The organism is Treponema sp. (genome assembly GCF_024696245.1).
GTDB lineage: Bacteria > Spirochaetota > Spirochaetia > Treponematales > Treponemataceae > Treponema_D.
In genome coordinates this window covers 1-57,671 of sequence record NZ_JAILGZ010000006.1, presented here as the reverse complement: position 1 = coordinate 57,671, position 57,671 = coordinate 1, and the positions used below count along the sequence as shown (strand labels likewise).

The window sequence follows — 57,671 nt, the reverse complement described above, 5'->3', positions numbered from 1 at the left end:
GCATAAATCTTCCGGACTGTCTTCTTCAAAATCCAGAAGCAGGTCTGACATAAGGGAAACCTTGCGGCTGTTGGTATCAAGCTTTACGGCATCATAACCAAAACGGCCTTTATCTATTACAACCCCGTCCTTTCTGGAAAGCACAGGCCAGCCTTCTTTTCCGCCTAAAGTCATAATTTTTTCTTCAGCAAAAAGAGCAGGCACTATGAAAGCCATAGTCAGAAATGATACAATTACTATAAATGAATGACCTTTTGTCCTCATCACAAAAAAACCTCTCACCCAGAGAAATACTTCATCAGACGGCACTTAAGGCACCAAAACAAAGCGGTGTCTATATGTGGCGCAATAAAGCAGAAACTGTCATTTATGTAGGCAAAGCAAAAAATCTGAAAAACAGACTCTCTTCTTATTTCAGCGGAAACAAGGATATAAAAACCAGGCTCCTCATAAGCAATGCCCGCAGCATAGAATACATAACAACAAATAATGAATATGAAGCTTTTCTTCTGGAAAACAACCTCATAAAAAAGTATACGCCCCGTTACAATATCAACCTTAAAGACGGTAAATCTTACCCTGTATTAAGAATCACTAAGGAAAAATACCCCAGGATTTTTAAAACCAGGCAGGTTATTCATGACGGATCCGTTTACTTTGGACCTTTCCCTGATGCAAGTGCCCTGGATACCTTTATAGAAACCCTCTATGAAATCTATCCCCTGCGTCACTGCAAAAGCTTTAAGGAAAAATCCTCACCCTGCATGTATTATCACATAGGCAGATGTCTTGCCCCCTGTTCAAGAGAAGTAAAACAATCCACCTATACTGAATTTATCGAAGAAATAACTTCCCTACTTGAGAACAAAGGGGAAGAAACTCTCAAAAAACTCCAGTTACAGATGAAGGAAGCTGCTAAAAACCTTAACTTTGAAAAAGCTGCCAGACTCAGGGACGGAATAAGGGCCTTAAGCATACTCCAGAATCAGAATTCCGTAGAATCCTTTGCCGGTGATGACAGGGATTATATTTCCAGCTGGAGGGAGGGAGAACTTATAAGCTTTACCGTTCTTAAAATCAGGGAAGGAAAGCTTTTAGGAAGGGACAATTACAGGACCATATCCTTAAACGAAGACACTGAAATTTTTCCTGAATTTATGAGTGCCTTTTACACAGAAAAAGAATCCATTCCTCCTGCAATCTATATTGATTCAGTTTTTGCAGATGAAGAAAAAACAGCCTTATTTATAGAAGAAATTAAAAACATTCAGCATTTTCTTGATGACAGCTTTGGAAAAATTACTTCCATTATAAACTATGGCAGTGCAAAATCTGTTCCCGGAATACACAGGGCCTCCCTTGATATGGCAAGACAGAATGCCCACGAAGATATTATCAGGCGTATGAGGGAAAGGGGTGACTACCCTGCCATGGAAGAACTGCAGAAAGTTCTTGGTCTGCCTAAACTGCCGGAAAGAATTGAAGGCTTTGATATTGCCCATATCGGTGGAAAATTTCCTGTGGCCTCCCTTATCAGTTTTTACCGGGGTAATCCTGACAAAAAAAACTACAGATACTTCAGGCTTAAAACTACAGACGGACTTATTGATGACTTTCAGTCCATGAGGGAAGCTACAACAAGACGCTACACCAGACTTTTAAATGAAAAAAAGGAACTGCCGGACCTTATTCTTATTGACGGTGGTATAGGTCAGGTTAATGCAGTTGACGGGGTTTTAAAAAGCATAGGACTGGATATTCCTATTGCAGGTCTTGCAAAAAGGGATGAAGAAATATGGAGACCCCACACTTCTTCTCCAGTATGTCTTCCTAAAAGAAGCGATGCCTTACGGCTTTTACAAAGGGTCAGGGATGAAACCCACCGTTTTGCCACCAGCCGTAACCAGGAACTGAGAACAAAGGAAAACACAGTTACTCCGTTTATAAAAATAAATGGAATCGGAAAAGAAAGGGACAAGCTGCTGATGAAAAAATACGGCAGCCTTGAAAAAATGTGTGCCGCCAGTGAAAGCGAAATTGCAATGCTTCTTAATGTAGATGCAGGCAAGGCCTCCATGATTCTTACTTCAGCAAAGAATCTTTATGAAAAACAAAAAGAAGTTAAGGAAAAGGAAATGCTTTCTTTAGACCTGCCTGGAACTACAAAAGAAAAGGCAGCAAGATCCAAAAGAAATCAGCTTCTGGCACAAATGGCTTCCGGCCAGCTTATGGCAGCAGAAGATAACAGTTCACAAAAGGAGTAAAAAAAATGAATGGAGCAAAACTTACAAAAGACAGTCTCTTTGAAAAATCCCGGCAGCTGGGTCTTAAGTATGTACTGGACTATAATCCTGACAGACTTCTTTCTCCCTGCTATACGGCTTTAGGGAAAACAGCTCCTGCTCCTTCTTATGGCGGATGGGAAAGTATGGAGATTCAGGGACACTCCCTTGGTCATTATTTAAGCGCCCTGTCTGCCTTCATTGATTCAACAAACAGTGATGAAGCTAAAAAAAATCTGGATTACACGGTTTCAATAATAAAATCCCTTCAGAGAAAAGACGGCTATTTTGGAGGCATTCCCTCTGAACCTTTTGAAAAAGTTTTTTACGGAAAGGGAAACTTTAAGGTAGAACGCTTTAATCTTGGAGACTGGTGGGTTCCCTGGTATTCAGTACATAAAATTTTTGCAGGGCTTATTGATGCATACAGGCTGGCTGCTAATGAAGATGCACTTGCAATCGTAAAAGCCATGTGCGACTGGACCATTAAGGGCACTTCAGCAATGACAGAAGATGAGTTTCAGAAAATGCTTACCTGTGAACATGGAGGTATGTGCAAGGTATTTGCAGACATGTATGAAATTACAGGAGAAAAAAAATATCTTGATGAAGCAGAACGTTTTATTCACAAAGAAATATTTATTCCCCTGTCAGAAGAAAAAGACCAGCTTCAGGGATATCATGCAAATACCCAGATTCCTAAAATCATAGGTCTTGCAAAACTTTATGACCTTACAAAAAAAGAAGAATATAAAAGGGCTGCAGAATTTTTCTTTAAAACCGTTACGGAAAAAAGAAGTTATGCAAACGGAGGAAACTCTGTAAGTGAACACTTTGGCAGGGAATATGATGAAAGGCTTGCGAGAGATACCACAGAAACCTGCAACACCTACAACATGCTGGAACTTGCCTGCTATATTTTTAAGTGGAATCCTTCTTCTAAAGTTGCAGACTTTTATGAAAGGGCACTTTACAACCACATACTGGCTTCTCAGGATCCTGCCAGCGGTGCAAAAACCTATTTTGTTTCAATGCTCAGCGGTTTCTTTAAAGTATACTGCTCAAAAGAAAATTCCTTCTGGTGCTGTACGGGAACAGGTATGGAAAACCCCGCCAGATATAACCGCTTTATTTATGAAGAAATAAATGACAGCCTTTACATAAATCTTTTTATTCCTTCATGCTGGGAAAAAGACGGATGGAAAATAAAAATAGAAACGGACTTTCCTTACGGACAGCAGGCGGTAATAAAAATTCTTTCCAGGGGAGAAAAAGCTCTTTCTTTAAAAGTTAGAAGTCCCTGGTGGAATAAAAATCCTGACTCAGACAGCCAGGGCTATGTAAAAATAAATCCTGATCAAAATGAATATATAGTTGACCTGTCCATGAAGCTCAGTCTCCGTGATACAAAAGACGGCTCTACAAACTTCAGTATTTTTTACGGTCCTCTTCTTCTTGCAGCAGACTGGGGTAATAAAAATCTTCCTCAGGATATTACTGACAGCCAGCTGGTCTACATGAATACAAGGGCAATGGAAACTCCTTACATAAGTGTAAAAAAAGAAGTGCTGCTTAAGGATATAAAAAGTACTGACAGCAGTAATCTTATTTTTACTCTTCCAGGTAAGGACTCAAGTGATAAAAAAGACATAAGGCTGATACCTTTCTTTAACCTTCACCACCGCTGGTACTCTGTTTACTTTAATAACGGCATGACACCAGGAGACAAAAGACTTAAAGAGCTGGAAGAAATCAGCCTGGACTATATTGAATGCGGAAGACAGCAAAGCGAAATCGAACACGGTTTTGAATCAGAAGATACGGAAAGCGGCTACATTGGAGAAGCAGACAAAAGCTTTAGAAAATGCAGGGGACCTTTATCACACTTCTCTTATAAAATAAAGGCCGGTAAAAAAATTATCATTACTGTTTTTGAAAAAGATTCCCTGTCTGCAATTGTTAAATGTAATGGACAGCTTCTTACAGAAATAAATCATCCGAGAGTAAACGAAAGCCGCCTTAAGGATATTTATCTTGAAGTTAAGCAGAATGCCGGAAGTGATAAAGAATTAAAAATAGAAATCTGCGGAACAGAAGAGAATCTTAAAATTCTTGAAATCCGTTCCGCAGATTAAAATATCAGCAAGGACTTATTTAAGGTTAAAGAGTTTCTTTATGTTGCAGTCAACCAGATCTGAAAGTTCTTCAGGACTTACATTACGGCTGTCTGCAACAAAGGCGTAAGTGTATTTTACAAAATTAGGATTGTTTGGATTTCCCCTCATTGGAACAGGTGCAAGATAGGGTGAATCTGTTTCTAAAAGAATCCTGTCATCAGGAATATATGCAAGAAGTTTTTTCATATCTTCCATTTTGCTTTTTTTAGTATAGGTTACGCTTCCACTTAAACTGATATACCAGCCAAGATTAAGAAAAGCCTTTGCTTCTTCAAGTCCATAGGAATAACAGTGAATGATTCCCTTATTCCAGCCGGCATTTTTTATACAGGCATAAGTATCCTGGTAAGCATCCCTTGAGTGAACTACAAAAGGCAGGTCCATTTTTTTTGCAAGGGCCAGCTGCATTTCAAAAAGTTCACCTTCATAAGGATGGGCATCCCAGTGATGATCCAGTCCCCCTTCACCTATGGCTGCAAGTCTGTCAGAAAAAATACCACCATCTTCTTTAAAGGCCTTAATCTGATTTTGAAGTTCTTCCATGCACTTATATCTGTCTGCAATGGATTCTTCATCAGGCCAGATTCCGGCAGAAAAATGCATAAAGGCCTGTGCTTTTTTTCTTCTGTCTTCATCAAGATATTCAAGAGTTTGTAAAACTATATCCCTGCGTTTAATAAGGTCCCTGCAGTCAGTTCCAATGTCCATTCCAAAAAAAACATTATTATCTGCCATTTCAGCAAGAACATTTGCAGCAGTCTCAAGTCCTTCTTTTTCTGCCTGATAGTGAAAATGAAAATGTGTATCGCTGTACATTCAGACAACCACCTTCTGACAAAGGGCACTTATTCCCTGACCAAAAGAATTATTTTCTACAGCCTTTACAATATCCTGGTGGGAATATTTATCTTCAGGATATAAAACTACAGCTGCTGTGTCTCCGTTCTGTAAAAAATTCTTTTCACCAAATTCAGTGTAGCGGGTTGCTCCTATGGAAACAAAAATTTTCTCAGGCCATAAGGCAGAAGCTGCATAGGAATTAATGTCTTCTGCAGGGCCTTCATTCTTCTGATTATTAAGTCTGTCTATAATCCAGGAAATAAGTTTTTCATAAACATAGGAATAATCCCTTACAGCGGAATCTTCACCATAGTCATAAACTTTTCCATCCCTTACAAGAAAGCTGGCAATTCTGTAGGAATCAATTATAGACTCTGATGAAAAATCCTTTAATTCAATAAGGGAATCGGAAAAACCTTTTGAACACTGACCCCAGTTTTTTTTCTCAGATATTTTTTTAGCACCAGCCTTTCTTATGGAACAGTCATTGGATGCACCAAAGGCAAGAGGCTTTAAAGAAAGAAGAAGCCCGTCCTTCCATTGTGCATTAAAAACTATTCCGCATTCAGGTTCAATCTGGATTTTTTCTTCTCCCTCAGGGAATATAATTGTTTTACTGTCAAAAGGAAACTTTCCTAAAAACAAAGGCACATTATCTTTAGCCTGTGGTATATATGTTGGAAAAAGAGCCTTTGGAGCTGACGCTTCTGCTGTCTTTACATTTTTAAAATCTGCAGCTTCTCCAGCCTGCTCAAGATGTCCTGTAAAATTTCCTGCTACTCCAAAACATGCAGCATCTTTTAAATCAATAGTCATAAAAACCTCTTTCCTTTATTTTTCACGAATACTTTAAACTTATTTTAAAATATAGAAAAGCATGTATTTTTTTAAAGATTCCTTTTTTTACTTTTATTTTGTCTTTTTCTACTATATAATTTAAAGGATAGTAAAAAGTATTATGCCTGGTATAAAACTTACTGACTTGATAGACAAAAGTACTCTGCAGAAAATACAGGAAGGATTTTCACGTTTTACTGGAATTGCTTCCATAATTACTGATACTGAAGGTGTTCCCATTACAAAAGGAAGCGGATTTACAAAGTTCTGCTTTAATTTAAATAGAAAATCAGAACTGGGGAACAATCTTTGCCAGCTTTGCGATAAAAAAGGAACCCTTAAGGCTATTAAGGACGGTAAAGTTTCAGTTTACACCTGTCATGCAGGTATGGTTGAATGTGCAGCTCCAATAACAGTAAATGATGAATTTGCAGGCTGCTTTATCGGTGGTCAGGTTCGCCCGGCTAAACTGGATGAAACCCTTCTTAGAAGAAGGGCCCTCCGTCTTGGTCTTGATCCTGATGAATATGTAAGGGAAGCTGAAAATACAAAAATAAAAAACCCCAGGGAAGTAGCAAGAGCCGCAGAATTTTTAAGTGAACTGGCAGGGCTTATTTCTACCATGGCCCTTAAAAATTTCAATACAGTACAAAATACAAAAATGATGGAAAAGGCTTCCAAAGCCCAGGCCCTCTTTGTTTCAGAGATGGCCCGTAAAATGGAAGAGTCCATTAAACGCTGGACAAAAGATATTTCCCTCATTTCCCGCATGGATGATGTAGAAAAAGCCAGAAGCAGAATTTCAGAAATTGCAGAACAGGGGACAGAACTTTATTCCATTGTTGCAGACTCAATGACCTTTATTGAAGAAGCAGAAGGAAGGGCCTCACTTTACGAAAAAGTTTATTCACCTTCCCTGGACTTTAACATTACTGCCGGCAGCATAAAAAAGACCTGTACAACAAAAGACACAGATTTTGAATTCAACCTTGATGAAAGTGTTCCGGAAATGCTTCTTGGAGACGTAACAAGATTATCCCAGATTATTTACAAACTTTGTCAGAACGCATTTATTCAGGCAAAGGGGTCAAAAGTAAAACTGGATATTTCTGCAAAAAAACAAAGTTACGCTTCCATACTTAAAATAAAAATTATAAATGAAAAAAGCCGGACCTCTGATGAAGAAATTAAATTCATTACGGATTACTTTCTTACAGGCTCAAAGGCTTTTCTTGTTCACAAAATAATTAATGATATGGGACTGCCTTTAGTTTACATGCTCATTCACCAGCTCAGCGGAACTTTTTCCATAGAAAGAAATCAGGAAAAAAATCTGCTTGTCACTATAGAAATACCTCAGCTTGATGCAGGAGGTGAAGAAATATGAACATAAGTCCAGAAATGATAAAGGAAGCAATGAACAACGAAGAGTTCATTGTTTACTATCAGCCTAAAGTTTCACTTCACAGATATAATCTTGCTGGAGCAGAAGCCCTCTGCCGCTGGATGCATAACGGCAAACTTATTGGTCCTGACCTCTTTATTCCCCAGCTGGAAAAAATGAATGAAATTGGTGAATTTGACTTTTACCTTCTGGAACATATTTGTAAAGATATCCGCAGGTGGCTGGATGACAAACTTAATGTTGTAAAAACTTCAGTAAACCTGTCCCGCTGTCACAAAATGGATGAAAGTCTTTTAAAAAGACTTATTTCTACGATTGATAAATACAGGATTCCCCATCAGTATATAGAGTTTGAACTTCTGGAAAGTACTACTGAAGTAAATTATGAAGAGCTAAAAAAACTCCTGATAGGATTAAGTATGGAAGGAATTACAACTTCTGTTGATGATTTTGGAATCGGCTATTCTTCAATGAACCTTATCAGGGCACTTCCATGGAACGTTATTAAAATTGACAAGAGCTTTGTTCCTAAAAGTGATTCAGATTACCGCCAGCACACTATCTTCCGTCATCTTATTTCTATGGCAAGAGACCTGGGTCTGGACTGTATTGTGGAAGGCGTAGAAACCATTGAGCAGGTACGTCTTCTTAAAGAAAACAAATGTTACCTGGCTCAGGGTTTCTTCTTTGATAAACCCCTGCCCCCTGCAGAATTCCGCAGAAGGCTTACAGAGATTTAAGCTGTCAGTTTCTTATTGCATCAATATTTGCAGAACCTGCCTTTACAAAAGGAAGTACATTTTCTGACATTGAAATATCAATCTTTACAAAATGTGGTCCAGGGGTAAATGCCTTTTCATACCATTTGTCATCTTTTACGGCATCAATGGCATCAATTCCAAAACCTGCTGCTACAGTAAGAAAATCAGGAACTTTATCAAAAATACTTGCACTGTAGTTTTTCTTAAAGAGATATTCCTGCTGCTGGCGAACCATACCCAGGGAACCATTCTGAAAAACAAATACAGTTACATTAAGATTCTGTTCAGCAAGAGTTGCCATTTCCTGAATGTTCATAAGAATTGAACCGTCGCCGGAAATACATACAACCCTTTTTTCCGGATTTGCAAGGGAAGCACCTAAAGCTACAGGAAGTCCAAAGCCCATTGTTCCAAGAGAACCAGAGGTAAGGAACTGACGGGCATGTTCAACAGGATAATACTGGGCACTCCACATCTGATGCTGACCTACGTCTGTTGTTACAATAATCTGATCTTCCCTTACACCTGCCTTTGCAGCTGCTTCAGGAATGGATTTAATGAAGGCTCTTGGATTTACACCTTCAAGTCCTTCCGGACGGCCAAGTTCAAGGCTTTCTGTAGACTTAAAGACTTCTTCAAGTTCTCCAAGCCACTGGTATCTTGCGATTTTGCATTCACCAAGTTCAGGAGTATTTTTTACAGATTCAATTTTCTTTACAAGAAGCGGAAGGGCTTTTTTAACATCTGCAACAATAGAAATGCATGATGGAAGAATCTTGTTGATTTCTGCTGCATCAATATCAATATGAAGGATTTTTGCATCAGGACAGAATTTTGCAATTGCACCAGTTGCCCTGTCATCAAAACGTACTCCAAGAGCAAGAACAATATCTGCATCGTGAATTGCCTTGTTGGCAGCATAACTTCCATGCATTCCAACCATACCAAAATTATTTGAAGCAGAACGTGGAACTGCACCAATACCCATAAGGCTTGTTACAACAGCAGCGTCCATTACCTTAAGGAATTTCTTTATTTCTGAAGATGCCTTTTCGTCATTACAGCCACCACCAATATAGAGAACAGGGTGTCTTGAATTAAGAAGGGCATCAGCCATAAGTTCAGCATTTTTTTCTGCGTCTTCTTCCGGAGTTTCAAACTTAATTTTTACGGAAGCTTTCTTTGTCTTTGAAAGGTCAGGCCAGTTTTCAAATTCAACAACCTGAGTCTGAACATCTCTTGGAACATCAATAAGAACAGGTCCCGGTCTTCCGCTGGTGGCAATCTGAAATGCCTTAGGTACAGCTTCAAGAAGTTCAAGGGCATCCTTAACCATCATGCTGTGTTTTGTTATAGGAAAACTGAGTCCGAATGTATCTGCTTCCTGAAAAGCATCTGTTCCAATAAGGGAAGTATTTACCTGACCTGTAAAAGCAACAACAGGCACTGAGTCACAGCGGGCATCTGCAATTGCTGTAAGAAGGTTCATTGCACCAGGTCCGCTTGTAGCCATGCAGACGGCTGCCTTACCAGTAGAACGTGTCATACCCTGAGCAATAAATCCTGCAGCCTGTTCGTGACGGACCAGAATATGCTTGATATTGCTTCTGTTTAATTCATCATAAAGAGGAAGAATGGAACCACCAGGAATACCTGCAACAGTTTCAATTCCTTCAAGTTCAAGTAACTTTGTAATAATCTGAGATCCGTTTGCTTTTATCATAATGTCATAGTTTACTTGAGATAAAATTTTTTTTCTACCATAATATTTTATATGTCATTAAATTGTAATGAAATTAATATTATTTTAAGTGAAATCAATGCAGAAGGCGCCTTTATTCAGGAAATAACCCAGACCGGTTTTGAAACCCTGGGCTTTAGAATCGTTAACAAGGGGGACGTATTCAACATGCTTATATGCACTACCCCTTCTTCCTGCAGGCTTAACATTACTCAGGCAAAATTCCCTAAAAACACAAAACCACTGCGTTTTAATGAATTCCTTAAATCCAGGGTTCAGGGAATGAGAATCAATAAGATTTACCAGACCGGCCTTGACCGTATTGTAAAAATGGATGTGTCTACCTGGAAAGAAAGGCTTTATCTTTATATAAGGCTGTGGAGCGGAGCGGCAAATGTAATTGTAACGGATGAGGAAGGAAAGATTCTTGACTGTATGTACCGCCGTCCTAAAAAGGGAGAAGTAAGCGGGGGCACATTCTGTCCTGAAGAAAAAGAAATTTCTGATGAAGAAAAAGAAGAAAGCCTTAAAAAGTTTCCTGTAAGGGAATATCCTCAAGGTGATAAAGCTCAGCCCTTTAATTCTTTTATTGACGAATACTACACTGAACATGCCCAGGCCCTGTCCAGGGAAAGTCTTTTAGCTCAGGCAGAAAAATGGTTTAACGTTAAACACAGCAAAATGACTGCCGCCCTGGAAAATCTTCTTGCAAAAAAAGAGCAATTTGAAAATGCAGACAGGCTTAAGCATACAGGTGATTTAATTCTTGCCTTTCAGTCTCAGATAAATGGCTCAAGCCTTACATGTACAGACTATGAAAGCGGCAAGGAAGTCTGCATCCGTATAAACCCTGATATAAGTCCTCAGGAAAATGCAGGCATCTATTATGACCAGTATAAAAAAGCAAGATCAGGTCTTGAAGCTCTGGAACATGACATAGAAATGAGCCGCCGCAGTATTGAAGAAATTGAAGCGGAATACAATGCCATGCTTAAAGAAAAAAATGTACTTAAGCTGGAACAGCTGCTTAGAAAAGATACGGCACCTAAACAGAAAGCAGAAAAAGCTCATCCCGGCCTTCATTATGAACTTGACGGCTGGACAATAATGGTTGGAAGAACTGCAAACGAAAACGATGATCTTTTAAGACACTATGTAAAGGGAAATGATTTATGGATGCATACCAGGGATTTTGCAGGAGGCTATGTTTTTATAAAGGCAAGAAGCGGTAAATCCTACCCCCTTGAAACAATGCTTTACGCAGGCAATCTTGCTGTATGGCATTCCAAGGCAAGAAAAAACGGACAGGCTGACCTTTACTACACTCAGGTAAAACATTTAAGAAGGGCTAAGAATGGTCCTAAGGGTCTGGTTCTTCCTACAAACGAAAAAAATCTTCTGGTAAAACTGGATGAAGAAAAATTGAGAAAACTGGACGAAGTGGAAAAATTTTCAACATTGTAAATTTTTCATGTTATAATTTTATATAAGAGGAAAAAATGAAAAAATTATTTTTACTTAGCCTTTGCCTTTTAATTTCTGCTTCACTGATGGCGGAAGACCTGTATATATGTGTTGCATCTTTTCTTGTAAGGGAAAGTGCAGAATCAACAGCAAAAAGCCTTAATGAAGAAAATTTAGAAACAATTATAAGCCAGTATAAAAAAACAATCAGCAATGAAGAAATGACTTTTTACCGTGTACTTGTAAAGGGTCAGTGTTCAAGTCAGGAAGATATAGAAGAATTTAAAAACCAGCTTTACTCAAGCAAAACAGTAAAACGTCTTAAGCTTAAGGATTTCTGGAGATGTAAGGATATAAATCCTGTAGAAGCAGAAAATAAGGCTGCCCCTGTGGAAGAAAAAACTGAAGAGCCAGCTCCTCTTACAGAAGAACCGGTAGAAGAAGTTCCTCCGGAAATCACTCCAGAAGAAGAAGTTCCTCCTGTAAAAGATCTGCCCCAGCTTTCTATAAGGGACAGTGACAGCGGAGAGCCGGTAGCAGATGCAAACGTTAACATTGACCAGACCTGGGATCTGGTTACAGGAGAAGAAGGACTCGCTCCCCTGCCGGAAGAAATTGAAGACGGCGAACACTCCCTGACAGTAACAAAAGATGGAGAATACCTTCCTGGTAAATCAACAATAAATATTGATGAAGGAAAAATTACTGACAGTCCTCAGCTTTCACTTCCTAAAAAAGTTGATTACGAAAGAATAAAAATTATTCTTGACTGGGGCTTTGAACCGGAAGACCTGGACTGCCATGTTATATGTGGAAAGCACCATGTATTTTTTGGAAACAAAAGTGAATACGGCATAAGGCTTGACCGTGATGATGCCACAGGCTACGGACCAGAAACAATTACCATTAAGGAAGCTAAGGCAGATGAAAAATATGAATTTTACATCCAGGATTTTTCCAACATGGGTAAGCATGACAGTGAAGAATTATCTTATTCAGGTGCAAGTGTAAAAGTATATTTTAATAATGAAGAAGACTGCAAGGTTTTTAAAATCAAAAAAGGACAGGCTGGAACAATCTGGCATGTTTTTGATATAAGCAATAAAAATCAAATTGAAGTTATTGATGAAGTTTCTTCAGACTCCTTTATTGACAAATTCCTTTTGCGCACAAGTGAAAGAAATGAAATCCTTAAGCAGATGAAGGAAGAACAGAAAGATGCCGGAGAAAAGAAAGATAATATGGAAGAAACTGTTATGGAAGAAAAACCGGAAGAAGATTATCCTGCAGAAAAGGTAGAGGCTGTTGAAGTTAAGGAAGAAGATACTGTTATAGAAGAAAACTCTGTTAAAAATGAAAACCCTGAGGACGAAAGTGAAAATACCCTTAATAAGACAGAAGAAGCAAAAAATGAGGTTCCACTTATTGAAGATGAGGGGGATTCTGTCGTAAAATATGAAGCGCTTCCATCTGAAGATGCACTGACCGTATATGAAGAAGAAGTGCCGGTTCTTTCTACAGAAGCAGAAGTTGAATACAAGCTTCTGAGTACACCGGGAAATGTAAAATAATTAAAAAGGGTTAAAAAATGAAAATCTGTGAGATCTTAAAGTCAAAAAAAATTACTCTGAGTTTTGAAGTATTTCCTCCAAAACAGCAGGCAAATTTTAACAATGTTGTAAATACAGCACTAAGTCTTTCTTCATTGAAACCTGACTTTATGAGCATTACTTATGGAGCAGGTGGGACTACAAGAGGCAACACTGTAGAAATAGCAGAAAAAATTATTCAGAACGGCACACCAGCCCTTGCCCACCTTACCTGTGTAGGCAATACAGAAGAAACAATTAAAAGCGATATAGAAAAAATGAAGGCTGCAGGAATCAAAAACGTGCTTGCCTTAAGGGGAGACGTTCCTCAGGGACAGACAATAGAAAGTGCAACCTGTGATTCCCTTAAGCATGCAAACCAGCTTGTTTCAATTCTTAAAAAAGAAGGATTCTGCGTTGGTGGAGCCTGCTATCCGGAAGGCCATCCTGAAAGTGCAAACCGTTCAGAAGATATTGATAACCTTAAATACAAGGTAGATGCAGGAGTAGATTTTCTTACAACACAGATGTTCTTTGACAATAACATGCTTTACTCCTATCTTTACAGACTTCAGTCAAAAGGCATTCATCTTCCTGTAATGGCAGGAATCATGCCTATTGTTAATTCAAATCAGGTAGAAAGAATGGTAAAACTTTCATCTGCCTATATTCCGGAAAAACTTTTAAGTATTTGTGACAGATTCCAGAACAATGCTCAGGCTATGCGTCAGGCAGGAATTGCTTACGCTACTGATCAGATAATCGACCTTATCTCTAACGGCATAAGGGGCATTCACATTTATGCAATGAACAAGGTTGACGTAGTTACTGACATTGTTAAAAATATTGATAAAATATTTGATGCTGTTAATGCCTGATTATAGGAGGATATAGATGTCTGATACATATGATTCATTAAAACTTGAAAACCAGCTGTGTTTCCCTCTGTATGCCTGCTCTAAGGAAATAATTAGAAAGTACAAGCCTTATCTTGATGATATAGACCTTACTTACACACAGTACATTACAATGATGGTTTTCTGGGAATACAAAAAAATGAATGTTAAGGAACTGGGACAAAAGCTTTACCTGGATTCCGGAACACTTACTCCACTTCTTAAAAAACTTGAATCAAAGGAACTTATTACCAGGGAACGTTCTAAAGATGATGAGCGAAACCTTATTGTAAAGATAACTCCAAAAGGAGAAGAACTTATAGAAAGAGCCAAGTCCATTCCGGAAAAAATGTCCTGCTGCGTAGCCCTTTCAAAAGAAGAAGCCCAGCTTCTTTATAAAGTACTTCATAAAATTCTGGGAACAATTTCTGAATAATTACAGGCGGCAGTTAAATGTAAACTGCCGCTTTTTTTTACACATTTTCCTTCCATATTTTTTTACATAAAAAGAACAACACAAAAGCACTGGTTGTTGCAGAACAGAAAGTGGCACATGGTTCAGCACAGAAAATTGCCTTAACGCCAAATATATAAGGAAGAATAAAGGCCAGTGGAATAAGCAGCACAATTTTTCTAAGACAGGCAATAAAAACAGAAATCTTTGCCTTTCCCAGTGCAACAAAAACAGTCTGGGCACAATGCTGAATCCACATAAGATACATTCCCAGTATGTAAAACCTTAGCATTGGAGCTGCAATTGATGTAAGGTTCCGGTCACTGGTAAAAATTCCAATATAGTATTTAGAAAAAAGCCTTACTGACAAAACAAGGAGGACTTCTATAATTCCGGAAATAAAAAGCATTCTGCTAATTACAAATTTCATTCTTGAATACTTAAGGGCTCCGTAATTATAAGAAATCAAAGGCTGAATTCCTGAACAGAAACCTGCAAGAGGTACATATAAAATCAGCTGTACATTCTGAATTAAAGTCATGGCACCTACATAGTAATCACCACCAAATTTATGAAGGCCGTAATTGTAAACTGCGTAAACTCCACTTTCCGTTATAGTCATAACAAAGGGTGAAATTCCCAGGGCAGCAATTTTTATAATTACAGAAAAGTCCGGCTTAAAAATATTCATATTAATTTTAAGACAGGAGTTTTTTGAATAGAAAAAGAAAAATATCCAGAGGGCACTGATTCCCTGAGAAATTACTGTAGCCCAGGCAGCTCCCTTTACACCCATTCCCAGAATAAAAATAAAAAGGGGATCCAGGGCTATATTAAGGACTGCTCCAATAAAAACAGAAATCATGGCAGTTTTTGCATGACCCTGACAGCTTATAAATGGATTAAGGCCAAGGGCAAGCTGTACAAAAATTGTTCCTCCGGCGTAAATGCAAAGATAATCCCTGGCATAAGGAAAAGTATTTTCACTGGCACCAAAGGCAAATAAAAATTCCTTATAAAAAAGAAGAACAGCAATTGTTATTATTACAGAAAATAATATAAGGAGAAAAAATGCATTGGTAAAAATTTTCTGAGCCTGATTTTGTGCTGACTGGTCCTTTTCTTTTTTTCCCAGTTCTATGGCACATAAAGGTGCACCACCACTTCCGGCAAAAGCAGAAAAGGCACTTATCATCTGTAACACAGGAAGACATAAGCCTACTCCTGTAAGGGCAGCAGAAGATGTAGAAGAAAGATGACCTATATAAACACGGTCAACTACACTGTAAAGAATATTAATAAGGTAAGATGCAAGGGACGGCAGGGCAAGCCTGAACATAAGTGGAAGCAATTTTTCTGAGCCCAGTTCTTCTGTTTTCATAGGCCTAATTCTACCCATATAAAAAATTATGTCTACAAATCTTAATGATAATATGCTATGATTCTGAAGGCAGGAACGGAGGCCATGGATGAATACAGAAATTAAGTTTAAGGATTTTTTATCTCAGTCAATAAAGGAAAATAAATATATATTCTTTGACGGCGGCATAGGTACAATGATTCAAAAGTATCCGGCTGTCAGCTATCAGATTCCAGAAGACCTTAACTTTTATCATCCAGAAATTATCAAAGAGATTCATACTAAATATCTTGAAGCAGGTGCAAATGTCCTTACGGCAAATTCCTTTGGAGCAAACAAAAAAAAGCTGGAAGGAGAAAAGGCCCGCTGGACTGCAGACCAGTACATAGCAGAAAGCATCAAGCTGGAAAAAGAAGCTCTTGAAGAATTTAAAAAATCCCATCCAGAAGACAAGACTCCCCGCTTTGTAAGCTGGGATTCAGGACAGATAGGTAAACTTCTTGAACCAATGGGTCCCCTTACTTTTGATGATGCCTATGAAGCATATAAAGATGCTGCTGTCTGTGCAGAAAAAAACGGAGCAGACCTGGCAATAATAGAAACCATGAGTGACCTTTACGAAGTTAAGGCTGCCATTCTTGCCATTCGTGAAAACACAAGTCTTCCGGTTGCAGCAACCATGACTTTTCAAAATAACCTTAGAACACTTACAGGAGCAGATGTACTTACCTGTGTAACCTATCTTGAAAGCCTGCACCCTGACATTATCGGCTTTAACTGCGGAGGTTCCCTTTCTGAAGATCTGGAACTTGCAGAAGAATTTGCAAAGTATGCCAGTCTGCCTCTTCTTGCTCAACCTAATGCAGGACTTCCGGAAAATATTAACGGTAAGGATGTCTTTAAAGTAGAAGCAGATGAATTTGCTTCCGTTCAAAAAGAAATTGCAGCCAGAGGATTTATGATTTTAGGAGGCTGCTGCGGAACAACTCCTGACCACATTGCCTGTCTTGTAAAAAATCTTGAAGGAAAATCTTTTGTAAAGGCAGAACATCCTGAACAGAAAAATACTTATATTTCTTCTTATAATGCCAGCCTTCAGGTTGGTGGAAGTGCAGGTCCAAGAGTTATTGGAGAAAGAATAAATCCTACAGGAAAGAAAAAGTGCAAGGAAGCTTTGCAGAATAAAGACATGCAGTTTATTCTTGATGAAGCAGAAAGCCAGATTAATTCCGGTGCCCATATCCTTGATGTAAACGTAGGTCTCCCTGGAATTGATGAAAAAGAAATGATGTGCATGGCTGTAAAAACAATACAGTCAACTTTTAATGTTCCCCTGCAGCTGGACTCAAGTGAGGCCCCTGTTCTGGAAAAAGCCCTGCGCTACTACAACGGAAAGGCCCTGGTTAATTCAGTTAATGGAAAACAGGAAGTAATGGATAAGGTATTCCCCCTTATTAAAAAATATGGAGGAGCTGTTACAGCCCTTTGTATTGATGAAGAAGGTATTGCTCCTAAAGCAGAAGGCAGGGTTGCTGTAGCTGATAAAATAATTAAGGAAGCCGCAAAGTATGGAATACCTGTAAGGGATATTTTTATTGACACCCTTACACTGACAGTTAGTTCAGAACAGAAAACAGCTTTAGAAACAGTAAAGGCCATCAGGCTTTTAAAAGAAAAATACGGAAGTCAGGGAATTCAGTTTGTACTGGGAGTATCCAATATTTCTTTTGGACTTCCACGCCGTGACATTGTAAACTCAAGATTCTTTACCCTGGCCCTTGATGCAGGTTTAAGTGCAGCCATTATTAACCCTGGAGCCCAGAGTATGATGGACACTTTCAGGGCTTACAGATCCCTTGCCTGCTTTGACGAAAACTGCCTTGATTACATTCAGACATACACAGGTACCCTGGACCCAACAACAGCAAAAGCTAAGGAAAAAATAATTGTTGATGCCGTTAATGACGGAACAATCAGCCTGAGCCTTAATCTTGGAGGTGGCAGCCCCTCGCATTAAGCCGGTAATAAAAAGCGGAGATTCTTCTGCAATTATAAAGCCGGCACCTAAGCAAAATACAGACAGTCCAGTATCAAAAGATAAAGGCAGTGATAATAATCAGAGACTCACCAGCAGCATTCCGGAAGAAGCAGAACTGATAGAAATTATCGAAAAGGGCTTTAAGGACAAGGCCCCTGCATCTACTCAAACTCTTCTTAAGGATCACAAGGCAGAAGAAATCATTAACAACTGTATTGTTCCAGCCCTTGATAACGTTGGAAAGGATTTTGAAAAAGGAAAAAAATTCCTGCCCCAGCTTCTTTTAAGTGCTGATACTGTAAGTTCAAGCTTTGCTAAAATTAAGGAAAGTCTTGAAGCTTCAGGACAAAAGGAACAGTCAAAGGGAACTGTGGTACTTGCAACTGTATATGGTGATATTCACGACATCGGAAAAAACATTGTCCGTGCCATGCTTGAAAACTACGGCTATACAGTAATTGACCTTGGAAAAAATGTTCCTGTAGATACAGTTGTAAAAACGGTAATAGATAACAACATTCAGCTGGTGGGATTAAGTGCCCTTATGACAACAACTGTTGCCAACATGGAAGAAACCATAAAGGCATTAAGAAGGGAACTTGGCAAGATTAACCGCACTACAAAAATTGTTGTAGGCGGCGCAGTTCTTACCGAAGATTATGCAAAGAAAATCGATGCAGACTTTTATTCCAAAGATGCAATGGAAACTGTAGCCGTTGCAAAGAAAGTCTTTGCATAAAATTATTTTTAGTATTCTTTAGCAGCACCTTTCTTAAAGATAGCTGCCTTGCTGTTACGCTGGGTAGAAGTGTGAACTCCAGGTCTTCCACGGGAAGATGATCTTGAGCGTTCATATCCGCCCCTGAATCCTCTGTCTCCGTCACGGTCACGACCTCTTGAACCTCTAAAGCCATCTCTTCTTCCATAACCGCCTCTTGAAGATCTGCGGGAATCAAAATCGTCTCCACCGCTTTTAGAATCCTGATGCATGTGAGGAATAGAAGAATCTGTACGGGAAAGCTCAAGAGCTTTTTTTGCAGCTTCTGTAGGAAGATTAAGAAGACAGAATTTATCTGCCATATCAATTGCATCAACATCCCTTCCGTGAATATGAAGAAGGGAACTGAAGAAGTCAGCAATTTTCTTTGGATTATAACCGTCATGCCATCCCATCTGTACGTAAAGACGAATCTGGTTTTCTCCTGCCTGAGCACCTCTTCTTGAACGGCCTCCGCGATCATCTCCCCTGTCACGGTCATTACGTCCGCCCCTTACACTTACAGGAGAAATCTTTGAATAACGCTTTTTGCTGAGCATGCTTCCGTATACAACAGAAAGAAGGGATGCTACAACTTCCTGAGGATTCTGATCCTTGCAAAGTTCTTCTGCCATAATATCAAAAGCAGGATCTCCCTTTCTTAAGTGAGGAGTTTTTACAGATGCTTCTGCAGGAACTTCAACTCCTTCTGGAAGTGGAATTATTTCTTCATTATCATCTGCAGCTTTTTCTTCTGCAGGATTTTCTTTAACAGCTTCATTAAGGCCAAGCTTAGTTTTAAGATCTTCAAAGAGTCTCTTTCTGCGGGATTCAATAACTTCTTCTACAGAAGGAATCTGTCCCTCTGTCATTTCTCCCTTTGCACTTCTCTTTACAGCTGAGCGAAGGAAGCCAAGCTTACGCCTTGTTTCTTCAGGACGAACAAAAGTAACTGCAATACCGCTGGAGCCGGCTCTTCCTGTACGACCGATTCTGTGAACATAAGTTGCTCCGTCAAAAGGAAGATCGTAGTTTACAACATGGGTAAGGCCTTCAATATCAATACCTCTGGCTGCAACATCTGTAGCAACTACAACCCTTGTCTTACCGCTTCTAAAACGGGCAAGAATCTTTTCTCTCTGACTCTGTGGAATATCTCCATGAAGGGCAGCAACCTGAAGTCCCCTTTCATCAAGTGCCTTACATACATAATCTGCATCTGTCTTTTTCTGAACAAAAACAATTCCATAAAAGTCAGGAGAATAATCTATAAGACGGGTAAGGGCTTCTATTTTGTCACCATCACGAACAACCCAGTACTTCTGATCAATAAGAAGTGGTTCTTCTACAACACCTTCTTCTTCTACGATTTCGTAGTCACCCATAAACTTCTGGGCAATCTTAAGGATTGGAGCTGGAATTGTAGCACTGAATAAAAGTACGCGGCAGTCAGGATTTGCCTTGGAAAAAATATTTTCGATATCATCAACAAATCCCATGTCCAGCATTTCATCACCTTCATCAAGGATGAAATATTCAATTTTACTGATATCAAGAACACCACGTTCCATAAGGTCCTGAATACGTCCAGGAGTTCCTGTTACAATTTCTACACCACGGCGGAGGGAACGGATCTGTTCACCCATAGATGCGCCGCCATAAACTACTGCTGTACGTGGAAAGCGACCTGTAGAAAATGAAGTCATTTCTGTACATGTCTGCATTGCAAGTTCACGGGTCGGTTCAAGAATTATTGCACGTACATGATCACTTTCTGTCCTGATATTCTGAACAATAGGAAGTCCAAAGGCAGCTGTTTTACCAGTACCTGTTCTTGCCCTGGCGATAATGTTTGAGTCACCGTTAAGAAGGCGTGGTATTGCCAGAACCTGAATAGGAGAAGGTGTTACAAAGCCCTTCTTTTTAATTGCTTCAAGTGTGATTTGGTCAAGGCCAAGATCTTCAAAAGAAATTACGTCACTTTCTTCGGCCGGATTTGTGTCTGCAGCTTCGTTCTGAATGTCTGCATTGATTTCTTCCTGGGGCATAGTTATCCCCTGGTTAAGTTCTTCTGTATTTTCCATACTGATTCCCCTTGTCATGAAAGTGTGAATCCGTATGTAAATGACCCAAAATAACTAACGGGAACAGACTGTCATGATTTTCTAAAATTTTCTAAAATACTACAATGTTTTCAGTTTTTCTTCAATCGTTTTTCAAAGCATATCTTCTTTTTTATATAAGTGAATATGGACTGCTTGCGGCATTTTTCTGTATCACTTTCTTCGCTTAAGAGTTTTTCATAGCCTTCATAGTTTCTGAAGCTTTCTTTTATGGCTTCTATTGAATACTGAACAGACTGAACTTTATAAAGCTGGTCTGAATATTCAACAAAGGAAAAATCAGAAGGATAAAAGCAGACAAGGTTATAATTATTTTCATCAGTAGACTGGGTACTGGGATAAAGTATTCCCCTGAAGCCCAGCCTTCTTATAACGGAAGAAAGGGATTCCGTAAAAAGATAGTAATTTTTATTTTCTGAATAAACAGGATTTAAAAGAATAACTTTTATTAATTCTGCAAAAAGACTTTTTCCCTGCTGGGTAAGGTCAAGGTATTCATATTTTTTATTGTTAATAAAACGGCATACACTGCAGAGCTGGCCTACATCAAGTTTTAGTTCACTGACACAGGTATGGGCATTGGAAGACAGGTATAAAAAGGCAACTCCGTCCCTGTTAAACCTGCCCTTACCTGCCAGACTTGTAGGTGGGATTTCCATCTGTTCACCAAAATAAGGAGTAAGGACTTCTATGGATTTTTTTCCAATACTGCCCTTTTCTTTATTACAGCCCAGTCTTGCCCTGAAGAATTCTTCTCCCTTGGCAATACTTCTTACGCAGAAAGTATCCCTGTACTTACCCATAAGCTGCATAAAACATTCTTTAGTTTCTGCAATGGTCATCCTGTCAAAATTTTTAAGCACAGTAAAAACATGCTTTATGTCCTGGGAAGATTTTTCTGATTTTAAAAATATTTCTTCCATAGATAAAGCTGCCGTATTATAAAAATTCCTGTCAAAAAAATTTTCTGCCATTGTATCTTCCTTAGTGCTCTTTATTTGCTGCTTTTACTTTAATCCAGATCAAAGCGGCCTGTATATAAATTATAATACCTTCCCTGCATTTTCATAAGCTGATCGTGATTTCCCCGCTCAACAATATTTCCTTTTTCAAGAACTATAATTTCATCAGCATTTCTGACTGTAGAAAGACGATGGGCAATTACAAAAACTGTTCGGCCTTCCATAAGACGGTCCATACCTGTTTCTATAAGACGCTCAGTACGGGTATCAATGGAAGAAGTTGCTTCATCAAGAATAAGAACAGGAGGATCTGCAACTGCAGCCCTTGCAATGGAAAGAAGCTGCCTCTGCCCCTGACTTAAGTTTCCACCATCTCCGCTTATAACTGTATCATAACCCTTGTCCAGGTGAATTATAAAATCGTGGGCATTGGCAAGTTTTGCTGCATCGATAATCTGCTTTTCTGAAGCTTCAAGATTTCCATAGCGGATATTGTCCCGAATGCTTCCTGTAAAAAGATGAGTATCCTGCAATACCATTCCCAGAGACCTTCTTAAATCATCCTTTGCAATATCTTTAAGGGGAATACCATCATAAGTAATCATTCCCTTTGAATCTTCAATATCATAAAACCTTGTAAGAAGATTTGTTACCGTTGTTTTACCGGAACCTGTTGAACCTACAAGGGCAATTTTTTCTCCAGGGCGGGCATGAAGATTTATTGAGTGAAGGATTTCTTTTTCCGGAACATAAGAGAAACTTACGTTTTTAAATTCCACATCTCCCTTCAATTCAATAAGGGAAGAAGACTTCCAGGCCCAGTGACCTGTCTGAGCAAAACTTTCTGTAAGATGAACTTTACCCTCTTTATCTGCAGCAGGAGATGTTTCTACTGCATTTACAAGATGAACCTTTCCATCATCAGCTTCACTTTCTTCATCGATAACTGAAAAAATTCTTTCTGCACCTGCAAGAGCATTAAGTACACTGTTAAACTGCTGGCTCATCATGGAAACAGGACGTGAAAAACTTCTTGTATACTGAAGGAAGGCTGCAATACTTCCAAGGTCCATAGCTCCCTGAATAACCCTTAATGCTCCTGCAATGGCAATTACCGCATACTGGACATGACTTAAGTTACCCATAATAGGTCCAAAGAAATTTCCATAAGTATTTGCCCTGGTACCTGCCTGACAAAGTGCATCGTTAAGGCGGGCAAAATCAACAGCAGACTGTTCTTCCCTGTTAAAGACTTTTACAACCTTCTGACCTTCAATAATTTCTTCTATATAACCGTTAAGTTTACCAAGATTCTCCTGCTGAAGCCTGAAGCTTTTTGCACTGTGCTTACCAACCTGGCCTGCAATAAAAAGCATTCCAAAAACAGTTACAAGCATTATTAAAGTAAGAAGGGGACTGACAATAAGCATCATTACAAAAACACCGCTTACAGAAAGAAGACTTGAAAATAACTGAGGCACTGTCTGGCTGAGCATGTCACGAAGGGTATCAATATCATTTGTGTAAAGGGACATAATGTTACCGTGGGCATTGGTGTCATAATACTTAAGGGGAAGAGTTTCCATCTTATGAAAAAGTTCTGTCCTGATATTAAAGAGAACTCTTGTGGAAATATGAATCATAAGCCTTGCATTAACCCAGGTAGCAATAACTCCTGCTGCAAAAATCGAGGCCATTATTAAAAGCATTTTTACAAAGGGAATAAAATCCGTAAAAGTCAAATTTTCCCGGGATGAAAATTTTTTATAAAGAGGAATTATATAATCATTTACAGCAGGCTTTAAAAAAGAATCTCCTGCAACCTGAGCACCGGCACTGATTACAACTGCTATAAAAACAAGAATAAAAAGGGCACGGCTTTGTGAAGCATATTTAAAAAGTCTTTTAATTACAGCTGAGGTATTTTTTGGTTTTCTTGTACCTCTCATTTTTACTGGCGGCATATTTTTATTTCTCCAAAAAAATTAATTCTGTGACTGCTGGGATTCATAAACTTCCCGGTAGATTTTATTTTCTGCAAGAAGCTGCTGGTGACTTCCAATTCCGCTGACAGACCCCTTGTCCATAACTATTATCATGTCTGCATCTTTTACAGAACTGATTCTCTGGGCAATAATAAGTTTGGTTGTATATGGAAGACTGTTTCTTAAGGCTTTCCTTATTCTTGCATCAGTAGCAGTGTCTACTGCAGAAGTACTGTCATCAAGAATAAGTATGGCAGGATTTTTTAATAAAGCTCTGGCAATACAAAGTCTCTGCTTCTGGCCACCGGAAAGGTTTACTCCACCCTGTCCCAGTTCAGTATTATAGCCGGCAGGAAGAGTCCTTATAAATTCATCTGCATCAGAAGCAATGCAGGCCTGACGGATTTCTTCATCAGAGGCATCCATTTTTCCCCAGCGGAGATTGTCACTTATACTTCCACTAAAGAGAAGGTTTTTCTGAAGAACAATTGCAACACTGTCACGGAGACTTTTAAGGTCATACTTTCTTACGTCTACACCGGCTACACTTACAGAGCCCTGAAAGGCATCATAAAGACGGGGTATAAGGGAAATAAGGGTTGTCTTGGAAGAACCTGTTCCGCCAATAATTCCCACCATCTGACCGCTTTCTATATGAAGGTTTATATCATTAAGAACAGCCTTACTTTTATCAGATGAATAAGAAAAGGAAACATTTTTAAAATCAATAGTACCGTTGGCAACCTTATAGTAAGTTTTACTCTTGTCTTCCGGATTACGGATTTCTGCTTCTTCATCAAGGACTTCTATAATTCTCTGAATACTGGCCCGGGATAAAACCATGGTAATAAAAATCATGGAAAGCATCATAAGGCTCATAAGAATCTGACCGATGTAAGAAAGAAAACTTACCAGTTGACCTGTTTTAAGATGACCGGTAATTATCATGTTTCCCCCAAACCAGAGGGCTGCAATAATACAGGAATAAACAACAAGCTGCATTATGGGAGCATTAAGTATTACAACTTTTTCTGCATTAACCTGAGCATCCCTTAAGGAAGAGGCAGAAGAATCAAACTTTGAGTTTTCATAATCCCTGCGGACAAAACTTTTTACAACCCTTATGGCTGTAAGATTTTCCTGAACAGTAAGGTTAAGGCCGTCATAGCACTCCAGCATTTTTCTGAATCTTGGATAGGCAGTAACTGCAATAAGAACAAGACAGACTGCAAGAAGAGGAACTGACACTGCAAAAATTCCGGACAGCCTCAGGCTTATAAAACAGGAAAGTGCAATTCCGCTTATAAGCATAAAAGGTGCACGAAAGCAGATTCTTACCAGCATCTGATAAGTATTCTGAAGATTGTTTACATCAGTAGTAAGCCTTGTAATAAGGGAAGATGTAGAAAAGCGGTCAATATTTCCAAAAGAAAAAGTCTGTATTTTAGAAAAAAGACGGCGTCTTAAATTGCGGGAAAATCCTAAGGCTGCAACTGCACCAAAACGGGCTCCCAGCATTCCAAAAGCAAGGGAAACTATTGCCATTAAAACCATTATAAGGCCGGCTTTAATTACGTAGGAAAGGTTTCTTTCTGCAATCCCGACATCTATGATTTTTGCCATCATTAAAGGAATTGCAGTTTCCATTAAAACTTCCCCTATCATTGTAAGAGGAGCTAAACAGGAATAAATCTTGTATTTTCGTTCAAGACCACTTAAAAGTTTCTTAAAGATATTCATCCTTTTAAACTATCACATCATGTTAAAGCTAACAATAAACAGAATGTTATGAATGAATATCTTTAAGAATTATTTTTACATATAGTTTTTAATTCAATCTCGAAATAAGATATGGCAGGGCCTTTTCAAATTTAACGCCGTACCAGTGATCAGCATCCCCTTGAGTTTTCTTTATTGATTCAACAACAAAGTCTGCTGCAATTGATGCACTTTCAAGAAGGGATTTTCCCCTCATAAGGGCACCGGCAAAAGCAGAAGAATAGGCATCACCTGTTCCGTGTACGCTTACAGGAAGTTTTTCTGTAAAGTAATACTGAATGTCCTTTCCGTCATAGCAGGCAACACCAAGTTTATCAGCGGCAAAAGATACACCTGTTAAAACCACATCCTTAGCACCAAGGGCATAAAGTTTCTTTAACATTTCTTCTATATAAGATTCATCATATTCAGTTTTGTATTCCATTCCTGTAAGGAAAGAAGCTTCTGTAATATTAGGAAGAATTACGTCTGCATGCTTAACAAGTTTTTTCATTTCTTCAGGAAAATCGTCTCCAAAACCTGCATACATTTTTCCGTTGTCTGCCATAACAGGGTCAACGATTACCAGTGAATTTTCACGACGGGTCTTTTCTATAATATCAAGAATGTATGGAATCTGAGCCTTGCTTACATAACCTGTGTAAAAAGCATTGAAAGTAATTTTTTCTTTAAGCCAGCGTTCAAGAATTACAGGCATGTCAGATGTAAGGTCTGTAAATGTCCATCCGGAAAAACCAGGAGCTGTATGATTGGAAAGTACTGAACTTGGAAGAATTGCAGTTTCGATTCCACATGCAGAAATTACCGGAAGTGCTACTGTAAGGGAACACTGTCCTACACAGGAAATATCCTGAATTGTCAAAAGTCTGTCATCCATAAAAATGACCCCCTGTCATTAATAAAGTTGCAAATACAATAATAAAAAACTGGTATTATAGATATACTCAATTTTAGTATATTTTTATAATACCAGATAAAAAGTACCCCGGTGCTACTACAAAAAAGTAAATTCCACTAATATAAAGGCATGTCTTGCATTTTAGGAAGGCAGCATGTTTGCTGTACAAAAATCCAGAATCTCACTGTAAAAGCCGGTAACGAAACTATTCTCAAGGACTTAAACCTGCACCTTCATTGCGGAGAACTTACAGCCATAGTAGGACGTAACGGGGCAGGAAAAACAACTTTTATAAAAGCCCTGCTGGATGTAATTCCTCACAGCGGAACAATTATCTTTGAAAGTGATAATCCACAGCTGTCAAAAAAATCTTCTTCCCATTTCAGAAAGACACTTACCCTTAAAAAACCCCGCTTTGGTTATGTGCCTCAGTCCCTTTCCGTAGACCAGGGTAATCCTGTAAGTGTAGAAGATTTAGTATTAAGCTGTACTTCTAAAAAACCTGTATGGCTGCCTCATTCAAAAAAAGATAAGGAAATGGTTTTTGACATTCTTTCTTCTACTCATGCCCAGGGCCTTATGTCCAGAAGGGTATGTGACTTATCCGGAGGAGAGCTTCAGAGGATTATGCTGGCTCTGGCTGTAAATCCACTTCCTGACATTCTTCTTCTTGATGAACCTGTAAGCGGAGTTGACCGTGTTGGACTTAAAAGTTTTTACGAAATGGTTTCTGACATCAGGCACAACTACGACATAACAATTCTTCTTATAAGCCATGACCTGGACCTGGTGGCAAAGCATGCAGACAGGGTTGTATTCATAAACAATACAAAAGCATCCGTTGGCAAAGTTGAAGAAATATATTCTCAGAAAGATTTTATTGAAGTCTTTGGTAAAATCAATTTTTAAGCAGTAAGGAATTTTAGAGTAAAGATGGAAAGCATATATTCAATTATAGATACAATTCTTCCCTTTGAATGGCTTGAAATGAATTTTATGAAAAATGCCTTTCTTGCAATTCTTATAGCCTGTCCTCTTTTTGGAACCCTGGGTACTTTTGTTGTTTCCAACAAGATGGCTTTCTTTAGTGATGCCATAGGACACTCAGCCCTTACAGGTGTGGCTCTGGGCGTTATTCTGGGAATGAGGGATGTTACTGCAGCAATGGTTGGATTTTCCGTAATACTGGGTTTTGCAATCATCACTGTAAAAATAAAGGGAAAAGCTTCTGCAGATACAATCATTGGAGTTTTTTCTTCTGCATCTGTTGCCCTGGGAATTGTTCTTTTAAGTGCCACAAGCAGTTTAAGTAAATATCAGAAATATTTAACCGGAGATATTTTAAGCATAAGACCGGAGGAAATTCTCCTGCTTTTTATTTCCGGAATTCTTCTTTTTGTTATATGGATTGTTTTTTACAACCACATGCTTCTTACTTCCCTTCATTCAACTTTTGCAAAAAGCCGGGGAATAAAAACTTTTTTAATAGAACAGATTTTTGCCCTGATTACTGCCGCCATTGTTACTTTAAGTTTAAGATGGACAGGACTTCTTGTAATCAACAGCCTTCTTGTTCTTCCTGCAGCCTCTGCAAGAATGATAAGCCGCTCTTCAAGACAGTACCTGGGCTTTTCTATTTTAAGTGCCTTTATAAGCGGCATTACAGGACTTTGTATTTCATACTATCTGGGATCTGCAAGCGGAGCTACGATTGTTCTTACCAACACAGTCATTTTTATTTTCTGTCTTGCATTCCGTAAAAAGGCAGGCTGATAAAATGAAGGTAAAGGCAATAATTTTTGATCTGGACGGAACCCTCCTTAACACTCTGGAAGATCTTGCTGCCAGTACAAACTATGCTTTAAAAACAAATGGTTTTGCAGAAAGAAGTATTGATGAAGTCAGAAGCTTTGTTGGAAACGGTCTGGGACTTCTTGCCCACCGTGCCCTTCCCCAGGGAAAAGAAAATCCTCTTTACGAAAAAGTTCTTGCAGATTTAAGAAGTCACTATGCAGAACATTCCCTGGTAAAAACAAAACCTTATGATGGAATAATTAAAATGCTTGATTTCCTTAAGGCTAAAAATATCACTACAGCTATTGTTTCAAATAAACCTGATGCCCAGGTAAAATCCCTTGCAGAAATTTTCTTCTCTAAATATATGGATAATGAATGCTGTATTGGTGAATGTGCAGGAGTAAAAAGAAAGCCTGCTCCTGATACAGTTTTAAAAGTAATGAAACATCTTAATCTTAAAAAAGAAGAATGCATTTACGTAGGAGATTCTGAAGTTGATATTGAAACAGCAAAAAATGCCGGACTTAAATGTATAAGTGTAAGCTGGGGTTTTAAAGGAAGAGAGTTTCTTATTGAACACAAGGCAGACACAATAATCGACAAGCCTGAAGAATTACTTCAGCTTCTGGAATTTTAACATGCAGGAAAATAATTTTTTAAGCGGACAGATTGCCCGGGAACTTGATTTTTACAGGGTAAGGGATGAGATTGCCCTTAATGCAGTAAGCGAAGAAACTCAGGAATACATTCAGCAAAGAGAAGCCAGCTGTGACATTGAGACAATACGCAGCTTAAAGAAAGCCGGCAGGGAATGGTGCACTTATCTTAACTCTACAAGACCGGCAGCCATTAGTCCCTGGCCTCAGGTAAATGATCTTTTTGAACAATTGGATGTAGAAGGAGCCCAGCTGTTACAGGACCAGATTTATGCCCTGGGACTTTTTGCTTTTTCCTGTGAAAAGGCTGCAGATTCAATTACCTCTGCCTCCATGGAATTTGAAATTCCTGAACTTTACAAAACGGTAAAGGATATGCCTTCCTTAAAAAATCCCCATACAGAAATATTCAGGATTTTAAATCAGGACGGCAGCGTTAAAGACCTTCCTCAAATCAGGGAAATAAAAAATAAAATTTCTGCCCTTAGAAAAGAAATAGAAAATGCCATTAGAAAATACACATCTGATTCAGCTTTTTCCGGAATACTTCAGTCACAGGTTCCGGCTTTTAAAGCAGACAGGGAACTTATTGCCGTAAAGGCCAGCTGCAGAAATCAGATTAACGGAATCATTCACGAAGTAAGTGCTTCCGGACAGACAGTTTATATAGAACCTTTGGAAGCAGTTCAGGCAGGTAACGCCCTTATTCAGGAAGAGTTTAATCTTGAAAGTCAGCTGAGACTTATTTTTAAAGAGCTCACTGCAAAACTTTCTCCATATAAAAATGATTTTATTACCTGCTTTAATAAAATGCTTTTCCTTGACTCTACCCTGGCAGCAGCAAGACAGCTTATAAAAACTTCAGGAGTATTTGCAGAAGAATGTGACATGACAAAGGAACCTCCCCGAATTGCAGCAGCCCGCCACCCTCTTCTTAAAGAAAAAGCTGTTCCTGTAGACATTAACTTTATGGGACAAAAAAGAGTCCTTATAATTACCGGGCCTAATACTGGTGGAAAAACCGTAACATTAAAAACCATTGCCCTCTTCTGTCTTTTAAATCAGGCAGGTTTTCCTTTACCTGCTGCAGAAGGAACAAGACTTCCTTACTTTGATTCAGTTTTTGCAGACATTGGAGACGAGCAGTCCATTGATCAGTCCTTAAGTACCTTCTCTGCCCACATGAAAAAAATGGCAGAAATGACAAAGTATGCCGGAGAAAAATCCCTGGTTCTTCTTGATGAACTGGGAAGCGGTACGGATCCACAGGAAGGTTCTGCAATTGCAATGGCTGTTCTTGATAACCTTATAGAAAAAAAGGCTTTTGTAATTGCAACAACCCATCACGGTGTCCTTAAAAATTACGGCTATACTAATCCATACTGTATAAATGCCAGTGTTGAATTTAATCAGGACAATCTCTCTCCAACTTACAGACTTCTTATGGGAGTTCCGGGAGAAAGTCATGCCATTGATATTGCAGTGAATGCCGGTCTTGAAGAAGAAATAATTTCAAAAGCAAGAAACTATATTTCTACCCAGCAGTCAGATGTAAGCACTCTTATAAAAGGACTTACTGCAAAGCACGAAGAACTGGACCAGCTGCTTAAAGAAGAAAACATTAAAAACTCCGAACTTATGATTAAGAGCCACAAGCTTCACTCAAGGGAAAACAATCTTCTTGAAAGGGAAATCGAAATAAAGAAAAAAGAAAGATCTCAGAACAGTGACTTTGTAAAAGAAACAAGAAGCCGACTTGAAAATCTTGTCCGTGAATTAAGGGAAGGAGAAATCACAAGAGAAAAAACTCTTGGGGTAAAGGATTTTATTTCCCAGCTTAATTCCCAGATAGAAGAACAGGAAGAAAATATAAAGCTTCAGAAAAAAAATCTTGAAGAAGAAAAATTAAAGGCAGAAAGAGAAGAAGAAGAAATCTCAAGTAACGGCATAAGGCTTTCTAAACTTAAAGGAGCTCATGCTTCAAATAAAAAGACAAGCAAAAAAACTTCCAATAAGGATGCCCTTAAAAATGCTCAGCCTCAGACTTATTCTTCCCTTCCGGAAAATAAAAAGAAGAAGGAAGAAAAAAGAATTGTACTTGCAGAAGGTATGGAAGTTCTGGCAGGAAAAGAAAAACGCAAGGGAACTTTAGTAAGAAAAATAAATTCCGACACCTGGAGCGTTCAGTTTGGCTTCCTTAAAATGAATGTTAAGGAAAATGCCCTGGTTCCTGTTAATATAGAAAAAAGTATTGTCAGCAGTAAGGCAGATTATGTTCTTGAAAAATCTTCTTCAGAAAGTGACGAAGCTCCAAAATACGAACTCCGTCTTTTAGGAATGAGATATGAAGAAGCAATTAAGGCTTTAAAGAAGCAGCTGGACTTATGTGCAATTTACAACTTTAAGAACTTTTCAATAATTCACGGTAAGGGAAACGGAATACTTCAGCAGGCTGTACACGATTTACTGTCAAATTATCCGGGGGTAAAAAACTTTTCATTTGCACTTCCGGAAGCAGGAGGAACAGGTAAAACTTACGTAGAACTGGATTAAAGATGGCTTTAAGATTCCCTGTCCTTGTTGTAAACAAAGTTAAAAAACTGTATATTTATACAATATTAAGTATATTTTTGCATAGGGAATAAAATGAAAGAACGTTCAACCAGACTTAAGGCTGTCAGGAAGCTTATCAAAAACAACAGAATCGAAAGCCAGGATGAATTACTGGGTCTTTTACAAAAAGAAGGCTATGAAGTAACACAGGCTACACTTTCCAGAGACCTTAAGCTCCTTAGAGTAGGTAAAGTCAGTGACGGACAGTCAGGTTATGTCTACACTCTTCCAGAAGAAGCAGATTCCAGGGAAAACGAACAGATTTACGTACAGGATTTTTTACGTGGTTATGTAAGCATAGACTACAGCGGTAACATTGTAGTAATAAAAACTTTCGGCGGACATGCAGATTCAGTTTCAAATGCCCTGGATGCATTGAACATGGATGAAATACTTGGTACCGTAGCAGGTGACAATTGTATTTTTGCATGCCTCAGGGAAGGGGTTACAGGCAGCGACTTTATGACAGCCCTTAAAAAAATAATTCCGGATCTTGATGAAGAATAATCCGGCTTAAATAAGAAACAGGCACATCTTATATGATTGTGCATGAAATAAAAAACTAAAGGAAGTTTATTATGGCAGAAATTTCTTGGAACAACCTTAACAAACTTGAAAGCTACAAAAAGCTTCAGTCTCTCAAGAATTCAGTTTCACTTGCATCAGCACTTAAAGGTGCATCAGGAGCAAAACGCGTTGCTGAATTTTCTATTCCAATGAGCGCAGGCCTTACTTACAACTACGCTGCAAAAGCAGTAAATAAGCAGATCATTTCAGTATTCAAGGCAATTACTAAAGAAGATCAGCTTCTTGAAAAATTCGCAGCCCTCTACAACGGTGAAGTTGTTAACACTGGAGAACAGCGCATGGTTCTTCACCACCTTACCCGCGGACAGCTTGGAAAAGATGTAGTAGTAGACGGAGTTAACAAGCGTGACTTCTACGTTAAAGTTCAGAACAGAATTGCAGAATTTGCAAACAAAGTTCATTCAGGAAAACTCACCAACGAAAGAGGTGAAAAATATACAACTGTATGTCAGATTGGTATTGGTGGTTCAGACCTTGGTCCACGTGCCATGTACCTTGCTCTTGAAAACTGGGCAAAGGCTAACAACACTTTCAAAATGGAAGCTAAATTTATTTCCAATGTTGACCCTGATGATGCAGCAGCTGTACTTAACTCAATTGATATTGGTAAAACAATTTTCATTCTTGTTTCTAAATCAGGAACAACTCTTGAAACACTTACAAACGAATCTTTCGTAAAAGATGCAATCAAAAAGGCAGGATTAACTGTTGCAAAACACATGATTGCTGTAACAAGTGAAACTTCTCCACTTGTAAACAATCCTGATTACATGGACTGCTTCTTTATGGATGACTTTATCGGTGGACGTTACTCTTCTACATCAGCTGTAGGTGGAGCAATTCTTTCACTTGCATTTGGTCCTGATGTATTTGCAAAATTCCTTAAGGGTGCTGCAGAAGAAGATAAGACTGCAATGGAAAAGGATGTTACAAAGAACCCTGCCCTTATGGATGCCCTTATCGGTCTTTATGAACGCAATGTTCTCGGACTTCCATCAACAGCAGTTCTTCCATACTCACAGGCACTTTCAAGATTCCCTGCTCACCTTCAGCAGCTTGATATGGAATCTAACGGAAAGAGCGTTAACCGCTTTGGAAAGAAAATCTCTTATGTAACAGGTCCTGTTATTTTTGGTGAACCTGGTACAAACGGACAGCACTCTTTCTATCAGCTCCTTCATCAGGGAACAAATGTTATCCCTCTTCAGTTCATCGCCTTCCAGAAAAATCAGACTGGTAAAGATGTAACTATCCAGGGTTCAACAAGCCAGACTAAACTTGCTGCAAACGTAAGTGCACAGATTGTTGCATTTGCCTGCGGAAAAGATGATAAAAATCCTAACAAGTTCTTTGCAGGTGAAAGACCTTCTTCATTAATCTGGGGAAAATCTGTTACTCCTGAAAGTCTTGGTGCCCTTCTTGCACACTTTGAAAACAAAGTAATGTTCCAGGGCTTCCTCTGGAATGTAAACAGCTTTGACCAGGAAGGTGTTCAGCTTGGAAAGACTCTTGCTAAGGCAGTTCTTTCTAAAGATATGGATCCTGTTCTTTCTGCATACGCAAGCCTTCTTATTAAATAAATAAAAGCGGGACTGTCCTTAATACTTTGGGGGCAGTCCCTTTTTCTTTTTAAAATCATGATTAACGAAGATATTAAATTTTCCTGTCAGCAATGTTCCTGGTGCTGCCGTTTTGAAGGCGGTGTTGTAAGACTTTCTCAAGATGATTTAGACAGGCTCTGTAAATGGGCAGAACTTAAGGAAGAGCAGTTTAAAAAAGTTTACTGCCGCAGCATTGAAGATAACCAGGGAAAAAACTGGCTTATACTAAAAACACTGCAGAAAGGTGACTGCATCTTCTGGGATCAGAGTCTCTGTCAGGGCAAGGGTGGCTGTCAGTGTTATATAGCTCGTCCCCTTCAATGCAGTACCTACCCCTTCTGGCCTGAAATTATAAAAGATAAAGAAAGCTGGAATAAACAGGGACAAAAGTGTCCTGGAATTAACTGCGGCCAGGTTCATCCGACTGAAGAAATTAATGAAGAAGTAAAAAAATACTGTGAAAGAAAGCCTCTTGAAGCTGACTGAATCTAATATTTATTCTTCTAAAAAAAACAAGGCTCCTGTATAATTATTTATATGAAAGTTAAGTCCTTTATTTTTTTTGCATTTACTTTTATCTGCCTTACCTTATCTTCCTGCAGATCCATTCACACACCGGCCTATACTATAAAAAGCCCGGTAAACAATACTTCAGAAGAAAAAGATTCCGGGCTAAGAATTGTTCAGGTATCAGACTTTCACAGTAATGACTTTGGCAAAAACGAAGAAAAGCTTCTGAATAAAATCAGGGAAGCAAAGCCAGACCTTATTGTTTTTACCGGTGATACCTTTGACTTTGACCGTCCCGGCATTAAACCAATAGACAATGTCCGCATTCTTCTTAAAGGAATAAAGGAACTCTGCCCCTTTTACTACATAAACGGCAACCATGAATATTATAATTATCACAATGATGAATACTCTTATATCATTGAAGAATATGGAGGAATAATTTTAAGAGACCAGGCTGTAAAAATTAATGTTAAAGGAAAAGAAATAATACTTGCAGGTTTACAGGATCCCTTTGCAGACCTGGACATTTACCACCGTGAAAAAATATACGAAAACAAAACTGCCTATGAAAAAAGAATTGACTCTGTTTGCAGTCAGGCAGAAAAACTTAAGGGTAAGGATACCCTGTGTTCCATTTTACTTGCCCACAGACCTGAATACATATACAGCTATCTTAAAGGCCCTTATAAATTTGACCTGATTCTGTCAGGCCATGCCCACGGAGGTCAGTGGAGATTCCCTGGAATAAACGGACTTTATGCTCCTATGCAGGGACTTTTTCCAGAGTTTGCCGGAGGCCGTTATGATTTTGATTCAGATAATAATTTAATAAAAGATAAAAATGACAAGGCTTTAACAGAAGGTCAGGTTACTTTTATCGTAAGCAGGGGACTTTCCTACCAGTGTCCTGGAATTCCACGAATACTTAATAATCCCGAACTTGTAATTATCGATATAAAAATAAATAACTGATTTTTGATATTTTCAGCAAGAATCTGTTACGAAAATAATCCCCCCTCCTCTTAAAATAAGCAGAACTATAAGGAGGACATTATGCAGTACGGATTTTTTGATGATGAAAATAAAGAATATGTAATAACAAAACCAGATACTCCTGCACCCTGGGCAAACTATCTTGGCTCACCAGAATACGGAGCAATTATCTCTAACAACGCAGGGGGATACAGTTTTGTAAAATCCGGAGCAAATGGAAGAATACTGCGTTACATATTTAACGGCAGTGACACCCCCGGCAGATACATTTACATAAGGGATAATGAAAGCAAAGATTACTGGTCTACATCCTGGCAGCCTGTAGGAAAAAATCTTAATGAATATAAAAATGAATGCCGTCATGGTACAGGCTATACAACTTTTAAAAGCTTCTATTCGGGGATTCAGGCTAAGGCAGCTTATTATGTTCCTTTAGACTCCACTCATGAAGTATGGGCCTTAACTATAAAAAACTGCAGCAATAAAAAACGCAGTCTTACAGTAACAGGCTATGCAGAGTTTACAAATAATTCTAACTATGAACAGGATCAGGTTAACCTTCAGTATTCCCTTTTTATTTCAAGAACCCTTTTTGAAAATAACAAAGTGATACAGCAGATTCACGGAAATCTTTCTGACATAGAAAAATCAAGACCTGTAGATAATAAAATTGAAACCGAAAGATTCTTTGGTCTTGCAGGAGCAAAAGTTTCTTCATGGTGCGGTGATAAGGAATCTTTTTTAGGAAAATACAGAAGTTATAATAATCCTGCCGGTGTAGAAAACGGAGACCTGCACAATATTTCTTCCTATAACGAAAACTCCTGCGGTGCCCTTTCTACAGATATAGAGCTAAAGCCGGAAGAGACAAAAACCATTGCCTTTATAGTTGGAATGAAATATGCAAAAGAAGCAGATAAAATTATAGAAGGATATAAAAACACTCAGCTTACAGTTGAATCCCAGTTAAATGAATTAAAGGAATGGTGGCACAGCAAATTTAATAATCTAAAAGTAAACACACCAGACAAAGTATTTAATTCCATGGTAAATATCTGGAACCCTTACAACTGTTTTATGACTTTTATCTGGTCCAGGGCTGCATCCTTTGTTTACTGCGGCTTAAGAAACGGTTACGGCTACAGGGATACAGTTCAGGATATTCAGGGAATCATTCACCTTAGTCCACAAATGGCTAAAGAAAAAATTTCCTTTATGCTTTCAGCCCAGGTAGATAATGGAGCAGGACTTCCTCTGGTAAAGTTTACCCATAAGGCCGGACATGAAAACACCCCGGATGATCCTTCTTATGTCAAAGAAACAGGTCATCCAGCTTACCGTGCAGATGACGCCCTCTGGCTCTTCCCTACTGTATACAAGTACATTACTGAAATTGGAGATATAAAATTTCTTGACGAAGTAATTCCATTTGCAAACAGAGATCAGGCAAGTGTTTATGAACATCTCAAAAGAGCTATTAACTTTTCTGAAGAACATCTTGGTCCTCATGATTTACCCGCAGGCTTGTACGCTGACTGGAATGACTGCTTAAGACTGGGAGCTGAAGGTGAATCAACTTTTGTAGCAATGCAGTTTTATTATGCAATGACTGTCATGAAAATATTTGCAAAAATAAAGGATGACTATGAATACCTTCTTTATCTTGAAAAGGCACAGGAAGCCCTTAAAAAAAGAATCAATGATTTGTGCTGGGACAAAGACAGATTCATAAGAGGCTTTACAGAAAAAGGTGAAGTTATAGGAAAGCGTAATGATAAGGAAGCTTCCATGTGGCTTAATCCTCAAAGCTGGGCTGTTATTTCAGGGCTTGCTGATGAAAGTCAGGCTAATAAGGCCATGAAGAATGTAGAAAAACTTCTTAACACTGAATATGGTGCAATGCTGATGAATCCACCCTACCACTCCCATGCCTTTGATGGAGCCCTTGCGGTTATCTACAACTGCGGCACTAAAGAAAATGCAGGAATATTTTCTCAGACCCAGGGATGGCTTATTCTTGCAGAAAGCCTAAGGGGAAAGGGTAACAGTGCCTGGAGATACTTTATGGAAAATGCCCCTGCTGCATGGAACGATAAAGCAGAAATAAGAAAAATGGAACCTTTCTGCTACGGACAGTTTACGGAAGGTAAAGACAGCCCCCACTTTGGACGCTCCCATGTTCACTGGCTTACAGGAACAGCATCTACTGTAATGACAGCCTGTGTTGAAGGAATACTTGGCATAAGACCGGTTATAGACGGAATCATTATACAACCTGCAGTTCCGTCTGAATGGAAGAGTTTTACTGTGGAAAAATCTTTCAGGGGAAAAAGGCTTTTTATAAGTGTAGAAAATCCTGAAGGTAATGAATCAGGTATTTCTGAATTCTATGTGAATGGTGAGAAATATTATGACAACTTTATTCCGGAAGAAAAACTCACGGACAAAACAGAAGTAAAAATCATAATGTAGTTGTTTTTGTAATAAAATATTTAAGCAAAAAAAAAGACCACAGCCTTAAAAAAGCCGTGGTCTTTTACTTTAAGAAGTAATACTACTTAAGGTTAATAATAGACTTGTCATAATCAGTTGGTGCAAAGTAACCCATAAGGTTCATAAGAGTTGCAGGCCATGAGCTGATTCCAAGACCATCGTTAAGTTTAGTATTATCGTATTCACCCTTGTATTCAGGGTCATAGATAATAGCAGGAACAGGGTTAAGGGAGTGAGAAGTCTTAGCCTTTGGTGTTCCTTCCTTATCCTTCTTAACTGAACCGTCTTTTGCGTGTTCATACATATCGTCAGAGTTACCGTGGTCAGCTGTTACACACATAATACCACCGGCTTCTTTAATTGCATCACGGATTCTTCCAAGCTGAAGGTCCATACCTTCCATAGAACATACAACTGCATTAAATACACCTGTGTGTCCTACCATGTCACCGTTAGGGAAGTTAAGACGGATATGATCATACTTACCGCTCTTAATTGCTTCGATTACTTTATCAGCAATTTCTGCACACTTCATCCAAGGGCGCTGTTCAAATGGAACAACATCAGATGGAACTTCAACGTAGTCTTCAAGCTTTTCGTCAAATTTACCCTGCTTGTTTCCGTTAAAGAAGTATGTAACGTGTCCGTATTTCTGAGTTTCAGAAATTGCAAGAAGTTTTACACCAGTCTTTGTAAGGTATTCACCCATTGTGCGGTCAATGCTTGGCGGGTTAACAAGGTACTGTGCAGGAATATGTGCGTCTCCGTCGTATTCCATCATTCCGGCATATTCAACTGCAGGTACTCTCTTTCTGTCAAAGTAAGGGAAGTCTGCATCTGCTGCTGTTTCAAAAGCCTTTGTGATTTCAAGGGCACGGTCACCACGGAAGTTAAAGTAAATTACGCTGTCTCCGTCATTGATTGTTCCAACAGGTTTTCCGTTTTCTGCAATTACAAATTCATGCATATCCTGATCAAGAACGCCAGGAACTTCTGCACGGTAAGTTTCAATTGCTTTAGTTGCGCTTTCAAACATACGGCCTTCACCAAGAACGTGAGCATACCATCCGCGCTGAACCATAGACCAGTCTGCATTGTAGCGGTCCATAGTCATATACATACGTCCACCACCGGAAGCGATTCTGTAATCACAGTCCTTAAAAGAAGCAAGATATTCTTCAAGTGGAGTGATGTAATTAAGGGCTGATGTAGGATCTACGTCACGACCGTCAAGAAGGGCATGAACGCGAACTTTTTTAACACCGTCTTTAGCAGCCTGAGCTACCATTGCCTTAAGGTGATCAATATGAGCATGAACGTTACCGTCAGAAACAAGACCGATAAAGTGCATTGTAGTGTTTTTTTCTGCAGCATTTTTAGCAAGCTTCTGCCATGTTGCATCCTTGAACATTGAACCTGAAGAAATGCTTTCGCCTACAAGTTTGGCACCCTGAGCAAATACACGGCCGCAACCCATAGCATTGTGACCAACTTCTGAGTTACCCATGTCGTCATCTGTAGGAAGACCTACAGCAGTACCATGTGCCTTAAGTTTTGTATGAGGACAGTTAGCAGTAAGCCAGTCAAGATATTCCATACGTGAAGCCTTAACTGCATCTCCTTCTTCATACTTTCCATATCCGACACCGTCCATAATTACAAGAACGACCGGACCTCTTCTGCCTTTCCAATTTGGATTTTTTTCCAAAGCGTGCATTGTGTCTGCCATTTTTTATCTCCTAGAAAGTCTAACTGATTTTCAACATCTAAAATTATAGTAAATATGCAATTTTTTTACAATTTACATGAGAAATATTTACATAAGCTTAAAAAAAGCCCGGCTCATAAAAACCAGGCTTAAAAAGAACTATTTACGGCTCTTAAAGCTGCTGCTTATGTAGAGGCCCTCTTCTTTTTCTACAGGAATGTAAAGTTCACCACCAGGAATAGGATCCACAATTACTGCATGTACAAGTACCTTATTGTCTGCAAGAAGGGCAAACCTTGAACCAATATGTTCTTCAGTATACCGGGCAAAACGAAGGGTGGCATCTTCTGTAAAAGTAAAGCTTAAATAATAATCCCCGTCAGATTCATGAAGTTCAACTTTTTCAAAATCGTCATCATTGAAATCTATTTTATTTAAAATCAGGATTTCCTCTCCATCTACATTATAGGCAGTCCTGCCGGCAATATTTTCATCAAAGGGACTGGTTACCTGAGAAATCCTTACAAAACTGGAAGAAGACCTTCCTCCAAATCCGGCAGACTTACAGCCTGTAAAAACAAGGGCTAAAGAAAGGGCAAGAGCAGCAAGTAAAAATCTTTTGTCAGTCATATTTATTCCTCCATGACTTTAAAACATTGAATATATCTTAAATTATTTTTTAACTTTAATACAGTCAGATAAAAGAGCTTTTGCATAGAGAGCGCATCAAGAAAATATAATCTGAATCTTAATTGAAATTAAAAGAAATATAATTTTTTTATCAATATGACAGCCTTACTTTAATTTTGAATTTTGTGAATTAAAATATTTGACCAGAATGGAGAGATTTAAATGAAACTACACAGCCTTAAATTAAAACTTACTATTCTTGTATTGTTAATTGCAATTGTTTCAAACTTAAGCCTTATGCTTATTGCAAGACAATTGTCTACCGCAACCGTAAAAGAAGCAGTTCAGCATCTTATGGATTCAACAACAGAAAATGTCGCAAGTAAAATTACAGCAGGAAACGAACACCACTTCAGACTTCTTGAAGGTCTGGCAGCAAGTGCCGAAGCCAGGGATTTAAATATGGACCTGAAGAAAAAGTGTTCAGATTTTTCAAGCATAAAATCCATAAATACAGTTTACGAAAACATTGCCTACTATACTGCTGATGGAGATTCCTATACTGCAGCAGGAGTTAAAATTAATATGAGCTCCAGCTGCATAAGTTCTACACTAAAAGAATAACAATTCAAAGAAAAAAGATTCTCAATAATATCAATGTATAAAAAAGAAAAACTCCGGATTTCAGGATGCACTTCACACTTCAGTTCACCTTAAAATCCGGAGCCTTTTATTTATTGAAGAATATTTTTTAAATTAAAACCTTTTACTCTGCAGCAGCAAGAGTTGTCCAGTCAAGGGTAACCTTACCTACATAAGGTGTGGATTCATCAGGGTGATTTGATGATGATGAACCTGTACCGTCACAGAACTGAACTCCCATTACATTTGAATTAATGTAAAGCCATACATTGTATTCAGAAGTTTCTGTGTCTACAGGAAGAACCATGGATGTAACATACCTTACTCCACTTTCTGCATCTTCATCTGTACTTGGAGGTTCTGCAGTTTCACCTTCATCACTGATTGTATAGAAAGTTCTTACAACTGAATCATCGCTGTAGTAGCCTGGAACAGAATTACGTGGATCTACAAACACATCACAAGTAACTGTATAAATTGTAACAGTCCCTGTTCCAAGACCTACATCTGCATAATAAGTTCCATCTGTAAATTTAACGATTGATGTATCCTTGTAAACCTTTTCTCCAAATTCTACTCCACCCATAGCATTAACATAGCAGCTGAGGGAAGCAGTGATTGTATATTCACCTTCTACTTTTTTAAGATCAGCATTTACTTCTGATGCAGAAAGTGACAGGGCTTCAGATGAATCAATGGTAACTGTAAGTGATACACTTTCACCTGATTCAGTGTCAGTAAGGGTCATTACATAAGTATCTGCTTCTTCTGAAGAAGGAGTGGCTGAATATGTACCGCTGTAAGACTGAAGGATTTCTGTTGTTGTACTTGCAGTCTGAATACTTACTTCTGCACTTCCTGTATAAGCACTGGCATCAGAATTAAGGTCAGCACTTGTAACTGTAAGGAAAACAGAAGAAAGACTAGAAGAATCAATTCCCCAGAATACATTTTCTCCGGAAACAGCTTCCATGTTTACCTGTGTAAGACTTACATCATCATAAAGGGCTGTAACTCCATCATCTGAAGAAGTAAAAGTTACACTGGCAGCTGCATCTGCATCAGAAGAATCACTGCGGCATTCAAGAAGCCAGGAAGAATCCTCTTCTGTCCAGGATACAGATGAATATGTAACACTTGTATCACCGCTGAAAACTACAGCTGAATCTTCAAGAACAAGAAGACTTACAAGACTGTCACTTGAATCACTTCCTGTAAAATAAGAGCCATAATAAGCAGTATAAGAAGTGCTGCTGCTACTGATCTTTGAATCAAGATCTGTATCATTAGAATTATCTGAATCATTATCTGAACATGACATGATTCCCATACTAAGAACGGCAGATGCCATCATTAAAATAAAAATTTTTTTGAGCATATCGCTTCCTTTTGAAAGTTCCTTTAAAAGAACCTTCCCTTTTTTTTTGTGTATTCCATACGGAATATTAGTATAAGTTAACTAACGCTAACTACTAGAGTAAAAAGACCATATTACTCTCTATTCAAATGGTCAAGAAAGAAAAATGAAAAAAAATCTCAGCTGACAAATTTTGAAAATCATTCTCAAAAAATATTTAAGTTTGTGTTAAACTAAAGACATTATGAAATACATAGCAGAATTATTATCAGAAGAAAAATACCAGCTTGGAGAATCTCCTTTTTATGATCCACGTACAAAATTATTATCCTGGGTTGATATAACGGAAGGTCTTTTTTATATCATGGACGAAAATGGAAATAAAAAACATTTCAACTTTAATAAGCCAATCGGTGCTGCCATGGCTACGGAAAAGAAAGGTCAATATTTAATTGCAGGCAGTGACGGGCTTTATCTTTTATCAGATAATACAAAAGAAAAGCTTCTTGACCTTACTCCCTATTACAAAAGTTATCAGAGATCAAATGATGCAAAAAGTGATCCCGCTGGAAGACTCTGGTTTGGTTCCTCTGTAGATGACGGCATTCACGAAGCAAGCGGTAATTTATTCTGTCTTAATCAGGGAAAGGTTAACTGCATGCAGGCTGATACAAAAATTTCAAATGGTCTTGCCTGGAATAAAGCTGCAAATAAATTTTATTTTTCTGACTCCCTTGAGCACGCTGTTTTTGAATATGACTACAATCTTAAAGACGGCAGCATATCCGGAAGAAAAGTTTTATTTGAAGTAAAGGAAGGAGTGTCTGACGGAATGTGCATTGATACAGATGACAATCTCTGGGTTGCAATCTGGGGAGGACACAAAATAGAAGAAAGAAGTACAAAAGACGGCTCCCTTATTTCTACTGTCCATGTTGATGCAGAAAATGTAAGTTCCTGCTGTTTTTATGGCAAAAACATGGATACACTTTTTATAACAAGTTCCGGTAAAGATTTAAGGGGAAAACACGATGGCTGTCTTTTTACATGTAAAGTAAATGCCAGGGGCCAAGAAAACAATTACCTTAAAATATAAAAAAGACCTGCTGCAATAATCAGCAGCAGGCCCCCATCTTAATAAGTCCTTAATGAATAAGTATTCATTATTTTATAAAATCAACTTTCTCAGTCTCCTGTTGAAACAGTTGTTGCATAAATAACTGTATCTGTTGAAATGTTATTTATATCTTCAGAATTAATAGTTATTGGTGTACTTCCATCTGTATCAAGGTAATAGAAAGTACAGCTGGGCAGAAAATACAGCAGCTTTTCTTGAAATGAAGGCAATTAAAGGCTGATTGTTTAATCATCAGCAATTTCCTGTATAATGGAAGAAACCCAACATAGGAGTAAGGCTGACGAAAAAAGCGAAATACTTATGCTGGATAGAGAAATATAAAGGACAGGCATGAACTGAATGTTATGGATTATTTTACCTAAACTTAACATTCAGTTCATTGCTTTTTTACAGAAAGAGTCTATAAATTAAGTATGATCTATATATTAGAAGATGATGAAAGCATCAGAAAACTTATAAGTTACTCTTTACAGAGTCAGGGATATGAAACTGAAGGTTTTGAACGGCCTTCACATTTCTGGGAAGCTATAGAAAAAGCTCTTCCTCAACTTATACTTCTTGATATAATGCTTCCTGAAGAAGACGGAATTTCAATTCTGAAAAAAATCCGTTCCAGCAGCAAAACTACAGCAATTCCGGTCATCATGCTTACAGCCAAAGATACTGAATATGATGTTGTTACAGGACTGGACTCTGGGGCAGATGACTACATCACAAAGCCTTTTGGAATGATGAATCTTGTATCCAGAATAAAGGCTGTCCTCCGCCGATATGATAAAAATAAGGCTAAAAAAGAAAAACTTCAATACAGTGGAATAACAATAGACGAAAACCAGCATTCCGTATATGCCGGAGACCGTCAGATTTTCCTCACTGTAAAAGAATTTGACCTTCTCCTCCTGCTTATGAAAAACCGTGGAAATGTACTGACAAGAGAGCAGCTTATGGAATCCATCTGGGAGCTTTCGTCAGACGTAGAAAGCAGAACCGTTGACGTTCATATACGAACCTTAAGGCAGAAACTTGGGGAATATGAAAAAAACATAGAAACAATACGTGGAGTGGGATATAAATTTATATGAAAAAATCATTAACCTTCAGAATCTTTATAAATACTTTTTTAGTCGGAACCCTTATTTATTTTATCTGTGCCCTTCTTTTTATTTCCAACATGTACAAATATTTTGAAGAACAGATTTTTTCTGAACTTAAAACAGAAAGCATATTCCTTGAAAACTATGCGCTTAATGATCAGTTTACTGAACTTTCTTCACTACAAACTTCAAACAGAATTACCCTGATTCACCCAGACGGCTCCGTTTATTTTGATAATACAGTTGACTCTGCCAGTATGGAAAACCACGGTACAAGACAGGAATTTATGGAAGCTTTGGAAAAAGGGGCTTCAACAGTTTCCCGCTTTTCTTCCACAATGACCGAAAAAACACTTTACTACGCAAGGGAACTTAAAAACGGAAATGTTCTCAGAATCAGCTGCAACCAGCATTCCATATGGGTACTTCTTCTGGGAATGAGCCAGACACTTCTTCTTATGTTTGTAATAGCAATAATAATCTCTGCACTTTCAGCTTCTTTCATAAGTAAAAAGGTAACTGACCCCCTTAACCTTATAGATCTGGAAAATCCTGAAGAATCAGAAGTTTACGAAGAACTTACTCCTTTTACAAAAAGAATCGCAGAAGAAAACTATGAAAAGACTCAAAGGGAAGAACTGAGACAGCAGTTCAGTGCAAATGTCAGCCATGAACTAAAAACACCTCTTACCAGCATCAGTGGATTTGCAGAAATCTTAAAATCCGGTGATACGGACAAACAGACTACCATGGATTTTGCATCTACAATTTATAGTGAAAGTCAGAGAATGATTACTCTTGTAAATGATATTATAAAACTGTCAAAGCTGGACGAAAAATCAATCAGTCTTGAAAAAGAAGCTCTCAGCCTTAGAACAATAGCAAGGGATGTAATGCACGTTCTTGATGCAGAAGCACAAAAAAAAGGTGTTTCCATAAACCTGACAGGAGATTCAGGGCTTATAAATGGTGTTCAGCCTGTAATTTACGAAATGGTCTATAATCTTGTAGACAACGCAATTAAATACAATAAAGAAAATGGAAGCGTCACTATAAACATACTGAACATGCTTTCTGAAAATGAAAATGTAAGGGGAAGAGTCATTCTTACGGTAAAAGATACAGGAATAGGTATTCCGGCAGACGAAAAAGACCGTATTTTTGAACGTTTCTACAGAATTGATAAGAGCCGTTCAAAACAGAACGGAGGAACAGGTCTGGGGCTTTCAATCGTAAAACATGCTGCAAAATATCATGATGCCAGCATTCTTGTAAACAGCGAACCATCAAAAGGCAGTACTTTTACAGTAATTTTTCAGATATAAAATTTACAAAGATTTTACATAACTTATGTTTTTTTAGCTTCTAAATTGACATATAGTTTAAGTATGATTCTTAATATAACAGGTCAATTACTAGGATTTGCAGGTTCCCTCTGTCTCCTGCTTTTTGGAATGAACATGCTTTCTGACGGTATTCAGAAAGGAGCAGGCAGCGGGCTGCAAAAACTTGTGGCCAAGATAACGGAAAATCGTTTTTATGCAGTTCTAACGGGTATAGGCGTAACGGCCCTGATACAAAGTTCAGGTGCAACTACCGTAATGGTAGTAAGTTTTGTAAATGCCGAAATCCTTTCACTGGAACAGGCAATTGGTGTTATTTTTGGTGCAAATATCGGTACTACGGTAACAGCCTGGATAGTTTCTTTTTTTGGCTTTAACTTTTCAATTTCTGCTGCAGCAATTCCCCTTTTTGGCTTAGGCTACATTCTTAAATACTTCAAAAAAACTAAGATACATAATTTTGCAGACTGTTTTATGGGCTTTGCCCTTCTCTTTATGGGGCTTGGACTTTTAAAAGAAAGTCTTACGCTGGGTCCGGCAGCTGCAAGGATTTTTACTGCTATTTCCAGTTTTGGAATAGGCGGAATTCTTCTTGGTATCTTAATCGGTGCAATAATTACAGCCTTAATTCACTCAAGCTCAGCCATGACAGCCATCGTACTTACCATGGCCGCTAACGGAACTTTAAGCTGGGAATTAAGTGCAGCAATAGTTCTTGGAAGTAATATCGGTTCTACAATAGATGCCGTAATGTCAAGTTTTGGTGCAACTACAAATGCCAAAAGAACAGCTTTTGTTCACGTTGCCTTTAACGTATCAGGTACAGTAATAGCCCTTCTTATCTTTAAGCCTTTCCTGACACTTATTGATTTTATTGTTCCTGAAGTTCCTGCAGAAAACATAACAATTCATATTGCAATGCTTCATACAATTTTTAATCTTTGTGCCACATTATTATTTATTCCTTTTGTAAAACAGATAGCTGACATTGCGAGAAGATTTGTTCCTGAATCAGATAAAGAAAAAGATGCTCATTATCATATGCCTGCAATTATGCCTTATTCAAGAATGAGCGCAGATCTTTATATCTATCAGATTCATGCAGAAGTAAGTAAAATGGCTGCAAAAGTCATGGAAATGTTTGATGCAATCTGTAATTCCTTCTTTAATCCTCAGATATCTGAAGAAGCAAAGGAAAATGTCAACCAAATAGAAAATTATATTGACGAGATGAATGCAGGTATCAGTGACTTCCTTCAAAAATGTTCAAGACTTCCTAATGCAAATTCTTCAGACAGGCATCACTTTACTAAACTTATTCACATTACCGATGCTCTTGAAAACCTCAGTGATGAAACCTGTTCCTTAATGCATACAGCAAAAAAATATATAACAAATAAAAGCTACGACCTTAAGGATGAAAGAACAAAAGAAATCACGGATTATCTTGAACTTCTCCGTATCTTTTTTGAACAGGCATGTACCTACTTTACAATGGGCATTAACGAAAAAGAAAAGAAAAACGGTCAGATTCTTGAAGAAAAAATTAATGAAAACAAACACACTCTTAAGAAAGCCAGCCGCAAAAGAATTGAAAGCGGAGCAGATGTTAAAAAAGAACTCAGATACATCGATATGGTACGTAAAATTGAACGTTCCGGCGACTGTATCTGGGCAATAATTCAGGCTTTATAAAAAGAAAGTCCGCTGCATAAAAACAGCGGACTATTTTTTTTAATTAAATGAATAAGATAAACCTAATTCAAATTCAGGAAGGAATACAGCATTTTTCCTTTTAATTAAAATATTTGAATCCATTTCTTCAAGGGCCAGCTTATCATCATTAAAGGCAGCAGAAAGAATAAAGCCTGTAACAATCTTTACTTTATCTACAGGCTTATATCCTGCAGCAAGTCTTAAAGATGGATAATAGCCATTGTCAGAATCGGAATCTTCAGGATCAAGTTTTTTTCCAAAGAAAACCTGATTTCCTGCAACTTCAAAATCAAAATCAAATTTTCCTATGCTATATCTTGAACCTATACCAAAATAAACGCCGTAGTATTCATCTTCTTCAATCCATGGGCTGGCATACCATACCACCGGAGTACTGTATCCAAGAACACAATAAAGATTACTGTTACCTGATGTAATTGAATGCCTTAAGTTTAAGTTGGAAGTAAGGGCAAGTTCATATTCCAGTAAACCGTTACGGGAGATATTAAGAAGTCCCAGCTGAAAACCATCTGATTCCTTTGCATAGTTAATAAGACCAATCTGTACACCATTTTGTGAAAGATAATCAGTAACGTTAAGAACTCCTGCTGCCTGAAGACCTGTAATACTGTCAGCAAAATTAAGAACACCAGATGCCTGAAAACCATTTAATGCACCAGCATTGTTAACTATACCTGCAGCCTGAAGTCCTGAAAAATCATCAGATGTATTAAAGATTCCTGCTGTCTGTAATCCTTGAAAATCATCTGCTTTATTAAAAATACCTGCTGTCTGAAGGCCTGAAAAATTACGGCTGTTATTAAAGATACCTGAAGCCTGGATACCATTAACATCATGTGAAAAATTAAATACACCAGATGCCTGAATACCGTGAATATCATGAGCTGAATTAAATATTCCCGCAGCCTGAATACCGTGAATATCATGTGCTGCATTAAATATTTCTGCTCCCTGAATACCGTGAACTTCTTTTGCATAACTGATTAAGGCAGAAAGCTGAACACCTTTAATAATTTCTGCAGAGCTTATACCGGCACTTGTCATTACACCCTTTACTTCATAAGCACTGGTATTAAAAAGACCTACAGAACAGTTAGTATAAATATCTTTATGAAGGAGAGATGAAAATTCATTCATCACAAAAGAAAAATCCAGAGGCATCCAGGCAAGATCTACTTCCTTATCTTCTTCATCTTCATCATCTGAATCTTCACCACCATCAGAAGAAGAATCTCCACCTCTAAGTCTTGTAACTTCAAGATTTGTAGAATTAAGATTAGATGACTTTAAATCATAAACCTTACCAGAAGTCAAAGTAAACTTTCCCTGTTTTGTATTTGAATCACTGATTACAACAACATTGTATGTATCTTCTTCAAGGGCAAGATAAACCGGAGAAGACTGAAGCTTATTGATTTCTGAGATAAGCTTGCCTTCTGTGTTGCGGATTATAACCCTTCCCTTAACATCAGAAGCAATACGAACTACACAATCAGAAGAAGAAATATCAGAAAGAACCAGATCTCCTGAACCTACAAGAGTAATATTATAATTAGGATGCTGAGGTCCTGCTGAAGATTTTTCTGTCTTGTAAAGAGTTTCGTTAAAGGCATAGGAATAAAGTTCATTAAGGGTTACCCTCTTATCTCCTGAACTGTCTGCAGCACCTCTAAGACCTGTAAGCATGGCACTGGTAAAGAAAGAAGAGCCGATTTCATCAGACTCCTGGGAAAATTCCTGTGAGGAACTTGATGATAAATAAGCATGTCCTTTTACAACAGATGAATCATCTACAAGGAAAGGCTTCTGTCTCTGTCCACCCTTTGTGCGGATAAAGTTTCCGGAATAGCAGGAATCAAGAATAACAACATGAACGTCACTTGGAACACTGCTGATTGCAGCCTTAAGCTGAGAATAGGAATAAGTTTCCTTACCAAGAAGAAGGGAATCCTCATCTGAATGACCTGAATAATAAAAAATAAATTCAGTACGGCTGGCTTTATTTTTGTTATTCAGAATTTTATGGGAAATATCGTCCATGGCCTGATCAAGATCATCTTTTCCTGGTTCAAGAAGAAGTATTCCGTTTGCCTTGGAAACACCTCCGATTTCTGACATTGTTTTCTGAAAAGCCATTGCATCAGTTGCAGCGTACATAAGTTTTTCATGATCTTTTCCTGCATTATTACAGCCGGCAAAAATTGCATAGCGTTCTACTTCAAGTGCAGAAATAAAAGCTGCTGATAAAAGCAGAAGCATATTCATTAAAATTGTTTTTTCTGTAAACATCTTTATTCTCCTCATAACAATTTCTCCTTTTTGTTTAATTATTTTTCCTGAGAGTAAACACTGCAGAAGAACATCCTTCCGGTAGATAAGAAGCCTTCTCCAGATAACTCAGTGTCAAAGTATCTTTTTCTATATTTTCTATATCAGAAAGATTGAAGCTTTTATTTGATGCTGCAAAAATAAAACACTCGTAGTCTGGAGCATTATCAAGTGAATAAGAAAACGGCAGTGGAACTTCTTCACCTGTTTTTTCAAGTTTAGCAGCCTCCCATCCCTGTTCAGGGAAATGTCTTGTAATATTACCATTACCATCAACACTAAAAATAATTCCGTAGTCGTAAAGTCCTGGTACATATGTAATCTGAATCAAATCATTTTCTTCTGCCAGCTCCCCATTTTTTAACTGAACAACATCCTTACCTTCCTGACAGTAAAGCCTGATTTTATTTGAACCGTTTCCCTTAATCCTTATACCATCAGATACAGGTACTGTATGTTCCTTTCCCTTCAATAAAACAGGAAAAGCAAAGGCCAGTACAAGAATTGCAGCAGCAGAAAATTTTACAAGAGTATAAACTGTTTTTCCGGCTCTTGATGTTGTTCTCTTTTTAAGAAGAGCCTTAAAATATTTATCCTCTGCAAGATCAACAGGATAAGTTTTGATTATTTCTTCATCTGATTCTCTAAGCTGATCAAGAGCTTTTGTAAGTTCATCTTTTCCATAAAGCTGGTAATAGTCTTTTTCGTTTTTTTCACCAAGAAGTATTTCTTCTAAAAGTAACTGTGGAATCATATGCACTCCTTTGAGTTTTGTGTCCTGCTCATTATTTTGATTGAATATTTTCTAAGTTCAGATATCCTTTTACGGACTCCCGAAACCGACATTTCAAGCTGACTGGCTGTTTCTTCCAGAGTATAACCATCTACAAAATGCAGGGTAGCTATAAGGGAATCCCTGGAATCCCTTCCGGCAAAAATACTTTCCAGAATCATAGAAGCTTCAATTTTATCTTTTTCTACATCTGAAAAATCATCTGCCATTGACTCTGCAATTTCATCAAAATCAACTGCCTGCCTTAATTTTTCTGACCTGATTTTATTCAGGCAGACCCTGGTTGCTGTTACATAAAAAAGGCTTGCGCAGACATTTTTTATAGAGCTGGAATTGTCCATGATTCTCAGAAAAACATCCTGCATGGCATCAAGAGCCTGATCTTCATCCTTAAGGATTGAACGGCAGCGTCTTAAAACCATAGGGGCATATTTTCTGTATAACCCGGCAAAATCATCCTTTGTCAAAGCTTTCATCTTTTCAAAATAACTCCGTCATTTAATAGGACACATAAAGAAGAGCAAAGTGTTACTTTTTTTTTAAGGAAATTAAGATTTCTTAAAATAAGTTTAATATTTTTATTACTTTTATGTCAAATAGAGCCATTTTTCTCAGGAATTTACAAAAGCATTACAAAATCTTTTTTTTTCTTTAACAGGAGCTCATTAAATTACCTGTGTAATCAGTTTAGAGACTGATAAGGAGAAAAAAAATGAAAAAGCTTTTCGGAAAGGTTATCGGCCTTAAAACAATGACAGTTTTAATCTGTTCAGCAGCAGTACTTTCTTTTGCAGGATGCAATTCAAAGTCATCAGCTTTCAACAAAAACACAAGCATCAATGTATTAAGCAGGGAAGAAGGTTCAGGTACAAGGGGTGCCTTTATCGAAATTTTTGGTATCGAAAAGAAAGGAGAAGACGGTAAAAAAGTAGATTACACAAGCGAAGAGGCAATGATAACAAACTCAACAGCAGTAATGCTTACTACAGTTGCAGGTGATCCTTCTTCAATCGGCTATGTTTCCTTAGGTTCCCTTAATGACAGCGTTAAAGCCCTTAAAATTAATGGAGCAGAAGCAAGTGTTGAAAACATTCAAAAAGGAAGCTATGAAATCTGCAGACCATTCAACATTGCAGTTAAAGAAGAGTTGTCTTCGGCAGCAGAAGACTTTCTCAACTACATTCTCAGTTCTGACGGACAGGATGTAATTGCAGCAAATAAATGCATCCGCCTTGCAACAAGTAAAAACTACACAACAAGTAAGGCCTCAGGAAAAGTTGTAGTATCAGGTTCTTCTTCTGTTTCACCTGTTATGGAAAAACTTATCGAAGCCTATAAAGTTGTAAATCCAAATGCCAGTATTGAACTTCAGACTTCTGATTCAACTACAGGAGTTACCAGTGCAATAGATGGAACCTGTGATATTGGAATGGCAAGCCGCAGCTTAAAAGCTTCAGAAAAGGCAAAGGGTGTAAGGGAAATTACAATTGCCATAGATGGAATTGCAGTAATCGTAAACAAAAAGAATACAGTTGACGGATTAAACAAAACACAGGTAGAGGAAATCTTTACAGGTGACACTACAAAATGGAATCAGATAATCAAATAAAATGAAAGCAAAGGAAAATATTTTCAAGATTATTTTCCTGATGACCGCTGGTTTTTCGATACTGGCGGTTATTCTTATCTGTTTCTTTCTGTTTACAAATGGTATTCCGGCAATGAACAAAATCGGACTTACAGAGTTTATAAGCGGAAAAAAATGGAAACCTGGAAATGATCTTTACGGCATACTTCCTATGATACTTGGAAGCATTTATGTAACTGCAGGTGCTGTACTTATTGGAGGCCCTGTAGGTTTGATGACAGCAGTTTTCCTCGCAAAATTCTGTCCCCCTAAACTACATAAAATCATAAAACCTGCTGTTGATCTTATGGCAGGAATCCCAAGTGTTGTATACGGATTTTTTGGTCTTATGACACTTGTTCCCCTTATCAGGGATATATCAGGAGGCAGCGGAAGTTCAATGTTATGTGCAATTGTTCTTCTGGGCATAATGATACTTCCGGTAATTATTTCTGTTTCCGAAAGTGCCCTTAATGCAGTTCCAGCTTCCTACTATGAAGGAGCAAGAGCACTGGGAGCAAGTCATGAAAACGCAGTCTTTTTTACCCTGCTTCCGGCAGCAAAAAACGGAATCTTTGCAGGAATAATTCTCGGAACAGGACGTGCGATTGGAGAAACCATGGCTGTTGTTATGGTGGCAGGAAACCAGGCACGAATGCCAAAGGGACTTACAAAGGGAATCAGAACTTTAACCAGCAATATCGTAATAGAAATGGGATACGCTGCTGAACTTCACAGGGATGCCCTTATAGCAACAGGTGTCGTACTTTTTGTATTCATACTGCTGATTAATCTTTCTTTTAATCTGATCAGAAACCGGGGAAAATTATGAAATCACGAATATTAAGACTAAGTGTATATCTGTGTGCTGCGATTACGGCCGCCATTCTTATAATTCTTACAGGCTACATCCTTATAGAAGGAATTCCAAATATGAATACGGCTCTTTTCAGCCCCAAATACACCAGCCAAAACTGTTCAGTAATTCCGGCTCTCGTAAATACACTTACCATAACAGTAATTGCCTTAGGCATAGCAAGTCCTCTGGGAATTGGAGCCGCGATTTATCTTGTTGAATACAGTTCCAGGGGAAACCGTTTTGTAAAGATTGTAAGACTTACAGCAGAAACCCTTACAGGTATTCCTTCGATTATCTATGGTTTATTCGGAATGATACTTTTTGTAAGTACCTTCAAATGGGGCTATTCAATTCTTGCAGGAAGTATGACTCTGGCTATCATGGTTTTACCTACAATAATGAGGACAACAGAAGAAGCCCTTCTTGATGTACCGGACATTTACAGGGAAGGAAGCTTTGGACTTGGAGCGGGAAGACTCCGAACAGTTTTTAAAATAGTACTTCCATCAGCAGTACCAGGAATTCTCAGCGGAATCATTTTGAGCACCGGCCGTATAATTTCAGAAAGCGCAGCACTTATCTATACTGCAGGAACTGTTGCACAGATACCGGCCAGTATTTTTGGAAGCGGAAGAACTCTTGCAATCCACATGTATGTTCTCAGTGGTGAAGGACTTCATACCAGTCAGGCTTTTGCAACTGCTGTTGTACTTTTAGTTATGGTAACAGTCGTAAACTTTATTACAGGTATCATTGCCAGAAAAATAAGTAAATAATTTACAGGGAATTTACACAATCTTTTTACAAACATTACTTAAAGAACATAGAGTTTAGATATGAATAAGATAGAAATAAAAGACCTTAATTTGTATTATTCAGATTTTCAGGCTTTAAAAAACATTAATCTGAATATACCTGAAAAAGAAATTACAGCCTTCATCGGTCCCAGCGGCTGTGGTAAATCAACCCTGCTCAAATCAATTAACAGAATGAATGATATGGTCGCCGGCTGTAAAATCCAGGGTCAGATTATCATCAACGGAAAAAACATATTAAACAAAAATACTGATGTTAACCTGCTTAGAAAAAATGTAGGCATGGTTTTTCAAAAACCAAATCCTTTTCCTATGAGCATATATGATAATATCGCTTACGGACCTAGAACCCACGGAATAAAAAAACGCAGTGAACTGGACCAGATTATAGAAAACTGTCTCAGGGATGCAGCAATCTGGGATGAATTTAAGGACAACCTTAAAAAGTCAGCCCTTGAGTTAAGCGGAGGTCAGCAGCAGAGACTTTGTATAGCAAGAGCCCTTGCAGTTCAGCCTGACATACTTTTAATGGATGAACCAACTTCTGCCCTTGATCCTATTTCTACTTCAAAGATTGAAGACAGCGTTCTTGAGCTTAAAGAAAAATATACGATTGTAATTGTAACACACAATATGCAGCAGGCAGTCAGAATAAGTGACAGGACAGTATTTTTTCTTCTGGGAGAAATAATCGAAAGCGGTAAAACAGAAGAAATATTCAGCCGGCCTTCAAACAAAAAAACAGAAGATTATATTACCGGCAGATTCGGATGATTACAATATTAAAGAGGTATTAAAATGAGAACACGTTTTGACGAAGAACTAAACAAGTTGAATATTTCAATCATCAATATGGGCAAAATAATTGAAATTGCCATTGAAAGTTCCATGCTTGCCTTAATGGGAAGAGATAAAGATGCAGCAAGTCAGGTCGCCGCTAATGATGAAAAAATAAACGAAATGGAAAGGGATATAGAATCACAATGCCTTAAACTTCTTCTTCAGCAGCAGCCTATGGCAACAGACCTGAGGCTTATCACAGCAGCCTTAAAGATGATTACAGATATGGAACGCATAGGTGACCACGCTGTAGACATAGCAGATCTCGTATCAAACGTACCTGACTGTAAATATGGAAAAATGAAAGAGATTACGGAAATGTCAACTGAAATAATCAGTATGCTCCACGAAGCAATTGACTCCTATATAAACAAGGATTATGACAAGGCAAAAAATGTTATCTGTCATGATGACATAATCGATAATCTTTACCATGGAATCAAAAAAGATCTGGTACAAAAAATCAGGGAAACAAATGAAGGAGAAACAATACTTGATTATTTACTCATAGCTAAATATATCGAACGTATTGGAGACCATGCAGTAAATATTGCTGAATGGGTAATATTTGCACTTACAGGCAAACATAAGTAAGAATGATTTTTTACAGATTATAAGTTATAATAATAAGAATGAAATCACCAAAAGAAATAAACATTAATGACAAACTTTTAACCATTACAAAACAAATAGTAAACCTGGATCCATCAGGAGACCAGCTTCCCCTACAGATTATGGAAATTCTGGTAAACGATGAAGAAATACAGCACATTCAGGATTATGCTAATACAGTTTCTATTGTAAGGCTTGGCTTTAATGATCACGGACCTGTTCACATGAGGACTGTGTGCAGAAATTCCCTTAAGATGCTTAAGATACTTCACGAAGCAGGAATCCAGACTTCCCTTGAAAAAGAACAGACAGGAACTTTTCTGGACAGCGTTTCTGCAGTAATAATTGCCTCTTTTATGCATGACTTTGGAATGACTTTAGGAAGACAGGACCACGAACTTTATTCAGGAATAATTGCTTTTGAAATCATCAACAGAATACTTAATAAAGTTCTTCCGGAAGAAAAAGACCTTAAAAGAAAAGTTGTAATTCGTTCCCTTGCCCTTGAAGGAATAATCGGGCACATGGGAACCAGAAGAATTCATTCCATAGAGGCCGGCATTATCCTTATAGCAGATGGCTGTGACATGACAAAAGGAAGGGCCAGAATTCCAATGGAACTTAACAGAACTCCATCTGTTGGAGACATACACAAGTATTCTGCAAACTCAATAGAAAAAGTTCAGATTATACCCGGACAGGAAAAACCTGTCAGGATAGAAGTAAACATGAGTGCTGACGTAGGATTTTTTCAGATAGAAGAAGTCCTTCTGCAGAAGATTAACTGCAGCCCGGCAAAATCTCTGGTAGAACTTTACGCAGGTGTTGACGGAGCTGAATTAAAAAAATATCTCTAAAAAATTTTAGATTTTATAATCCTTAACATTCATAACCATTCCCTCTTTGTTTTCCTTGAATCCCAGGGCAAGATAAAGAGGGAATCCTTCTTCTGTAGCATCAAGTGTAATTTCGCTGCAACCCTTTTTTACAGTTTCATCAATTAAAAGCTTAAGCATACTTTTTGCAATCCCCTGACGCCTGTAGTTTTTATTCGTATAAACATTCATCAGATGAGCTCGTTTTCCGGAAGGATGATCATATGTGGGCATAATAGTTATATAACTTACAGAAGCACACCCTATTATTTTCTTATCATCCTTTGCAAAAACTGTGGTATGATTTCCATTTAAAAAATATTCCCTGGAAGCAGAAATGAGCTGGGGAGAAAAGTCTTCCTCATCTTTCATTGAATTTACAATCCTGAGCATTTCAAGACGCACTTTCATAAAATCATTTATATCATCAACACAAGCTTTTACAATTTCTACCATATTAATTCTTTCCTTTATTAAATTGAATTTTTACAAAATACATAATACAAAACAACTATTTACCTTGCAACTTCAAGAAGTTCACTTGCAGCATCAGCAGAAGATTTTCTTCCTGTTACATAAGCGTATGCATTATCACTAAAAGAAAGGATAAGACTGTTGTCATCCATAAAGGGAAGCATTTTATTTATATTTGCAGAATTAAAACGTATTTTCATAAGGGCAGTATACTGCATGGATTCAAGTTTTTTTTCTTCCATAAGAGCCGTAAAAGCTTTATTGCTTACAGGAACACCTTTATCATTTTTCTGCATAAGGGCAAAATCCCTGTCATTAAGAAGATAGTCCACAAGCATTGCAGCCTGCCGTGGATACTTACAGTCCTTTTTTATTGCATACATGGATGCAGGTTTTAAATACCATCCGGATTCAACTGAATCTGGCTTTGTAATAAAATCACCAAGAACAGGCCTGCCTCCAAGTTCGCTTACTTCCTTTATAAATACCGAAGTTTCATTGCACCATAAAACTGAGCCTGCAATTTTATTTTCCCTTAAACCATTTAGCTGAATACCGTCATTAAGAGAATAGATAACATTTTCATCATCAAGTTTCTTTACAAAATCAAGGATTATGATTAGTTCATCCCTGCCTATATTAAGACTTCCGTCATCATTAAAAATTCTCTGGGAATAAGTCTGTTCAAACCATGCAAGGGTAAGAAAAAATAAATGCCGCTTGCTGATTGTAAAAACATACATATCATGCTTTTTAAGTTCTGCAGCCATTTCAAATAGTTCGTCCCAGGTTGATGGAATTTTTAGTGAATACTTTTCCAGAACATCCATATCAAAAACAGGGATAGCAGTATTAAAGGCAACAGGAATGGCATTAAGCTTTCCTTCTATTGTTCCAAAGGATAAATCATCAAGGGTAAAATTATAAAGATCAATATAGTCAGAAAGTTCATTAAGATTATAAAAGGATTTTCCATCAGCTGAATATTTGTAAAGCCAGTCAAAATTAATAAGCATTACATCTGCACATTGACCGGAATCAAGTTTCTCCTGAAAAGTTTTTTCATATTCATTCCATGAAGTATAAGAGGGTTCGACTTTTATTGCAGGATGTTTTTTTTCAAAATCACTGATACCTTCCAGAGTATACTTACATCTGTCTTCCTTACCCCACCAGGAAAAAGTTATATTACATTCC

At 38.0% G+C, this 57,671-nt stretch carries 48 protein-coding genes (1 of these 48 running past the window's edge); 30 read left to right on the top strand and 18 right to left on the bottom strand.

The genetic code is table 11. The features are described from left to right. A protein-coding gene (locus tag K6D58_RS00435; protein ID WP_296826423.1) for a fibronectin type III domain-containing protein crosses the window boundary here: on the bottom strand, positions 1–216 show its beginning. It extends 1,242 nt beyond the left edge of the window; the window shows 216 of its 1,458 coding nt (coding positions 1–216); its start codon is at positions 214–216; its stop codon lies off the left edge, out of view. Positions 217–242: 26 nt separating this feature from the next. Between K6D58_RS00435 and uvrC the strand changes: the two genes are divergently transcribed. Both uvrC and K6D58_RS00425 read left to right on the top strand, forming a co-directional pair. After that, complete coding sequence (gene uvrC, locus K6D58_RS00430) at positions 243–2,264, top strand: excinuclease ABC subunit UvrC (protein WP_296826421.1); 2,022 nt, start codon at positions 243–245, stop codon at positions 2,262–2,264. A gap of 5 nt (positions 2,265–2,269) precedes the next feature. Beyond that, positions 2,270–4,417: a beta-L-arabinofuranosidase domain-containing protein gene (locus K6D58_RS00425; protein WP_296826419.1), complete on the top strand. Its 2,148-nt coding sequence runs from the start codon at positions 2,270–2,272 to the stop codon at positions 4,415–4,417. Positions 4,418–4,432: 15 nt separating this feature from the next. Here the strand turns inward: K6D58_RS00425 and K6D58_RS00420 are convergent, their stop codons facing one another. Both K6D58_RS00420 and K6D58_RS00415 read right to left on the bottom strand, forming a co-directional pair. Then, a complete protein-coding gene (locus tag K6D58_RS00420; RefSeq protein WP_296826417.1) occupies positions 4,433–5,275 on the bottom strand; it encodes a TatD family hydrolase in 843 nt (280 codons plus the stop codon). Continuing rightward, a complete protein-coding gene (locus tag K6D58_RS00415) occupies positions 5,276–6,115 on the bottom strand; it encodes a DUF5718 family protein (protein ID WP_296826415.1) in 840 nt (279 codons plus the stop codon). It abuts the gene before it with no gap. A gap of 142 nt (positions 6,116–6,257) precedes the next feature. Here K6D58_RS00415 and K6D58_RS00410 point away from each other — a divergent pair, with 142 nt between their 5' ends. Both K6D58_RS00410 and K6D58_RS00405 read left to right on the top strand, forming a co-directional pair. Continuing rightward, a complete protein-coding gene (locus tag K6D58_RS00410; RefSeq protein ID WP_296826413.1) occupies positions 6,258–7,523 on the top strand; it encodes a PocR ligand-binding domain-containing protein in 1,266 nt (421 codons plus the stop codon). Next, positions 7,520–8,281: an EAL domain-containing protein gene (locus K6D58_RS00405; protein WP_296826411.1), complete on the top strand. Its 762-nt coding sequence runs from the start codon at positions 7,520–7,522 to the stop codon at positions 8,279–8,281. Before K6D58_RS00410 ends, K6D58_RS00405 begins: the two co-directional genes overlap by 4 nt. Positions 8,282–8,285: 4 nt before the next feature. Here K6D58_RS00405 and ilvB read toward each other — a convergent pair whose 3' ends face one another. Further along, complete coding sequence (gene ilvB / locus K6D58_RS00400) at positions 8,286–10,025, bottom strand: biosynthetic-type acetolactate synthase large subunit (protein ID WP_296826409.1); 1,740 nt, start codon at positions 10,023–10,025, stop codon at positions 8,286–8,288. Positions 10,026–10,076: 51 nt separating this feature from the next. On the opposite strand from ilvB, the gene K6D58_RS00395 reads away from it, so the two are divergent. The 4 genes from K6D58_RS00395 to K6D58_RS00380 are packed head-to-tail and all read left to right on the top strand — an operon-like array spanning position 10,077 to position 14,428. After that, positions 10,077–11,507: an NFACT family protein gene (locus K6D58_RS00395; protein ID WP_296826407.1), complete on the top strand. Its 1,431-nt coding sequence runs from the start codon at positions 10,077–10,079 to the stop codon at positions 11,505–11,507. Between the two features lie 35 nt (positions 11,508–11,542). Continuing rightward, positions 11,543–13,078, top strand: a complete 1,536-nt coding sequence (locus K6D58_RS00390; protein ID WP_296826405.1) for a YfaP family protein — start codon at positions 11,543–11,545, stop codon at positions 13,076–13,078. Between the two features lie 17 nt (positions 13,079–13,095). Next, a complete protein-coding gene (gene metF, locus K6D58_RS00385; protein ID WP_296826403.1) occupies positions 13,096–13,974 on the top strand; it encodes a methylenetetrahydrofolate reductase [NAD(P)H] in 879 nt (292 codons plus the stop codon). Positions 13,975–13,990: 16 nt separating this feature from the next. Then, complete coding sequence (locus K6D58_RS00380; protein WP_296826401.1) at positions 13,991–14,428, top strand: MarR family winged helix-turn-helix transcriptional regulator; 438 nt, start codon at positions 13,991–13,993, stop codon at positions 14,426–14,428. Between the two features lie 37 nt (positions 14,429–14,465). Here K6D58_RS00380 and K6D58_RS00375 read toward each other — a convergent pair whose 3' ends face one another. After that, entirely contained in the window at positions 14,466–15,845 is a 1,380-nt protein-coding gene (locus K6D58_RS00375; RefSeq protein ID WP_296826399.1) for an MATE family efflux transporter, read from the bottom strand. Positions 15,846–15,915: 70 nt separating this feature from the next. Here K6D58_RS00375 and K6D58_RS00370 point away from each other — a divergent pair, with 70 nt between their 5' ends. Continuing rightward, positions 15,916–17,823 carry a homocysteine S-methyltransferase family protein gene (locus tag K6D58_RS00370; RefSeq protein WP_296826397.1) on the top strand — a complete coding sequence of 636 codons (1,908 nt, stop codon included), beginning with the start codon at positions 15,916–15,918 and terminating at the stop codon, positions 17,821–17,823. After that, positions 17,804–18,583, top strand: coding sequence for a cobalamin-dependent protein (locus K6D58_RS00365; protein ID WP_296826395.1), 780 nt, complete (start codon positions 17,804–17,806; stop codon positions 18,581–18,583). Before K6D58_RS00370 ends, K6D58_RS00365 begins: the two co-directional genes overlap by 20 nt. 8 nt (positions 18,584–18,591) lie before the next feature. Here the strand turns inward: K6D58_RS00365 and K6D58_RS00360 are convergent, their stop codons facing one another. The 5 genes from K6D58_RS00360 to K6D58_RS00340 all read right to left on the bottom strand — a co-directional run bounded on the left by K6D58_RS00360 (position 18,592) and on the right by K6D58_RS00340 (position 26,327). Continuing rightward, on the bottom strand, positions 18,592–20,685 hold the full coding sequence (locus K6D58_RS00360; RefSeq protein ID WP_296826393.1) for a DEAD/DEAH box helicase: 2,094 nt from the start codon (positions 20,683–20,685) through the stop codon (positions 18,592–18,594). Between the two features lie 110 nt (positions 20,686–20,795). Beyond that, positions 20,796–21,698 (bottom strand): RES family NAD+ phosphorylase, encoded by a 903-nt coding sequence (locus K6D58_RS00355; protein ID WP_296826391.1) that lies wholly within the window; start codon positions 21,696–21,698, stop codon positions 20,796–20,798. Between the two features lie 38 nt (positions 21,699–21,736). Then, on the bottom strand, positions 21,737–23,650 hold the full coding sequence (locus tag K6D58_RS00350) for an ABC transporter ATP-binding protein (protein WP_296826389.1): 1,914 nt from the start codon (positions 23,648–23,650) through the stop codon (positions 21,737–21,739). A gap of 21 nt (positions 23,651–23,671) precedes the next feature. Next, positions 23,672–25,411, bottom strand: a complete 1,740-nt coding sequence (locus K6D58_RS00345; protein ID WP_296826387.1) for an ABC transporter ATP-binding protein — start codon at positions 25,409–25,411, stop codon at positions 23,672–23,674. 88 nt (positions 25,412–25,499) lie between these two features. After that, positions 25,500–26,327: a pyridoxamine kinase gene (locus K6D58_RS00340; protein ID WP_296826384.1), complete on the bottom strand. Its 828-nt coding sequence runs from the start codon at positions 26,325–26,327 to the stop codon at positions 25,500–25,502. A gap of 150 nt (positions 26,328–26,477) precedes the next feature. On the opposite strand from K6D58_RS00340, the gene K6D58_RS00335 reads away from it, so the two are divergent. The 9 genes from K6D58_RS00335 to K6D58_RS00295 all read left to right on the top strand — a co-directional run bounded on the left by K6D58_RS00335 (position 26,478) and on the right by K6D58_RS00295 (position 37,581). Continuing rightward, positions 26,478–27,257, top strand: coding sequence for a metal ABC transporter ATP-binding protein (locus K6D58_RS00335; protein ID WP_296826382.1), 780 nt, complete (start codon positions 26,478–26,480; stop codon positions 27,255–27,257). A gap of 24 nt (positions 27,258–27,281) precedes the next feature. After that, on the top strand, positions 27,282–28,121 hold the full coding sequence (locus K6D58_RS00330) for a metal ABC transporter permease (RefSeq protein WP_296826380.1): 840 nt from the start codon (positions 27,282–27,284) through the stop codon (positions 28,119–28,121). A gap of 4 nt (positions 28,122–28,125) precedes the next feature. Further along, a complete protein-coding gene (locus K6D58_RS00325; protein WP_296826378.1) occupies positions 28,126–28,782 on the top strand; it encodes an HAD family hydrolase in 657 nt (218 codons plus the stop codon). A gap of 1 nt (position 28,783) precedes the next feature. After that, entirely contained in the window at positions 28,784–31,354 is a 2,571-nt protein-coding gene (locus tag K6D58_RS00320) for an endonuclease MutS2 (RefSeq protein WP_296826376.1), read from the top strand. 93 nt (positions 31,355–31,447) lie between these two features. Then, on the top strand, positions 31,448–31,921 hold the full coding sequence (argR, locus tag K6D58_RS00315) for an arginine repressor (protein ID WP_296826374.1): 474 nt from the start codon (positions 31,448–31,450) through the stop codon (positions 31,919–31,921). Positions 31,922–31,992: 71 nt separating this feature from the next. Beyond that, positions 31,993–33,582 (top strand): glucose-6-phosphate isomerase, encoded by a 1,590-nt coding sequence (locus tag K6D58_RS00310; RefSeq protein WP_486389742.1) that lies wholly within the window; start codon positions 31,993–31,995, stop codon positions 33,580–33,582. A gap of 57 nt (positions 33,583–33,639) precedes the next feature. Then, positions 33,640–34,089: a YkgJ family cysteine cluster protein gene (locus K6D58_RS00305; RefSeq protein WP_296826372.1), complete on the top strand. Its 450-nt coding sequence runs from the start codon at positions 33,640–33,642 to the stop codon at positions 34,087–34,089. Between the two features lie 51 nt (positions 34,090–34,140). Then, complete coding sequence (locus K6D58_RS00300; RefSeq protein ID WP_296826370.1) at positions 34,141–35,088, top strand: metallophosphoesterase; 948 nt, start codon at positions 34,141–34,143, stop codon at positions 35,086–35,088. 81 nt (positions 35,089–35,169) lie between these two features. Beyond that, positions 35,170–37,581 carry a glycoside hydrolase family 94 protein gene (locus tag K6D58_RS00295; protein ID WP_296826368.1) on the top strand — a complete coding sequence of 804 codons (2,412 nt, stop codon included), beginning with the start codon at positions 35,170–35,172 and terminating at the stop codon, positions 37,579–37,581. 82 nt (positions 37,582–37,663) lie between these two features. Here K6D58_RS00295 and gpmI read toward each other — a convergent pair whose 3' ends face one another. Both gpmI and K6D58_RS00285 read right to left on the bottom strand, forming a co-directional pair. After that, positions 37,664–39,331: a 2,3-bisphosphoglycerate-independent phosphoglycerate mutase gene (gpmI, locus tag K6D58_RS00290; protein ID WP_296826366.1), complete on the bottom strand. Its 1,668-nt coding sequence runs from the start codon at positions 39,329–39,331 to the stop codon at positions 37,664–37,666. Between the two features lie 138 nt (positions 39,332–39,469). Further along, complete coding sequence (locus K6D58_RS00285) at positions 39,470–39,940, bottom strand: SecDF P1 head subdomain-containing protein (protein ID WP_296826364.1); 471 nt, start codon at positions 39,938–39,940, stop codon at positions 39,470–39,472. 222 nt (positions 39,941–40,162) lie between these two features. Here K6D58_RS00285 and K6D58_RS00280 point away from each other — a divergent pair, with 222 nt between their 5' ends. Further along, a complete protein-coding gene (locus K6D58_RS00280) occupies positions 40,163–40,564 on the top strand; it encodes a hypothetical protein (protein ID WP_296826362.1) in 402 nt (133 codons plus the stop codon). 142 nt (positions 40,565–40,706) lie between these two features. Here K6D58_RS00280 and K6D58_RS00275 read toward each other — a convergent pair whose 3' ends face one another. Next, positions 40,707–41,960: a hypothetical protein gene (locus tag K6D58_RS00275; protein ID WP_296826360.1), complete on the bottom strand. Its 1,254-nt coding sequence runs from the start codon at positions 41,958–41,960 to the stop codon at positions 40,707–40,709. Between the two features lie 223 nt (positions 41,961–42,183). Here K6D58_RS00275 and K6D58_RS00270 point away from each other — a divergent pair, with 223 nt between their 5' ends. The 4 genes from K6D58_RS00270 (at position 42,184) to K6D58_RS00255 (ending at position 47,209) form a co-directional block, all read left to right on the top strand. After that, on the top strand, positions 42,184–43,035 hold the full coding sequence (locus K6D58_RS00270; protein ID WP_296826357.1) for an SMP-30/gluconolactonase/LRE family protein: 852 nt from the start codon (positions 42,184–42,186) through the stop codon (positions 43,033–43,035). Positions 43,036–43,490: 455 nt separating this feature from the next. Next, positions 43,491–44,159: a winged helix-turn-helix domain-containing protein gene (locus tag K6D58_RS00265; RefSeq protein ID WP_296826355.1), complete on the top strand. Its 669-nt coding sequence runs from the start codon at positions 43,491–43,493 to the stop codon at positions 44,157–44,159. Continuing rightward, a complete protein-coding gene (locus K6D58_RS00260; protein ID WP_296826353.1) occupies positions 44,156–45,496 on the top strand; it encodes a sensor histidine kinase in 1,341 nt (446 codons plus the stop codon). Before K6D58_RS00265 ends, K6D58_RS00260 begins: the two co-directional genes overlap by 4 nt. Positions 45,497–45,559: 63 nt before the next feature. Continuing rightward, positions 45,560–47,209: a Na/Pi cotransporter family protein gene (locus tag K6D58_RS00255; protein ID WP_296826351.1), complete on the top strand. Its 1,650-nt coding sequence runs from the start codon at positions 45,560–45,562 to the stop codon at positions 47,207–47,209. Between the two features lie 39 nt (positions 47,210–47,248). Here K6D58_RS00255 and K6D58_RS00250 read toward each other — a convergent pair whose 3' ends face one another. From K6D58_RS00250 to K6D58_RS00240, 3 genes are read right to left on the bottom strand one after another with little or no spacing between them, the layout of a single operon-like run. Further along, a complete protein-coding gene (locus K6D58_RS00250; RefSeq protein WP_296826349.1) occupies positions 47,249–49,540 on the bottom strand; it encodes a caspase family protein in 2,292 nt (763 codons plus the stop codon). A gap of 34 nt (positions 49,541–49,574) precedes the next feature. Then, on the bottom strand, positions 49,575–50,333 hold the full coding sequence (locus K6D58_RS00245) for a hypothetical protein (protein WP_296826347.1): 759 nt from the start codon (positions 50,331–50,333) through the stop codon (positions 49,575–49,577). Next, positions 50,330–50,848: an RNA polymerase sigma factor gene (locus tag K6D58_RS00240; RefSeq protein ID WP_296826345.1), complete on the bottom strand. Its 519-nt coding sequence runs from the start codon at positions 50,846–50,848 to the stop codon at positions 50,330–50,332. The genes K6D58_RS00245 and K6D58_RS00240 overlap by 4 nt, the downstream gene beginning before the upstream one ends. Positions 50,849–51,084: 236 nt before the next feature. Between K6D58_RS00240 and K6D58_RS00235 the strand changes: the two genes are divergently transcribed. The 6 genes from K6D58_RS00235 to K6D58_RS00210 are packed head-to-tail and all read left to right on the top strand — an operon-like array spanning position 51,085 to position 55,982. Then, positions 51,085–51,981 (top strand): substrate-binding domain-containing protein, encoded by an 897-nt coding sequence (locus K6D58_RS00235; protein ID WP_296826343.1) that lies wholly within the window; start codon positions 51,085–51,087, stop codon positions 51,979–51,981. Positions 51,982–52,021: 40 nt separating this feature from the next. Beyond that, the gene (gene pstC, locus K6D58_RS00230) at positions 52,022–52,831 is read left to right on the top strand and encodes a phosphate ABC transporter permease subunit PstC (protein WP_486389741.1); all 810 of its coding nucleotides are present in this window, start codon (positions 52,022–52,024) and stop codon (positions 52,829–52,831) included. Beyond that, positions 52,828–53,634: a phosphate ABC transporter permease PstA gene (gene pstA, locus K6D58_RS00225; RefSeq protein WP_296826339.1), complete on the top strand. Its 807-nt coding sequence runs from the start codon at positions 52,828–52,830 to the stop codon at positions 53,632–53,634. The genes pstC and pstA overlap by 4 nt, the downstream gene beginning before the upstream one ends. Positions 53,635–53,694: 60 nt before the next feature. Further along, the gene (gene pstB, locus K6D58_RS00220) at positions 53,695–54,447 is read left to right on the top strand and encodes a phosphate ABC transporter ATP-binding protein PstB (RefSeq protein ID WP_296826337.1); all 753 of its coding nucleotides are present in this window, start codon (positions 53,695–53,697) and stop codon (positions 54,445–54,447) included. 24 nt (positions 54,448–54,471) lie between these two features. Continuing rightward, positions 54,472–55,107, top strand: coding sequence for a phosphate signaling complex protein PhoU (phoU, locus tag K6D58_RS00215; protein ID WP_296826335.1), 636 nt, complete (start codon positions 54,472–54,474; stop codon positions 55,105–55,107). Between the two features lie 38 nt (positions 55,108–55,145). Beyond that, on the top strand, positions 55,146–55,982 hold the full coding sequence (locus K6D58_RS00210) for a phosphohydrolase (RefSeq protein WP_296826333.1): 837 nt from the start codon (positions 55,146–55,148) through the stop codon (positions 55,980–55,982). A gap of 6 nt (positions 55,983–55,988) precedes the next feature. Here K6D58_RS00210 and K6D58_RS00205 read toward each other — a convergent pair whose 3' ends face one another. Together K6D58_RS00205 and K6D58_RS00200 are read right to left on the bottom strand one after the other, a co-directional pair. Beyond that, on the bottom strand, positions 55,989–56,456 hold the full coding sequence (locus K6D58_RS00205; RefSeq protein WP_296826331.1) for a GNAT family N-acetyltransferase: 468 nt from the start codon (positions 56,454–56,456) through the stop codon (positions 55,989–55,991). 59 nt (positions 56,457–56,515) lie between these two features. Continuing rightward, a partial coding sequence (locus K6D58_RS00200; protein ID WP_296826329.1) for an ABC transporter substrate-binding protein occupies positions 56,516–57,671 on the bottom strand: 1,156 nt, incomplete at its 5' end.

What these genes read in the sequence shown, in the direction of transcription:
- K6D58_RS00265 (WP_296826355.1), top strand. Translation starts at nt 43,491, where the DNA reads ATGATCTATATATTAGAAGATGATGAAAGCATCAGAAAACTTATAAGT.
- K6D58_RS00245 (WP_296826347.1), bottom strand. Translation starts at nt 50,333, where the DNA reads ATGATTCCACAGTTACTTTTAGAAGAAATACTTCTTGGTGAAAAAAAC.
- K6D58_RS00320 (WP_296826376.1), top strand. Translation starts at nt 28,784, where the DNA reads ATGCAGGAAAATAATTTTTTAAGCGGACAGATTGCCCGGGAACTTGAT.
- K6D58_RS00380 (WP_296826401.1), top strand. Translation starts at nt 13,991, where the DNA reads ATGTCTGATACATATGATTCATTAAAACTTGAAAACCAGCTGTGTTTC.
- K6D58_RS00405 (WP_296826411.1), top strand. Translation starts at nt 7,520, where the DNA reads ATGAACATAAGTCCAGAAATGATAAAGGAAGCAATGAACAACGAAGAG.
- K6D58_RS00330 (WP_296826380.1), top strand. Translation starts at nt 27,282, where the DNA reads ATGGAAAGCATATATTCAATTATAGATACAATTCTTCCCTTTGAATGG.
- K6D58_RS00255 (WP_296826351.1), top strand. Translation starts at nt 45,560, where the DNA reads ATGATTCTTAATATAACAGGTCAATTACTAGGATTTGCAGGTTCCCTC.
- K6D58_RS00340 (WP_296826384.1), bottom strand. Translation starts at nt 26,327, where the DNA reads ATGGATGACAGACTTTTGACAATTCAGGATATTTCCTGTGTAGGACAG.
- K6D58_RS00375 (WP_296826399.1), bottom strand. Translation starts at nt 15,845, where the DNA reads ATGGGTAGAATTAGGCCTATGAAAACAGAAGAACTGGGCTCAGAAAAA.
- uvrC (WP_296826421.1), top strand. Translation starts at nt 243, where the DNA reads ATGAATGACCTTTTGTCCTCATCACAAAAAAACCTCTCACCCAGAGAA.
- pstA (WP_296826339.1), top strand. Translation starts at nt 52,828, where the DNA reads ATGAAATCACGAATATTAAGACTAAGTGTATATCTGTGTGCTGCGATT.
- K6D58_RS00305 (WP_296826372.1), top strand. Translation starts at nt 33,640, where the DNA reads ATGATTAACGAAGATATTAAATTTTCCTGTCAGCAATGTTCCTGGTGC.
- K6D58_RS00420 (WP_296826417.1), bottom strand. Translation starts at nt 5,275, where the DNA reads ATGTACAGCGATACACATTTTCATTTTCACTATCAGGCAGAAAAAGAA.
- K6D58_RS00355 (WP_296826391.1), bottom strand. Translation starts at nt 21,698, where the DNA reads ATGGCAGAAAATTTTTTTGACAGGAATTTTTATAATACGGCAGCTTTA.
- K6D58_RS00280 (WP_296826362.1), top strand. Translation starts at nt 40,163, where the DNA reads ATGAAACTACACAGCCTTAAATTAAAACTTACTATTCTTGTATTGTTA.
- K6D58_RS00350 (WP_296826389.1), bottom strand. Translation starts at nt 23,650, where the DNA reads ATGCCGCCAGTAAAAATGAGAGGTACAAGAAAACCAAAAAATACCTCA.
- argR (WP_296826374.1), top strand. Translation starts at nt 31,448, where the DNA reads ATGAAAGAACGTTCAACCAGACTTAAGGCTGTCAGGAAGCTTATCAAA.
- K6D58_RS00335 (WP_296826382.1), top strand. Translation starts at nt 26,478, where the DNA reads ATGTCTTGCATTTTAGGAAGGCAGCATGTTTGCTGTACAAAAATCCAG.
- K6D58_RS00260 (WP_296826353.1), top strand. Translation starts at nt 44,156, where the DNA reads ATGAAAAAATCATTAACCTTCAGAATCTTTATAAATACTTTTTTAGTC.
- K6D58_RS00425 (WP_296826419.1), top strand. Translation starts at nt 2,270, where the DNA reads ATGAATGGAGCAAAACTTACAAAAGACAGTCTCTTTGAAAAATCCCGG.
- K6D58_RS00205 (WP_296826331.1), bottom strand. Translation starts at nt 56,456, where the DNA reads ATGGTAGAAATTGTAAAAGCTTGTGTTGATGATATAAATGATTTTATG.
- K6D58_RS00390 (WP_296826405.1), top strand. Translation starts at nt 11,543, where the DNA reads ATGAAAAAATTATTTTTACTTAGCCTTTGCCTTTTAATTTCTGCTTCA.
- K6D58_RS00275 (WP_296826360.1), bottom strand. Translation starts at nt 41,960, where the DNA reads ATGCTCAAAAAAATTTTTATTTTAATGATGGCATCTGCCGTTCTTAGT.
- K6D58_RS00210 (WP_296826333.1), top strand. Translation starts at nt 55,146, where the DNA reads ATGAAATCACCAAAAGAAATAAACATTAATGACAAACTTTTAACCATT.
- K6D58_RS00415 (WP_296826415.1), bottom strand. Translation starts at nt 6,115, where the DNA reads ATGACTATTGATTTAAAAGATGCTGCATGTTTTGGAGTAGCAGGAAAT.
- K6D58_RS00300 (WP_296826370.1), top strand. Translation starts at nt 34,141, where the DNA reads ATGAAAGTTAAGTCCTTTATTTTTTTTGCATTTACTTTTATCTGCCTT.
- K6D58_RS00410 (WP_296826413.1), top strand. Translation starts at nt 6,258, where the DNA reads ATGCCTGGTATAAAACTTACTGACTTGATAGACAAAAGTACTCTGCAG.
- gpmI (WP_296826366.1), bottom strand. Translation starts at nt 39,331, where the DNA reads ATGGCAGACACAATGCACGCTTTGGAAAAAAATCCAAATTGGAAAGGC.
- ilvB (WP_296826409.1), bottom strand. Translation starts at nt 10,025, where the DNA reads ATGATAAAAGCAAACGGATCTCAGATTATTACAAAGTTACTTGAACTT.
- metF (WP_296826403.1), top strand. Translation starts at nt 13,096, where the DNA reads ATGAAAATCTGTGAGATCTTAAAGTCAAAAAAAATTACTCTGAGTTTT.
- K6D58_RS00235 (WP_296826343.1), top strand. Translation starts at nt 51,085, where the DNA reads ATGAAAAAGCTTTTCGGAAAGGTTATCGGCCTTAAAACAATGACAGTT.
- K6D58_RS00345 (WP_296826387.1), bottom strand. Translation starts at nt 25,411, where the DNA reads ATGAATATCTTTAAGAAACTTTTAAGTGGTCTTGAACGAAAATACAAG.
- K6D58_RS00240 (WP_296826345.1), bottom strand. Translation starts at nt 50,848, where the DNA reads ATGAAAGCTTTGACAAAGGATGATTTTGCCGGGTTATACAGAAAATAT.
- K6D58_RS00295 (WP_296826368.1), top strand. Translation starts at nt 35,170, where the DNA reads ATGCAGTACGGATTTTTTGATGATGAAAATAAAGAATATGTAATAACA.
- K6D58_RS00310 (WP_486389742.1), top strand. Translation starts at nt 31,993, where the DNA reads ATGGCAGAAATTTCTTGGAACAACCTTAACAAACTTGAAAGCTACAAA.
- K6D58_RS00250 (WP_296826349.1), bottom strand. Translation starts at nt 49,540, where the DNA reads ATGTTTACAGAAAAAACAATTTTAATGAATATGCTTCTGCTTTTATCA.
- pstC (WP_486389741.1), top strand. Translation starts at nt 52,022, where the DNA reads ATGACCGCTGGTTTTTCGATACTGGCGGTTATTCTTATCTGTTTCTTT.
- K6D58_RS00370 (WP_296826397.1), top strand. Translation starts at nt 15,916, where the DNA reads ATGAATACAGAAATTAAGTTTAAGGATTTTTTATCTCAGTCAATAAAG.
- K6D58_RS00285 (WP_296826364.1), bottom strand. Translation starts at nt 39,940, where the DNA reads ATGACTGACAAAAGATTTTTACTTGCTGCTCTTGCCCTTTCTTTAGCC.
- pstB (WP_296826337.1), top strand. Translation starts at nt 53,695, where the DNA reads ATGAATAAGATAGAAATAAAAGACCTTAATTTGTATTATTCAGATTTT.
- K6D58_RS00270 (WP_296826357.1), top strand. Translation starts at nt 42,184, where the DNA reads ATGAAATACATAGCAGAATTATTATCAGAAGAAAAATACCAGCTTGGA.
- K6D58_RS00360 (WP_296826393.1), bottom strand. Translation starts at nt 20,685, where the DNA reads ATGGAAAATACAGAAGAACTTAACCAGGGGATAACTATGCCCCAGGAA.
- K6D58_RS00395 (WP_296826407.1), top strand. Translation starts at nt 10,077, where the DNA reads ATGTCATTAAATTGTAATGAAATTAATATTATTTTAAGTGAAATCAAT.
- phoU (WP_296826335.1), top strand. Translation starts at nt 54,472, where the DNA reads ATGAGAACACGTTTTGACGAAGAACTAAACAAGTTGAATATTTCAATC.
- K6D58_RS00325 (WP_296826378.1), top strand. Translation starts at nt 28,126, where the DNA reads ATGAAGGTAAAGGCAATAATTTTTGATCTGGACGGAACCCTCCTTAAC.